34 protein-coding genes and 2 tRNA genes are annotated in these 47,262 nt (G+C 66.6%); 25 read left to right on the top strand and 11 right to left on the bottom strand.

Annotated features, from left to right (window positions below):
- Positions 1–1,188 (top strand): lipopolysaccharide biosynthesis protein (locus tag MT490_RS13515; protein WP_297388563.1); only part of this gene is annotated, 1,188 nt, incomplete at its 5' end.
- Here the strand turns inward: MT490_RS13515 and MT490_RS13510 are convergent.
- The 5 genes from MT490_RS13510 to MT490_RS13490 form a co-directional block, all read right to left on the bottom strand.
- Entirely contained in the window at positions 1,166–1,939 is a 774-nt protein-coding gene (locus tag MT490_RS13510; RefSeq protein ID WP_297388561.1) for a 3'(2'),5'-bisphosphate nucleotidase CysQ, read from the bottom strand. The genes MT490_RS13515 and MT490_RS13510 overlap by 23 nt on opposite strands.
- 36 nt (positions 1,940–1,975) lie before the next feature.
- Positions 1,976–3,892, bottom strand: a complete 1,917-nt coding sequence (gene cysN, locus MT490_RS13505) for a sulfate adenylyltransferase subunit CysN (protein WP_297388575.1) — start codon at positions 3,890–3,892, stop codon at positions 1,976–1,978.
- 20 nt (positions 3,893–3,912) lie between these two features.
- Positions 3,913–4,827, bottom strand: a complete 915-nt coding sequence (cysD, locus tag MT490_RS13500) for a sulfate adenylyltransferase subunit CysD (protein WP_297388571.1) — start codon at positions 4,825–4,827, stop codon at positions 3,913–3,915.
- Positions 4,828–4,892: 65 nt separating this feature from the next.
- Positions 4,893–5,606, bottom strand: a complete 714-nt coding sequence (locus MT490_RS13495; RefSeq protein WP_297388558.1) for a response regulator transcription factor — start codon at positions 5,604–5,606, stop codon at positions 4,893–4,895.
- Positions 5,606–7,867, bottom strand: coding sequence for a polysaccharide biosynthesis tyrosine autokinase (locus MT490_RS13490; RefSeq protein WP_297388555.1), 2,262 nt, complete (start codon positions 7,865–7,867; stop codon positions 5,606–5,608). Before MT490_RS13490 ends, MT490_RS13495 begins: the two co-directional genes overlap by 1 nt.
- 422 nt (positions 7,868–8,289) lie before the next feature.
- On the opposite strand from MT490_RS13490, the gene MT490_RS13485 reads away from it, so the two are divergent.
- The 3 genes from MT490_RS13485 to MT490_RS13475 all read left to right on the top strand — a co-directional run bounded on the left by MT490_RS13485 (position 8,290) and on the right by MT490_RS13475 (position 11,607).
- Positions 8,290–9,198 carry a hypothetical protein gene (locus tag MT490_RS13485; protein ID WP_297388552.1) on the top strand — a complete coding sequence of 303 codons (909 nt, stop codon included), beginning with the start codon at positions 8,290–8,292 and terminating at the stop codon, positions 9,196–9,198.
- Positions 9,199–9,349: 151 nt separating this feature from the next.
- On the top strand, positions 9,350–10,930 hold the full coding sequence (locus tag MT490_RS13480; RefSeq protein ID WP_297388550.1) for a histidine kinase: 1,581 nt from the start codon (positions 9,350–9,352) through the stop codon (positions 10,928–10,930).
- Entirely contained in the window at positions 10,927–11,607 is a 681-nt protein-coding gene (locus MT490_RS13475; protein WP_297388548.1) for a response regulator transcription factor, read from the top strand. Before MT490_RS13480 ends, MT490_RS13475 begins: the two co-directional genes overlap by 4 nt.
- Here the strand turns inward: MT490_RS13475 and MT490_RS13470 are convergent.
- Entirely contained in the window at positions 11,540–12,889 is a 1,350-nt protein-coding gene (locus MT490_RS13470) for an O-antigen ligase family protein (protein WP_297388546.1), read from the bottom strand. The two genes, MT490_RS13475 and MT490_RS13470, sit on opposite strands and share 68 nt — an antisense overlap.
- A gap of 399 nt (positions 12,890–13,288) precedes the next feature.
- On the opposite strand from MT490_RS13470, the gene MT490_RS13465 reads away from it, so the two are divergent.
- The 16 genes from MT490_RS13465 to MT490_RS13390 all read left to right on the top strand — a co-directional run bounded on the left by MT490_RS13465 (position 13,289) and on the right by MT490_RS13390 (position 36,978).
- Positions 13,289–14,209, top strand: coding sequence for a sulfotransferase (locus MT490_RS13465; RefSeq protein ID WP_297388543.1), 921 nt, complete (start codon positions 13,289–13,291; stop codon positions 14,207–14,209).
- A complete protein-coding gene (locus MT490_RS13460) occupies positions 14,206–15,591 on the top strand; it encodes a pectate lyase (RefSeq protein ID WP_297388540.1) in 1,386 nt (461 codons plus the stop codon). Before MT490_RS13465 ends, MT490_RS13460 begins: the two co-directional genes overlap by 4 nt.
- A complete protein-coding gene (locus MT490_RS13455) occupies positions 15,588–16,790 on the top strand; it encodes a glycosyltransferase family 4 protein (RefSeq protein WP_297388537.1) in 1,203 nt (400 codons plus the stop codon). Before MT490_RS13460 ends, MT490_RS13455 begins: the two co-directional genes overlap by 4 nt.
- A 167-nt stretch (positions 16,791–16,957) precedes the next feature.
- Entirely contained in the window at positions 16,958–17,848 is an 891-nt protein-coding gene (locus MT490_RS13450; RefSeq protein WP_297388534.1) for a class I SAM-dependent methyltransferase, read from the top strand.
- A gap of 497 nt (positions 17,849–18,345) precedes the next feature.
- Complete coding sequence (locus MT490_RS13445) at positions 18,346–22,086, top strand: calcium-binding protein (RefSeq protein WP_297388531.1); 3,741 nt, start codon at positions 18,346–18,348, stop codon at positions 22,084–22,086.
- An 860-nt stretch (positions 22,087–22,946) separates the two neighbouring features.
- Positions 22,947–25,718: a TonB-dependent receptor gene (locus tag MT490_RS13440; protein ID WP_297388529.1), complete on the top strand. Its 2,772-nt coding sequence runs from the start codon at positions 22,947–22,949 to the stop codon at positions 25,716–25,718.
- 249 nt (positions 25,719–25,967) lie between these two features.
- Complete coding sequence (locus tag MT490_RS13435) at positions 25,968–26,480, top strand: sigma-70 family RNA polymerase sigma factor (RefSeq protein WP_297388525.1); 513 nt, start codon at positions 25,968–25,970, stop codon at positions 26,478–26,480.
- The gene (locus tag MT490_RS13430; protein WP_297388522.1) at positions 26,437–27,543 is read left to right on the top strand and encodes a FecR domain-containing protein; all 1,107 of its coding nucleotides are present in this window, start codon (positions 26,437–26,439) and stop codon (positions 27,541–27,543) included. Before MT490_RS13435 ends, MT490_RS13430 begins: the two co-directional genes overlap by 44 nt.
- 183 nt (positions 27,544–27,726) lie before the next feature.
- Positions 27,727–30,780, top strand: a complete 3,054-nt coding sequence (locus MT490_RS13425) for a TonB-dependent receptor (RefSeq protein ID WP_297388520.1) — start codon at positions 27,727–27,729, stop codon at positions 30,778–30,780.
- Between the two features lie 118 nt (positions 30,781–30,898).
- Positions 30,899–31,672 (top strand): Slam-dependent surface lipoprotein, encoded by a 774-nt coding sequence (locus tag MT490_RS13420; RefSeq protein ID WP_297388517.1) that lies wholly within the window; start codon positions 30,899–30,901, stop codon positions 31,670–31,672.
- Between the two features lie 151 nt (positions 31,673–31,823).
- Positions 31,824–33,284 carry a surface lipoprotein assembly modifier gene (locus MT490_RS13415; protein ID WP_297388514.1) on the top strand — a complete coding sequence of 487 codons (1,461 nt, stop codon included), beginning with the start codon at positions 31,824–31,826 and terminating at the stop codon, positions 33,282–33,284.
- Positions 33,274–34,101 carry an energy transducer TonB gene (locus MT490_RS13410; protein ID WP_297388512.1) on the top strand — a complete coding sequence of 276 codons (828 nt, stop codon included), beginning with the start codon at positions 33,274–33,276 and terminating at the stop codon, positions 34,099–34,101. The genes MT490_RS13415 and MT490_RS13410 overlap by 11 nt, the downstream gene beginning before the upstream one ends.
- A gap of 29 nt (positions 34,102–34,130) precedes the next feature.
- Complete coding sequence (locus MT490_RS13405; protein WP_297388509.1) at positions 34,131–34,742, top strand: biliverdin-producing heme oxygenase; 612 nt, start codon at positions 34,131–34,133, stop codon at positions 34,740–34,742.
- Complete coding sequence (locus MT490_RS13400; RefSeq protein WP_297388508.1) at positions 34,723–35,136, top strand: YbaN family protein; 414 nt, start codon at positions 34,723–34,725, stop codon at positions 35,134–35,136. Before MT490_RS13405 ends, MT490_RS13400 begins: the two co-directional genes overlap by 20 nt.
- A gap of 122 nt (positions 35,137–35,258) precedes the next feature.
- The gene (locus tag MT490_RS13395) at positions 35,259–35,642 is read left to right on the top strand and encodes a YciI family protein (protein WP_297388506.1); all 384 of its coding nucleotides are present in this window, start codon (positions 35,259–35,261) and stop codon (positions 35,640–35,642) included.
- 85 nt (positions 35,643–35,727) lie between these two features.
- Positions 35,728–36,978 (top strand): sigma-70 family RNA polymerase sigma factor, encoded by a 1,251-nt coding sequence (locus MT490_RS13390; RefSeq protein ID WP_297388503.1) that lies wholly within the window; start codon positions 35,728–35,730, stop codon positions 36,976–36,978.
- 12 nt (positions 36,979–36,990) lie between these two features.
- Here MT490_RS13390 and MT490_RS13385 read toward each other — a convergent pair whose 3' ends face one another.
- From MT490_RS13385 to MT490_RS13375, 3 genes are read right to left on the bottom strand one after another with little or no spacing between them, the layout of a single operon-like run.
- Positions 36,991–37,545 (bottom strand): molybdenum cofactor guanylyltransferase, encoded by a 555-nt coding sequence (locus MT490_RS13385; RefSeq protein ID WP_297388500.1) that lies wholly within the window; start codon positions 37,543–37,545, stop codon positions 36,991–36,993.
- The gene (gene fdhD / locus MT490_RS13380; protein ID WP_297388567.1) at positions 37,542–38,288 is read right to left on the bottom strand and encodes a formate dehydrogenase accessory sulfurtransferase FdhD; all 747 of its coding nucleotides are present in this window, start codon (positions 38,286–38,288) and stop codon (positions 37,542–37,544) included. The genes MT490_RS13385 and fdhD overlap by 4 nt, the downstream gene beginning before the upstream one ends.
- Before the next feature lie 29 nt (positions 38,289–38,317).
- Positions 38,318–40,606: an FdhF/YdeP family oxidoreductase gene (locus MT490_RS13375; RefSeq protein WP_297388498.1), complete on the bottom strand. Its 2,289-nt coding sequence runs from the start codon at positions 40,604–40,606 to the stop codon at positions 38,318–38,320.
- Positions 40,607–40,840: 234 nt separating this feature from the next.
- Here MT490_RS13375 and MT490_RS13370 point away from each other — a divergent pair, with 234 nt between their 5' ends.
- Positions 40,841–41,665, top strand: coding sequence for a sulfurtransferase/chromate resistance protein (locus MT490_RS13370; RefSeq protein ID WP_297388496.1), 825 nt, complete (start codon positions 40,841–40,843; stop codon positions 41,663–41,665).
- Positions 41,662–43,065, top strand: a complete 1,404-nt coding sequence (chrA, locus tag MT490_RS13365; RefSeq protein ID WP_297388493.1) for a chromate efflux transporter — start codon at positions 41,662–41,664, stop codon at positions 43,063–43,065. Before MT490_RS13370 ends, chrA begins: the two co-directional genes overlap by 4 nt.
- Positions 43,066–43,080: 15 nt before the next feature.
- Here chrA and MT490_RS13360 read toward each other — a convergent pair.
- A tRNA-Arg gene (locus tag MT490_RS13360) sits at positions 43,081–43,157 on the bottom strand.
- A gap of 59 nt (positions 43,158–43,216) precedes the next feature.
- Here MT490_RS13360 and MT490_RS13355 point away from each other — a divergent pair.
- The 3 genes from MT490_RS13355 to MT490_RS13345 all read left to right on the top strand — a co-directional run bounded on the left by MT490_RS13355 (position 43,217) and on the right by MT490_RS13345 (position 46,939).
- Positions 43,217–43,966, top strand: coding sequence for a queuosine precursor transporter (locus MT490_RS13355; RefSeq protein WP_297388490.1), 750 nt, complete (start codon positions 43,217–43,219; stop codon positions 43,964–43,966).
- 96 nt (positions 43,967–44,062) lie between these two features.
- A complete protein-coding gene (locus MT490_RS13350; RefSeq protein ID WP_297388488.1) occupies positions 44,063–44,890 on the top strand; it encodes an alpha/beta hydrolase in 828 nt (275 codons plus the stop codon).
- Positions 44,891–45,571: 681 nt separating this feature from the next.
- Positions 45,572–46,939 carry a DUF6161 domain-containing protein gene (locus MT490_RS13345; protein WP_297388485.1) on the top strand — a complete coding sequence of 456 codons (1,368 nt, stop codon included), beginning with the start codon at positions 45,572–45,574 and terminating at the stop codon, positions 46,937–46,939.
- 98 nt (positions 46,940–47,037) lie between these two features.
- Here the strand turns inward: MT490_RS13345 and MT490_RS13340 are convergent.
- Positions 47,038–47,109, bottom strand: a tRNA-Cys gene (locus tag MT490_RS13340).
- Positions 47,110–47,262 lie beyond the last annotated feature (153 nt).

Here is a 47,262-nt window from a genome sequence, read left to right as displayed (position 1 = left end):
TACAACCGCGTCGTCGAGCGGATCGTCCGCTTCGAATCGTGGCAGCCGCTGATCCGCTTCGCGGTCCACGAAGAGCAGGAAGGCTCTCCCGAGAGGATGGCCCGGCTCTACGCCTATGGCCTGCTGCTGGACATAGGCGCGGCGGCGTTCGCCGCGGGCCTCACCGTCGGGCTGGCGCTCCTGTTGGGCGGCTGGTTCGGGCTCACCTCGCTCCACGTCCAGCTCGTGGCGATCTATGCGGTGGGGACGCTGTGCAACATCGCCGGCGTGCCCACCGCAGCGCTGCGCCTCTCCGGCCAGTTCAAGATGCTGGCCTATACCCAGGTTCTCGCCAATCTGCTGCGGATCCTGTTCGCCGCATTCTGCGCCATCCAGGGCTACGGCCTGATCGGGTTCATGGTGGCGTGGACGGCCGCCCAGGCGCTGGGCTCGCTGGCCGTCTTCGCGGTCGGATTCCGCGCGCTGCGGGGCATGGGGATACCCAATCCGTTCCTCGCGCCCTTGCGGGGTCTCCGGAAGGATTTCCCCGGCTTCTTCGGCTTCGCCTGCTCGACGAACCTGTCGCTGACATTGCGGGTGATAACCACCGAGGCGGATTCGCTCTTCGTCGGCGCCGTGGCGGGGGCTCCGGCGGCGGCCGTCTATTATCTCGCCAAGCGCATCGCCAAGGTCGCGGTCCAGATCGGGGCGCAGGTCCAGGCGGTGGTCTATCCCGACGTCGCGCGGATGTGGGCGCGAGGCAATGTCCGGGGGCTCCGCGCGGCGACGCTCCAGGTCCAGATCGCGCTCGCCGGCGTGGGCGTGGCGATGCTGCTGGGCGCCTATCTGTTCGCGCCGCTCCTGATCCGCCTCGGGCCCGGCGAGGCGTATAACGAGACCTATGTCCTGCTGCTCACCCAGCTCGTCGCGGTCATCCTGATGCTGCATGCCGCGCCGTCGCGATCCGCGCTTCTGGCGATGAACCAGGCATGGCTCGTCCTGGCGATTTCCGCGCTGGGCACCGCCGTCTTTGTCGGCGTCGCCGCTTATGCGGTGCCGCGTTTCGGAGCGATCGGCGGCAATATCGCGCATATCGTGCTGGGGGCGCTCACCGCCGTGCTGCTCGACCTGTTCTGGCTCGGCAAGGCGCGCGAGCGGGCGAAGGCGCCGGTCGACGTCGAGCCGGTTACGCCTGCCCCGAGGCAGTGAAAGGCCGCAGCTCTTCGCGCGGATCGGATCCCCGGAGCGCCGCGAGCACCGGCGCGGCGAGATCCTCGCGGCAGATGAGCAGGTCGGGCAGCCAGGGGCTGCGATTGTTGTAGCGCGGGGGGCTCCCGTCCAATCGGGACACGTGCAGGCCCGCGGCGATCGCCACGGCCGCGGGGGCGCAATTGTCCCATTCATATTGGCCGCCGCTGTGGAGATAGATCTCCGCCTCGCCGCGGACGACCGCCATGGCCTTCGCCCCCGCGGAGCCCATCGGCACCAGGGTCGCGCCCAACCGCTCGGCCACCGCGACGGCATGAGGCGAAGGCCGCGTGCGGCTGACCAGCATCCTGGGAGGCACGTGGCGCTCGGCGATGTACAGGGGTTCCTCGCTCAGATGGACCAGACCGAGCGCGGGAAGCGCGACGGCGCCGATCGTCGGCCGGCGGTTCACGGCCAGCGCGACATGGACGGCCCAGTCGGTCCGGCCCTCGCAAAACTCCCGCGTCCCGTCGAGCGGGTCGATGATCCAGACCCGCGACTTCGAAAGGCGCTCGGGGTTGTCGACCGTCTCCTCGCACAGCACACCGTCGTCGGGCCGCAGTTCGGCCAGTCGCTCCATGATGAATTCGCTCGCGCGGATGTCGCCGAGATGCCCCAGCTGCTTGCCCATCATCGTCGATCGCTGCCGAAGCTGTGACAGGAGCTCGCCGGCACCGCGCGCGAGCCAGGACGCGAATTCCACGTCATTCATGACGGGCGCCGCCGCACCGGCGCCGAGGCCAGCCGGTCACGACCGTTCCCCCGGCGTTTCCGCAGTCTCGGCAAGCACGTGCGCCACGATCAGCTCCGCGGCTTCCTCGGCGCTCATCGAGCAGGTGTCGACGACCAGTTCGGGGGCCTCGGGCGCCTCGTAGGGGGAATCTATCCCTGTGAAGTTCTTCAGCCCGCCCTGGCGCGCGAGGGCATAAAGACCCTTCACGTCGCGCGCCTCGGCGACGGCGAGCGGCGTCTGCACGTAGATCTCGACGAACTCGCCCTCGGGCATCATCCGCCGCACCATCTCGCGCTCGGCGCGGAAGGGGGAGATGAAGGCGGTGAGCACGATCAGCCCGGCATTCGTCAGGATGCGGGAAACTTCTCCCACGCGCCGGATGTTCTCGACTCTGTCGGCATCGGTGAAGCCGAGATCGCGGCTGAGGCCGTGCCGCACATTGTCCCCGTCGAGAAGATAACTGTGCTTGCCCAGCGCCAGTAGTTTCTTCTCGACGAGGTTCGCGATCGTGGATTTGCCGGCGCCCGAGAGGCCGGTGAACCACAGGACCCGTGGCTGCTGGTGTTTCTGCGCGGCGTGCGCCTCGCGCGTCACGTCGAGCGACTGCCAGTGGATATTGTGCGTGCGGCGGAGAGCAAAGCGGATCATGCCGGCCCCGACCGTCTCGTTGGTGGCCCGATCGATCAGGATGAAGCTGCCCAGATCGGAATTTTCCTTGAAGCTGGTGAACGGGATGATCCGATCGAGCGAGATGTTGCAGACGCCGATCCCGTTGAGCGGCAAGGTCTTCGCCGCCTCGCGCGCGAGGGTGTTCACGTCGACGCGGTGCTTGAGGTCGGTGATCGTCGCGGTTGCGGTGCGCCCGCCCATCTTGAGCAGATAGGGGCGCTGCGGCAGCAGAGGTTCGGCGCTCATCCAGACGAGGTCGACCTCGAACTGGTCGGCCGTCTCGATCGGGTCGCGGGCTGCGGCGACCACGTCGCCGCGCGAGCAATCGACTTCCTCGGTGAAGGTCAGCGTCACTGCCTGGCCGCGCGAAGCCGATGGCAGGTCGCCGTCCATCGTGACGATGCGATCGATTGTCGTGGTGAGCCCCGAAGGCGCGATGCGGACGCTGTCCCCGGGGCGCACCGAGCCGGCGGCGATCGTCCCCGAGACGCCCCGGAAGTCGAGGCTGGCGCGGTTGACCCACTGCACCTGCATCAGGAAGGGTGCCGCCGGCGACCGGTCCTGCGGTATCTCGGCCGCCTCGAGCGCCTCGAGCAAGGTCGGTCCCTGGTACCAGGGCATGCGCGTCGCCGCCGTTGCGACATTGTCGCCGTCCAGCGCGACGATCGGAACGGCCGTGAAGGCCTCGATCCCGATCGATTCCGCGAACGCGGCATAGTCGGCGACGATGTTGTCGAAGACCGACTGGCGATAGCCGACCAGGTCCATCTTGTTGATGGCGAGGAGGACTCTCCGGATCCCGACCAAATTCACCAGATAGCTGTGCCGCTTGGTCTGCGTCAGCACGCCCTTGCGCGCATCGATAAGCACGACGGCGAGATCCGCGGTCGAGGCGCCGGTGACCATGTTGCGCGTATATTGCTCGTGCCCCGGCGTGTCGGCGACGATGAACTTGCGCCGGCTGGTGTTGAAGAACCGGTAGGCGACGTCGATCGTGATCCCCTGTTCGCGCTCGGCCGAGAGCCCGTCGACCAGCGAGGCGAAGTCGAGCCGGACCGCGCCGTTGCCGGATTTGCGCTGTTCGCTGACCAGGGTCGTCAGCTGATCGTCGAGCAGCGATCGCGAGTCATAGAGCATCCGCCCGATGAGCGTGGACTTGCCGTCGTCGACGGATCCGCAGGTGATGAAGCGCAGCAGCGACTGTTCGCTCGCGAAGGGGATGACGATACCCGGATCGCGATCCGGCACCCCTTCGGGAAGCATATGGGAGGTGGCGGCGCGCATCAGAAATAACCCTCCTGCTTCTTCTGCTCCATGCTGGCGGCGTGATCGCTATCGATGACGCGCCCGTTCCTTTCGGACGTTCGCGCGTGCAGCGTCTCCGCGACGACTTCGGCGATGGTGGCGGCATTGCTCTCGATCGCGCCGGTGAGCGGATAGCAGCCGAGCGTGCGGAAGCGGACGGTCCGCATGGTCGCGGTCTCTCCCGGTGCGAGGGGAAAGCGCTCGTCGTCGACCATCAGGAGCACGCCGTCGCGGATCACGGTGGGGCGGGGCGCTGCGAAATAGAGCGAGGGGATCTCGATCCGTTCGCGCTCGATATATTGCCAGACGTCCAGTTCGGTCCAGTTCGACAGGGGGAAGACGCGGATCGACTCGCCCTTCGCGATGCGCGCGCTGTAATGGCGCCAGAGCTCCGGACGCTGGCGCTTCGGATCCCAATGGTGATTGGCGTTCCGGAAGGAGAATATCCGTTCCTTGGCGCGGCTCTTCTCCTCGTCGCGGCGGGCTCCGCCGAACGCCGCGTCGAACCCGTATCGGTCCAGCGCCTGCTTGAGGCCCTCGGTCTTCCACATCTCGGTGTGGCGGGCGCCGTGATCGAAGGGATTGATGCCGAGCGCCTCGGCTTCGGGATTGCGGTGGACGATGAGATCCAGGTCCCCCGCCGCGGCGACCTTGTCCCGAAGCGCATACATGGCGCGGAACTTCCAGGTCGTGTCCACGTGCAGCAGCGGGAAGGGCAGGCGGGACGGGTAGAAGGCCTTGCGGGCGAGATGCAGCATCACCGCGCTGTCCTTGCCGATGCTGTACAGCATCACTGGCCTGCTCGCCTCGGCGACCACCTCGCGCATGATGTGGATGCTCTCGGCCTCGAGCGCGTCCAAGTGCCTGAAGCTGCCCGTTACCCTAGCTAGCAGGGGTTCGCACGCCGGCTCGTGCCATGTCGCGCCTGTGTGAACGTCGCGGCGCTGTGCTTCAGCCGTCATTGCTGCATACCTTTGAGGAAGTGGGCGACGACCTGCGTGCGATTGGACGCGCCGTTCTGTGCCATGATCGCCCGGATATGGACCTTGACGGTGCTCTCGCTGATCTCGAGCTGCTCCGCGATCGCCCGGTTGGAGAAGCCGAGCGCGAGGAGCTGGACCACTTCGCGCTGGCGCTTCGTCAGCGTCGCCAGCCGTCCGGGTTCGACGGGCGACGAGGGGGTGGGCGGCGCGGCGGACGCGTCCGTCGTTTCCAGTTGCAGCAGGTCCGCAAGCGCGGCCGGATAGACGCCGGCGCCGTTTACCAGCAGCAGAATGGCGCTTCGGATGCACGCGACGCTGGCGTCGGAGGTCAGCAGCCCCTGCGCGCCGGCGCGAATTGCCGCGACGATCTCGCCGTCGTCGACATGGTCCGAGACGACGAGCGCGGCCGCGCGCGGCCACCGCCTCGCCGCAAGGGCGCGCTGTTCCGCAAGCGCAGGATAGTTGGCGGGGCCGCTGATCTGGAAGAGAACCAGGTTCGGCGGCACGGCGGGCTCGTGCTCGGCCACGGCGGCGCAGGATTCGATCGTCAGCTCCGGCGTCGATTTCAGCCCCGCGACCATGCAGGCGCGGCTGAAGTCGCTCTCATCGACGATGAGGACGTTGATGATTGCCGGTGCACGGTCCACGGGAAGGGGGCTCATCCGGCGAGACTTCACCCAGGTGGTCACTATGCGGTTCCGCGCTTGAACATGCCACGGATGCGGCTGGTCACGGTGCCAATCCAGCTGCGCGGCTCGTCGAAGCTGTCGGAATAATAGGATGCCGATCCCATGTAGAACTGGACGGCGTCGCCATAGCCGCGACGCGCATGCTCGGCATAATCGACCTGATTGAAGACCGCGCCGGCGACGGGGGTGTGCAGCAGCTTCATGGCGGCGCGAAGCTGCTCGACCGTGGTCTTGCCCCAATGCACGACCATCAGGGTCGAATCCGCGATCCCCGACAGGGTCGTCGCGTCGCGGACGGCGAGGACCGCCGGCGCGTTGATCACGACCAGGTCATATTGATCGCGCAGGCGTTCGAGCAGGCGCCCCACCTGCCAGCCGCGGATCAGCGACCCCGGATTGCGGACGCTTTCGCGCGTGCTGAGCACGACGGCGGTCTTCTCGGTGGCGGTCTCGCCATTCTCGGCGGGGAGCAGCCGCCGCGGATCGCCGGTTCCGGTCAGCAATTCGATGAGGTCGGGCGTGCCCGACGACGCCTGGATGCTGCGCAATATGCTGGGCCCCGGGCGCCGCAGGTCGAAATCGACCACGATCGCGCTGCGGCCCATCGATACCGCCGCGACCGCGAGCGTGAGCGCGACGCTGGATTTGCCGTCGCCCGGCAGCGGCGAGGTGACCAGCACGGTCTGGTTCTGTCTGCCTTGCGCCAGCTCGTCCACCTCGGTCGCCAGCGTCCGCGCCACTTCGGCGAAGAGCGACTGAGGCTCGGTCACCACGGGACTTTCCACCGCCGTCATCGGGATCTCGCGGTTGAGCAGCGGAAGCATCGCGAAAGTCCGCAATCCGAACAGCCGGTACAATTGCTCTCCGCTGCGCAGGCGATTGTCGAACATCTCGATGCAGAACACGATCAGCAGCGACAGCATCAGCGAGCCGACGAAGGCCGCGAGCGCCATCTTCTTGGGGGCGGGCGCCACGGCGACCAGCGGCGCCGTGGCCGCTGAGACCACGGAGGAGTTCACGCCCGTCGTCTCGAGCTCGGAGCGAACCGCCTGTGCGCGCTGCGCGGTGGTGAGATAGGCCTGGCGCGCCACCTCCGCCCGACGGTCGAGCACCGCGAGATCGACATTGTTGGTGTTGTTGCGGAAGGCCTGCGCGGACAGGGTCGACAATTGCGACTGCAGTTGCCCCGCACGGGCGGCCGCGGCACGCGCCTCGCCCGCGGCCAATTGCTGTTCGCGCCCCGCGTCGGCGGAGATCTTGGCCTCTTCGGCCGCGACCACGGAAGTGCGCTCGCGATCGAGGTCGGTGCGCGCCTGGTTGATCTGCGCCTCGACCCTCTGCCGATCGGGGTGCGCGGCGCCGAGCGAGACGGACAATTGCGACCGTTCGCGCAGCAGGTCGTCATATTGGCGCTGCAGATGGTCGAGCACGGGCGAGCTGGCGCCGGCGGACGTGCGCATCCGCGACGCGCTGCTGACGCTCGCCGACCGGGCCGCCGCTGCCGCATTCGCCGCGGACGCCGACGCCTGTTCCACGGCGATGCGGTTCATCTGCTGATAGTCCTCCGCGCTTCCGGCGCCGATCGGCATCCTGTGCTCGCGGCGGAAATCGGCCACTGCGCGCTCGGCCTTTTCGACTTCGCCGGCCAGTCGCGTGCTCTCGGCGGCCAGCGCGCGCGTGACGCTGTCGCGCCATTGCTGCCGGCGGGCCGAGCGGAGCTTCTGCAGGCTCTCGACGAACTGGTTCGCGATGTCGGCGGCGAGCTCGGGACTGCGCGAACGGACGACGATGTCGATGAAGTCGGAATCGGTGGCGCTCGCGACCCGCGTCTTCGTGAGGAGCCGTATCGTCGCCTGCTGCGGGGTTATTTTGGAGCCGGAGGTGAAGACCTTGTTGTTCACCAGGTCCATGTCTTTGACGACCTGTTCGGCGAGCGCCTGCGAGCGATAGATCCGCGCCTCGTTCGCCACGCGCTGCTGGTTGCGCGCGGTATCGGCCTGGTTCGATCCGTTCGCGTCGTTGAGCTCGACCTGGACGGTGGCGGTCGCCTCGAAGGTTTCCGGCAGGCGCAGCTGCGAGAACAGCACCAGGCTGACGCAGACCGTGACCAAGGAAGCGATCAGCAGCCAGTGACGCCGGAGCACGAGCCAGATCTGCCGCGCGGACATGCGCTGCATCTCATAGGAAAGGTCGTGCTGCGACGAGCCCGGCATGTCGTTCCGATAGGTACCGTCGACTAGAGCATATTGCGCTGGCGCCATGACAAATCCTCGCGGGGGGTGCAGGTGCACATGCGGTGTCTGCGGGAATTCCCGATTTCCCGGCGATTGTGCCGCCCGGGGGCAGCATGCGCAAAAGCGCATCGGGGCAAACCGATGCGCATTGTGGCTAAGACTTCGGCATATCGGCCCGGAGTGCTTCCTTGATCGACTAGGCTCCTGCCGCGCGCTTCGGCAGCGCCTGTTCAAGGCTAATTCCGGGATAGACCACAGGTATTAGTCCCGAGTGGCCGCGCGGCAATTATGGAGAGCCGCCATCCTATCCATGGACGATTCCCGGCCGTGTACTATTCAAACGGGCATGCGAGGATCGGGGACCGTCGGTGATTGGCGAGATTGCCTTCGATGATTTGACGCCTGGAGTGCTTGCCGCGCAGTTCGCGGCGGGCAAGGCGGCCGTATTGGTGCGCTGTCCCGAAATGATCTCCGAGCTCTGGCAGGGCCTGATGGAGGACGATGACGAGCAATTGCCCTGGCAGGCGCCCCTCATCGACATCGCGCGCAACTATCACGGCTGTTCCGACATCACCGTCAGCCTGGGGGACCTGTTCTACTTCCAGCCGGGCCAGCACGGCTATATCGCGCGCAAGATCGCGCTGAGCCGGCCGGGGGTGGACGGCGCGCTCGTCGTCCGGCCTTCCTTCTTCGTCCAGGGCGAGGAGAAATTCTCGACGCGCGAACAGGTTCTGAACCTGTGCTGGTCGGTCGGCGATCGGCTGATGACGGCGATGGCACCGCCGGGAGCGCCCCTGAACGAATATTGCGTCGCGGTGCAGCGGCTGAAATATCAGCAGTCGGCGAACGACTTCGACAAGCTCGACGCGCTCGCCTGCAATTCGCTCGGGCGATGGGGACGCGTCGGCTTCGCGCTCGATCAGCGCCGGCTCGAGGCAGCGGGCCCACTCCAGCGCAAGGGCGTCTCGGACTTCTACGGGATGGTGGCGCATATCCCCGGGGTTCGCTCGCTCGCTCGCGGGGTGAACCGGCTCTTCTCGCGCCGCGACCAGCGATCGCGGATGCTTCCCGGCCACCGGCTCATCGAGGCTGCGCATTACGACCATCGCTATTTCAGCGCGCTTTGCGGGCAGCGGAAGAACATCGAAACCCACATCTTCGTCGACGGCGCCTGGTACAATCTCCCGATTACGATGGACACGCTCGCCATCCTGCCCGGCAGCATCGCCGCCGCAAGGTTCGGCGTGCCGCACACGCTTCACCGCGTGGTGCATGTCGGCCGCGAGGAGGAACCGGCGGAGCATCTGCCCGCGGAACGGCGGGCGCAGAACGTCACGCTCCTCATCGGAACGGCATGACCGCGCAGCGCGGAAGGCCGGTCGTCTCGGCCGAGGGAGAAGGGATCGCGACAAGAAGCCGATGACGGGAACATCTTCGAGCCACGGGGACGCAATCCAGCCGCGAAGCGCGTGGCGGTGGTTCCGCAACGCGGCGCTCGATTCCCGATACGTGGCCGATCCGGAATGGCTGATCGGGCTCGGCCGGCTCGTCACGGCCGCCTTCGCCACGATCGCGATCTATTTCGATCCCACCCAGCCGACCAAGCTGGCCGACGAGGCGCGGCTCATCACCCTGGTCTATCTGGGTTTCGCGCTGCTGGCGCTGGTCCCCATCCAGCGGCCGATCGAAAGCAGGCTCCATATCCTCACGCACGGCGTCGACATCGTCGTGATCGCCTGGTTGCTGCACCTCACCGATGAGCTCACCAGCCCGTTCTTCGCCTTCTTCCATTTCACGCTCTTCGCCTGCACGATCCGATGGGGGCTGACGGGCGCGCTGCTCGGTGCCGTGGTCCTGGAAGTGATGATGCTGGTCATCGGCCTGCCGGATCTCGAGGATGGCCAGTCCGAACTGAACGTGATGATCATGCGATCGGGATACTTCCTGGTCGCCGCGTTCATGCTGGGATATTTCGGAGCGTATCGGAACCGGAGCCGCCATCGGCTGGAGCGGCTGGCCGCCTGGCCGTCCGTGCATCTGCGGCAGGGTGACCGCGCGTGGCTCAAGGACATTGTCGGGCATGCGCGGACGGTGTTGGGTGCGGGCCGCCTCGCCGTGATCTACGAGGATGTCGACCAGCTCACGGGCACCGTCGCGACCTGTGCGGACGGGCAGCTCTCGGTGCGCGACTTCGACGACACGGCGGAGTGGGCCGTGATCGCGAACGATCTCGAGGCGTTCCGGGACGCACGCTCGACCGGCTGCGCAGAGATGCTGGTCCGGCGGCTCGGGGAGGCGATCGGCGAGGAGGCGCTGGCGTCGCCCCGGCTGGACAATGTCTGCGTCGCTCCGTTCTTCGGGACGCGGTATCGCGGCTATCTGATCGTGCTGAACGCCAGATATCGGCACGAGGAGATCGAGTCCCTCGCAAGCATCGTGGCCAGTCGCATCAGCTACGAGCTCGAGCGTGCCGCGCTGATCCGCGAGATCGCCAATAATGTGCGCACCGAGGAGCGCGTCCGGCTCGCCCGCAACCTTCATGACAGCGTGCTGCAGGATCTCACTGCGGCGAGTCTCAGACTCAAGGCCGCCGGCCGGCAGGTGCCGGAAGAAGCCCAACCGCTGCTCGCCGACGTCGCCGCGATTATCGCCGGCCAGCAGAAGCAGATCCGCCGGTTCGTGGAAGGAAAGGGGGCGATCCAAGACGGCAACGGTCTGCCGCACGCGCTGGATCGGCACGTCCGGCAGTTGAGCCGCCAATGGGGCTGCGAAATCCATCTCACCACCACGCCCGTCGATTTCCGCATGTCGGCGGCGATGTCCGACAATATCGCGCAGATCATCTCCGAGGCGACGTCGAATGCCGTGCGCCACGGCGCCGCGACCCGCATCGACCTGGTGATATCGGCCGGCGACGGCAGGCTTCAGCTGGGGATCGCGGACAACGGCACCGGCGTCCTCGTGCCGTCTGAGGCGGGCATGTCCGAACCGCATTCGCTGAGCGCGCGCGTGGCGGACCTGGCGGGCCGGCTCTGCGTCGTGCGCGACCGGCCCGGCTTCGCGATGTTCATCGAGCTGCCCTCGACATGACGGTCACGCGCCTGATCCTCGTGGACGATCACCCGCTTCTGCTCCGGGGCGTGGCCGACCTTGTGTCGCTCGAGCCCGACTTCGAGGTCGTCGCCACCGCGAATTCCGGCCACGAGGCCCTGGCGGCGCTGGAGCGCATGGCGCCGGATCTGCTTGTCCTCGACATCAACATGCCGGACCTCACCGGCCTGGACGTGCTCCGCGCGATCCATCGGGCCGACCTGCAGGTCCGGGTGATCTTCCTCACCGCGACGATCACGCCGCGCCAGATATCGGAGGCGCTCGCCTTCGGCGCCTGGGGTCTGCTGCTGAAGGAATCGGCCCCGGACCTGCTGGTCGACTGTCTGCGGACGGTGGCGCGGGGAGAGCATTGGCATCCGCAGGAGCTTCTCTCGCGAGCGGACCGGGAGCCATCCCGACCCGACCCGCTGCAACTCGCCCAGCTGACCGTGCGCGAACGGCAGATCGTCAACCTGGTCTGCAAGGGCCTGTCGAACAAGGCGATCGCCCAGCAGGTCGGCACCGCGCAGGGGACGGTGAAGATCCACCTCAACAACATCTTCCGCAAGCTGGGCCTGAGCAACCGGACCTCGCTCGCCGCGCTGGCCTTTACGCTTGGGGAGCGCGACGAATGGATGCCCGCGGGGGACGCGTCGCTACTGGGTCACGGACGCTGACCCCGCCTTCGTCGCGTCGTGCGTAGATGGCGCCGAGCGCAGTGAATACGGGGACCATCCACATGCGCGAGTACATGTGCGGATAGGACGCCGTATAGATCAGGAAGACGATCACGACCGCGCACGCCATGCCGCCTGCCTCGCGGCTGCGTCTCAGGCCGCCGACCGCGAAGATGCACAGCATGGCCAACAGGCCGACCAGGCCGAGAAAAGCAATGGCCCCTCCTTCGTTCCAGATCAGCAGGTACAGATTGTGGACGGGATTGTCGTGATGGCTGAGCTCGCGGTAGCGATCGACGCCCATGCCGATCGCCGCGGTGCCCTCGGCAAAGCCCCATGCCTCGGCGATCAACTCGGATCGATTGAGGAATGTGCCCGCCTGGCTGATGTCGCCCGTCTCGACCGCGCCGCCGACGCGCTCCTGGAACGCCTTTGGAAGCGGCGCCCCGCTCGCGAAGAACAGCCCGGCGGCGACCGCGATCACCAGCCCCAGCCGGACGAGGTGACGGATCCCGATCAGGGCGAGCGTCACGCCGATGGCGGTCATCGACGCGAAGAAGCCCGTGAAGGACGCGCTCAGCATCAGCCCCCACAGCAAGGTGACTCCGCAGACGAGGCCGACCAGCTTGGGCATCGTTCCCTTAACGAGTGAATAGATCAGCATCGGCAGCGAGAAGGCGATGACGGCGCCGTTCGGATTGGGCTGCCCCGCCATAGAACCCAGGCGCTGATTGCCGGTGATGAAGCCGTCGCCCAGATAGTCGACGGTATCCTGCATGGTGAAGAAGAAGGTGGAGGTGATCCCGATCGCTTCGGACAGCGTGGTCCCCAGCACGAAGAAGACCGGCAGCATCTGGGTCAGGCGGCGTTCCTGGCCCATCAGCAAGATCGGAACCAGGAGGTAGGCCATGGTGTACTGGATCGCGACGTTCGCCCATCGCAGCGGATCGCCGTTGATCACCGAGCTGACGAACAGGCCGCCCAGCATCATTGTCAGCGCGGCGACCCAGAAGGGCGTGAGCGGCCCGAACGGCATCAGGTTCAGCCTGCCCCGATACGCGACCATCGCCAGGCAGAGCATCAGGGCGATGTCGGAAACGGTCACGTTCATAGAGCCCAGCCGGAACAGGCTCCAGCTGCTCCAGAACACGCCGATCAGGAGAAGAGGGCGGAATATCCGATCCCGGTTCTTGGAGCTGTCGGCGCGGCGTGGCGGCTGCGGAGAAGCGCCGGTATCGAGCCCGGGCATCTCCGCGTTGTCGGCATAGGGCGCGTTGGTCATCGCCCCGCACCCCGTGCCGTCCAGCTGCTGATGATCGATGCCGGCATGCCCGCAAGGTGCTTCGGCGCGCGGGGCTTGGCAAACCGTCTTCCGAGATGCGGCTTCGATCCTTTTGGCTAGTCCATTGTGACAGGTGGCGACGCGCTTGCGAGCGCAAGCCGCGCTGGAGGCGGTGTCGGCGAATAAGACTAGTTGCCGGCTATCCGTAATGGTCCGGGCCTAACCCGGGAGACAGATTGAACGGACGGAACCTCCGTCGGATAACGCCAGCTATCCAGTGTATTGGGGGTGCCATTTGTGAGCGCGGCCGTTCTACCGGACAGGGTTCGCGGCTCCGAGGACGGGGCGGCGGTTGTCGGAGGAATCGCGCCCGCGCACGCGAACGGGACTTCGATCCCGGTGCTCTACATCGCCGGCTATGGCCGGAGCGGCACGACGTTGCTCGATATCGCGCTCGGCCAGCATCCCGCGATCATGGGCGGGGGCGAGATTGCCACGCTCGCGCGGCACGTCTGGCCGAACGACGAATATTGCGCGTGCGGCGTTCCCGTGCGGCAATGCGCGATGTGGAGCGGGATCGTGGCGCAATGGTCGAAAGGGGAGGCGCCGACGCTGATCGACGACTTCCGCCGGGCGCAGGAGCGGACCGAGACCATCCTGGGCCTCGGCCGTTTCCTCGAGCGAGTTCGATCGAGCCCTCACGCATCGCGTACGGTGAAGCTGTTCGAAGCCATTGCGGCAGGATCCGGCTCCACGATCGTGGTCGACTCGTCGAAATTGCCGGGACGCGCGTCCGTGCTTGCGGAAACCCGGGGGATCGAGCTTGCCGTGGTGCATGTCGTGCGCGATCCGCGCGGCGTCGCCTGGTCGCTGAAGAAGGGCTACAAGCGCCAGGTCGATGTCGGCCTGCAGCGCGAGCTTCGGCCCAAGCCGCTGCTGTACACCGCCTTGCGCTGGATGATCGTCAACCTCGCCACCGAACGCCTCTGCCGCCGGCTCGGGGCCGGCCGAGCCCTGCGGATAAAATATGAGGATTTCGTCGCCGATCCCGAGGGGACTCTCCGGCAGATCCTGAAGCTGGTGCACTCGCGGATCCCCGAGCAGCCCCTGCAGGTCGCCGTCAGCCCGATGTCGCCGCAGCACCAGGTCGCGGGCAGCCGCCACCGGATGCAGCACGAAATCGTGGTGCGGCATGACGAGCGCTGGAAAGAGACCATGCCGCGCCTCCAGCGCTGGCTGGTCACGCTCGCCTGCGCGCCGCTCCTCTGGCGCTATGGCTATTCGCTCAGGACATCGGCTCCCACGGGGAGGAAAGCATGAAATCGCGACTGCAGCATCGCATCGTGGCGCGTTCGGTCCTTGCATCCATTTGCCTTGTCGCCGCGCCCGCATTGTGGAGCTGCTCGAGCGCGCAGGGAGAGGCGGTGCCGCCGCCGCCGCCGCGGCCCGTGGCCGGCGAGCAGGCCTTTCCGGGCGCGGTCGGATATGGCGCGGGCAGCAAGGGCGGCCGTGGCGGCCGTGTCATCGCCGTCGACACCCTGGCGGATTCGGGGCCGGGGAGCCTCCGCGCCTGCGTCGAGCAGCGCGGTCCGCGCATTTGCGTCTTCCGCGTCAGCGGCGTCATCCGCTTCACCGACAAGCCGCCCGTCGTCAGCCACCCCTATCTGACCATCGCGGGCCAGACGGCCCCGGGGAAAGGGATCACTCTGGCGCATGCGGGCGGCGAGCTCGGGCGCACACCGCTGCTGCTGAAGGGCACGCACGACGTGGTGATCCGGCATATCCGGGTCCGGAACGATCGCATCGGCGGCAACCGGGCCGCCGAGGACTCCTTCACGATCGAGAGCAGCGACAACGTCATACTCGACCATGTGAGCGCGAGCTGGGCGCGCGACGAGCTCGTCAACGGCTATGGCGACAACGACCGGATCACGATCAGCAATTCGATCTTCGCGCAGGGGATTCCCAGGCACGACAAATGCGCGCTGCTCGCCAGCGATCCCCAGGGCCCGCAGCGGCTGAGCTTCGTCAACAATGTCTGCGCGCATAATGGCGATCGCAATCCCGATCTCAACTTCCCGCCCGGCTCCTGCGTCGAGATCGTCAACAACATCTTCTACAATGCCCAATCCGAATTCGCCGAGATCTGGGAGAGCTTCGGCGGCGCTCCCGTCGCGCTGATCGGGAACAGCTTCATCGCCGGACCGAACACGATCTCGAGCACGGTGGGGATCGCGCGGAACCAGCTCGGATCGACGGGGCCGGCGAAGGTCTATCTATGGGACAATGCCTTTATCGGCGAATTCACGCATATGTCGCCGCTCCTCGCGAATGCCCTCGTTCCGGCGCCGCCCTGTCCGGGCACCGTCGCCGCGGCGCCCGCGAAGGCAGCCTATGAGACGGTGCTCCGCTCGGCGGGCGCGCTCCCGCGCGACGAAATCGATCGAAAGACGATCAAGGACATTCGCGGGCGCGTCGGGCGGATCGTGCGCGCGCCGGGCGAGATACCGCCGATCGCCGCCGAGACGCCCTATCCCGATGCCGACGGCGACGGGATGAACGATGCATGGGAGGCGTCGCACGGCGCCGATCCGCGCCGGTTCGATCCATGGGAGGACGGGGATCGCAACGGGCTTACCAATCTCGATCAGTTCCTCGACTATCGCTCGCGCGAGCTGGTGACTGCGCGCATGCAGTCATGACCGCGCCCGCCCAGGCCCTGGACCTCCCGCCCGAGATGCGTCGCGCGGCCGTCTCCGCCGCTGAGCCGGTGCGCGTCTGCTTTCCCTTCTCGGGCGACAGCGTCGGCGGCAGCCATCTGTCCGTGCTCGGGTTGATCGAGCATCTCGATCCGGCGCGCTATCGGGCCGTCATCGTGCCCGAGGTTCCGGAAGGCCGCATCGCACAGGTCTTCGCCGGAGTCGCGCAATTGCCCGATCCTGCGGCGCGCGGGCGCCTGTTCGTCCCCGGCGAGGCATTCGGCGCCAGGAAGTTCGGGCGCACGCTCGGCGGCGTCTGGCCCCGCATGCGGTTCCTGAAGCGCGAGCGGTTCGACATCGTCCACGTCAATGACGGGAGGTCGAGCGCCAATTGGGCATTGGCGGCGCGGCTGGCCGGAGTGCCGGTCATCTGGCATCACCGCGGCAACCCCGATGCGCTCGGCCTTCGGCTGGCCGCGCCGCTGCTCGCCAATCGCGTGCTCACCGTGTCGGCTTTCGCCTTGCCGCGCCCGGGCCTGTGGTCCGCCGCCGGCAAGGCCGATGTGGTGCACAGCCCCTTCGATACCGATCTCGTGGTGGACCGTGTGGCCGCGCGCGCAGAGCTGGTGGCCGAGCTCGGCGTCGCGTCCGACAGCTTCGTCCTGGGCTATTTCGGCGCCTTCGTTCCCCGCAAGCGCCCTTTGCTGTTCGTCGACGCCATCGCCAAGCTCCGCGCGGCGGGCATTCCCGTCACCGGCGTCATGTTCGGGGAAGCGCGCGTCCCCGCGATGCAGGAAGCGCTGCACCGCCATATCGACGCGACCGGCATGGGGGAGGCGATCAGGGTGATGGGGTATCGCTCGCCTGGCGCCTATTGGATCGGGGCGTGCGATCAACTGGTGGTCCCGGCGGTCGGCGAGCCTTTCGGCCGGACCTTGGTCGAGGCGATGATCGTCGGTACGCCTGTCGTCGCCGCGCGCTCGGGCGGCAATATCGAGGCGCTGCAGGGCGGGATCGGCGTGCTCGTCGAGCCCGACGATGCCGCGGCCCTGGCCGCCGGGTGCGCGCGGCTGATCGGAAACGCCTCCGAAACCATGGCGATGGCGCAGCGCGCCGGCGCCGATGCACGGCATCGCTTCAGCCAGATCCGGCACTGCGATCAGGTCACCGCCGCTTATGCACGGCTCGCCGGCCGGCGATGAGTCTGCCCCGGCCAAGGCCGGCAAATGTCGTCGGCATGGGCTAATCCGAACGCACCACCGGCACTAACCCGCCTGCCCGCCCCGACACGTCCGATCGATCGATCACAGGCTCCGATACCGGGGCCTATAACCTTCGATCTAGAGGACTGCTGAAAAGGGGTGATGTAATGCGTACCAGTGCCGTTGCACTCTCGCCGGCCGCTGCGCCGGGATCGGACGCCGAAGAACGATTCCCCGCGCTGATGAGCCGATCGGAGATGGAGGCGCAGCTCACGGAGCTGGCGCCCTTCCATCATGCCATCGAGCTGCCCTTCGGACTCAGCACCTATGACGCGGCGACCGCGCGCCATGATCGCGAGCGCACCCGGCTGCGTTCGCTCATCGATCATCTCTGGCCGCGCATGCTCGAGACCCATGGCGGCTCGCTCGCCGGCCTGCGCGTGCTCGACATCGCGTGCAACTGCGGCGGCTTCGCGATCGAGGCGGCGCGCGCGGGCGCCGCGGAGGTGGTCGGGATCGATGTCGACCCGCATTATATCCGGCAGGCGGAGTTCATCCGCGACGCCCTGGGCTACGACAACGTCTCGTATCGCGTCGCGCGGCTCGAGGATCTCGACGTCGCGGAGACGGGCTCCTTCGACGTCGTCTTCTTCTTCGGGATCCTCTACCACCTCGCCGATCCGGTGGGGGCTCTCACGCGGATCAGCGCGCTCGCGCGCGACATGATCGTGGTGGACACCAGCCTGTTGCGGTTCCGCTATTTCGACAATCTCGTGAAATGGCCCCTGTGGCGGATGAAGGTCGTCCCCGCGATGCGCGACAGCGATCACGACATCACCACCGGCCGCTGGCGCACCGCGGCGTCGGCCCAGTTCTACCCCAACCAGGTCGCGGTACGCGAACTCTTGGGCTTTGCCGGGTTCGAGGGAGTGGAACTGCTCAAGCCCACCTCCCCGAATCTCGAGCGGCGTTACTATCAGGGCAAGCGCGCGACGTTCGTCGCCCGCAAGCGCGCTATGCATGGTCCGGATAGATTTCGCGGCCCCGACGGGCCGTGACGGCGGATCGCTCGCGACAAGTGGTCGCTTATGGCCCGGGAGGCGGGGGGAGCCGTAGTGACATTCCTCCCGGACCACAATGCACCCGGTCAGTACCGGGGGCAGTAGCAAGCGTCCTCGAAACTAGCAGCTTTGGGGCATTCTCAAACCTCCGGGAGACGTACGCCGGAATGGTCGATCGCGCGGTGCCGAACTAATCCGTCGGATGCCCCGCACAGGAGCATTCGCGCAGATTCCTCGCGGTCGGAAGGCATGGTGTCGCGCGCATTGTTGTTACAAAATATCATGTATATCCAATGTTATAGGTGATCCCGCCCAAGTCGGGAAATTCTTCCGAAAGCAGTACTAATGGCGGAGGCGGGCTATCCCGATGCCCCCGCCGGAACGCGGGCAACTCCGCTATCTTCCCGCCGTGCCGGTGACCGTGGCGGGAGACGACGGTCCTTTCGCGACTTCGACAACCGCTGATTGCCCCGGATCCGGCCGTGGAGGGCAGGATGGCGACCTATTACAACCAGCTCGGCAGCGCGACCGTGGGCGGCACCTCGGAGCGCGACATCTTCTATCCGTTCACGAGGACCAACAATCTGGATCACCTGCGCCCCGACGCGCTGATGGCCACGCTCGTCTGGAATACCGGAATCCTCACCGGCAGCGGCTCCTTCTACCAGATCGTCGCATCCAATGTGCAGATCTCGCTCGATCTGCTGTCAGGCGGTGCGGGAACCGACGTCGCCTACGGCTCGAATGTGGCCGACGCGCTGTTCTATAACAACGGCGTGATATCAGGCGGTTTCGGCGCGTTCAGCGATATCGAGAACTTCTGGCTGGGAGAGGGCGACGACATCATCGACCTTTCCGCGCACGGAGCCGGCGGCGTCGACTATGCGAAGAATGTCTCGATCCACGGCCAGGGCGGCAACGACATCATCATCGGCGGTGCGGGCAAGGACGTGCTCGAAGGCGATGGCGGCAACGACATCATCTTCGGCTGGCGCGGCGCCGATACGATCTATGGCGGGATCGGCGACGATATCCTCTATGGCGACGACCTGGGCTTCAACGACATCGCCGGCGACGACATCATCGACGGCGGTGCGGGAAACGACATCCTGTACGGCGGCGGGCGCGCCGACACGATGACGGGCGGCGCCGACAACGACATCCTCTACGGCCAGGCCGGCGTCGACAATATGTCGGGCGGATCGGGCGACGACCAGCTCTACGGCGACGACGCGAATACGGTGAGCAGCGACACGCTCAACGGCGATGCCGGCAACGATCAGCTCTATGGCGGCGGCGGCAATGATGAGCTCTATGGCGGATCGGGCGACGACCATCTCGATGGCGAGACGGGCAACGACTATCTGCACGGCGGCGGCGGCAACGACACGATCGTCGCTGGCGCCGGGGACGACGTCGTCGACGGCAGTGCCGATAGCGACACATTGGTGTTCGCGGGCAACCGCGCCGACTATCAGTTCGTGCTGCAACCCGACGGGAGCTACACAGCCACCGACCTGCGGGCCGGGTCTCCCGAAGGCATCAAGACCATCCGCAACGTCGAGTTCTTCGCCTTCGCGGACATCACCGTCCCGTCGACGGAGCTGAACTATCCGCCGGTCATCACCTCGAACGGGGGCGGGACTGCGGCCGCGATCGAGATGGACGAAAACGCGCTCGCGGTGACCATCGTCACGGCGACCGACGCCGATGTCGGCCAGATCTTGAGCTTCGCGATCGTCGGCGGCGCGGACGCGGCCTTGTTCGCGATCGATCCGGTGACCGGCGCATTGTCCTTCCTCGCCGCGCCCAATTTCGAGAGTCCCGCGGATCTGGACGGTGACAATGTCTATCGTGTCGTCGTCGCGGCGAACGACGGCAATGGCGGTATCGCCACGCAAGACCTCTCGATCACGGTGCTCGACGTGCCGGACGGTACGGCCCCGGTGATCGTCTCCGACGGTGGCGGGGCTAGCGCGACGGTGGCGGTCGAGGAGAACAGCGCCGCGGTCACCACCGTGATCGCCGAGGATCCCGACGAGCCGACGCTGACCTATGCGATCGTCGGGGGCGCCGATGCGGCCCTGTTCGCGCTCGATGCGCTGACCGGCACGCTGGTCTTCGCGTCCGCTCCCGATTTCGAGAACCCCGCCGATCAGGATGGCGACAATATCTATGAGGTCGTCGTCGAGGCGAGCGACGGCAGCAACGTCGATCGTCAGACGCTGTCGGTGACGGTGGGCAATCTCAACGACAATGCGCCGGTGCTCACCTCTTATGGCGGCGCTGCGTCGGTGGCGCTAGCGGTCGATGAGAACCTCACCCTCGCCGCGACGATCGCGGCGAGCGATGCCGACGGGACGCCGCTCACCTACACCATCGCCGGCGGTGCGGATGCCGCATCCTTCGCGATCGATCCGGTGACCGGGGCGCTTTCCTTCCTGGCCGCGCCCGATTTCGAGGCACCGGCCGATAGCGATCTGGACGGGGTCTATCACGTCCTCGTCGAGGCGAGCGACGGCCTGACGAGCGTGTCGCAGGAATTCGCGATCACCATCCAGAACGCCAACGACAACGCGCCGGTCATCACCTCAAACGGGGGAGGTGCTACGGCAACGGTCGTCATGGCCGAGAATGCCGCCGCCGTGACGACCGTCACGGCGATCGACGCGGACGGCACGACGCCCGGCTTCGCGATCGCGGGCGGTGCGGATGCCGCCCTGTTCACGATCGACAGCGTGACCGGCGCGCTTTCGTTCCTGTCCACGCCCGACTTCGAGAACCCGCTCGATGCCGATCACGACGGGACCTATGAGGTCTCGGTGCGCGCGAGCGACGGCGTGAACGTCACGGACCAACTCCTCTCGGTCACAGTGACCGACGTGAGCGAGGCGGGGAAGACGATCACCGGCAGCTCCGGCAACAACAACATCAATCCGACCACGACGGTGATCGGCTACCAGACCACTGCGATGGACGACACCATCTACGGCCTGGCCGGCAACGACGTCATCGACGGGGGAGGGGGTGCCGACTATATGGACGGCGGCGTCGGCAACGACACCTTCTACGTCGATACCTGGTCGGACGACGGCTTCGCCGGCAATGACGATCAGGTGATCGAGGCGGCGGGGGGCGGCACCGACATCGTATATGCGTCGGTCAGCTATCGCCTCGCCGCGCAGGTCGAGAATCTGACGCTCGCGGGAAGCGCCGCAATCGACGGCTCGGGCAATGATCTCGCGAACACGGTCACCGGCAACAATGCCGCCAACACCCTAATGGGCGGGCTGGGCAACGACACGCTCCAGGGGCTCGGTGGGAACGACTTGCTCGACGGGGAGGACGGGAACGACAGGCTCTATGGCGGCGACGATCGCGACACGCTGAACGGCGGCGTGGGCGACGATCTTCTCGATGGCGGGATGGGCGCGGACGCCATGACGGGCGGCGTCGGCAACGACACCTATTATGTCGACAGCTGGTCCGACGACGGCGACGCCACCAACGACGACCAGGTCGTCGAACTGGCCGGCGGCGGCACGGCCGACTGGGTCTATGCCTCGGTCAGCTATGTGCTTGCCGCCGAAGTCGAGAAGCTCAACCTGACCGGCGCGGTGGCGATCGACGGCTTCGGGAACGACCTGGCGAACATCATCAACGGCAACGGCGCGGAGAATCTGTTGCGCGGCGGCCTAGGCAGCGACACGCTGTCGGGGAGCGGCGGCGACGACCTTCTCTACGGCGAGGACGGGCTCGACACGCTGGACGGCGGCGCCGGCAATGATCGCCTCGAGGGCGGCGCGAGCGGCGACACGATGTTCGGGCGCGCCGGCAGCGACATACTGATCGGCGGGACGGGCAAGGATACGTTGACCGGCGGCACCGAGGCGGACGTCTTCGTCTTCAGCGCCGGCGAGACCACCCTCAACAGCGCGAGCTACGATCGCATCGCGGACTATAATGCCGCGGAAGGCGATCTGATCGACCTCGACTTCGTCGACGGCGTGCTCGATGCCGCCCATTGGTTCGAGGCCGCGATCGGCACCAACAATTTCGCCGATGCGCTTGCGACTGCGCGGCAGAGCGCCGGGGTCGGCAACGTGGTCTTCGTCGCGGGAACCGTCGACGGCTGGCTGTTCTACGACGCCAATGGCGACGGCGTGCTGGAACAGGCCCTGTTGATGAGCGGGGCGAATTCGCTCGGCGCCATCGACCTCACCGGGTTCATCTGAGCCGTCAACCGATCGACGGAGCGCAATGAGGGCGCTTGCGTCCCTGGTCGCTCACGTTGGTGGTTCATGCCTTTGCATGGGCGGCTGCAAAAAGCGGCCGGACGGCAATCACTCAGATCACCGTCCGGACGATGGGGTGCCGGTGTCGCATCCGACTGAATAGTTATTGCACGAACTAAAGGCTGAGTCTCAACAAATTTCGTCGGGGGTGTATGCAAATGGGGCATGTGCCATTTGGCAGGATGAGACGGACGTACAAGTCCAGCTAAAAGTCTTACTATTGTCGAGCCTTGTGTCATCTTCTTTGCGAAAGTCGGGGATGGGAAAGGGGGCGCGGCCTGAGTTTAAGGGCTCTGCCCGTCTTGTTCATTACTATGACAATTAAGGTGCCGGCGGTCTCCGGAGAATCTTTGGGGAATACCAATTTCGACCGGTACCCTCCCTCCGCCCTGCTGGCGTCGGATTGGCTTGTCGTATCCGGCGATCGAACCGTCGAGACCGGCCGTGCGTGATAGATTGCGGGTGATCCCGGATGCGGCGCCTAGTCGATGGCCGCTGTCCCAAGAGTGTATTTGGTATCATACCAGTTTTGTTGAATCGATACCTTTTGCTGACCGAATTCCGAAACTCTCCCTCCACTCGAGCCCTAGGAGGGCTATCGGCTGCAGCAGCCTTCCGCCGGCCAATGCCACCATTCTTGCGACGGATTGAAACAAAACCGTATTTTTTGGTCGCTCTAATGGTATACTTTGGTTATATCGATCGATGATCGCGACGGAGTGGGCAAACCGCCCGATGCGGTCGGCTACGGAGGAGGTCGATATTCGAGCGGTGCGCGCGCTTATGAAGGGGAGATACCCATGATGCGTTTGCGACAGATGATCTTGCTGTCCACGGCTCTGACCGGCTTCGCCGCCAGCGCCCAGGCCCAGGAAGCTCCCAGCACGCCGCCGCCGAGCCAGGGCGCCACCCAGGCCAGCCCCGACACCTCCAGCGAAGAGGTCGTTGTCACCGGCTATGCCGGCAGCCTTCGCCAGGCGATCCAGGTAAAGCGCAACGCGAACGCCGTGGTCGACGCGATCTCCGCCGAGGACATCGGCAAGTTCCCCGACCGCAACGTCGCCGAATCGCTGTCGCACATTCCCGGCGTCTCCATCGACCGCCGTTTCGGCGAGGGCGAGAAGGTCGCGATCCTGGGCACCGATCCCGCGCTCAACCGTATGCTGCTCGACGGACACGGTCTCGCCTCGGCCGATTGGGGCGGGAACGACAACGACCCCAGCAGCCGCACCTTCAACTATTCGCTGCTCGCGCCCGAATTGGTCGACCGGCTGGAGGTCTTCAAGTCGCCAGAAGCGCGGATCGACGAAGGCAGCCTGGGCGGTACGGTGATCGTCCGCACGCGCCGGCCGCTCGAGCTGGAAGCGCATTCGATCTTCGCGTCCGCCGGCTATTCCTACAATGACCGCGCGGAGAAGGGGAACATCCGCGGCTCCGGCCTCTACAGCTGGAAGAACGACGCGGAGACGTTCGGCGTCCTGATCGCGGCCACCTACGACAAGCAGAATCTCGTGCGCTCGGGCGTCGAGTTCTTCGGCTACGACAATGCCAATGGCACCGGCAGCCCGTTCATGACGACGAACGCCGCGGGCCAGCGCGTGCTCAAGAACCCGAACGCGGTGATCACCGGCGGCTCGCTCGCCGATCTCGACGCGGCGGCATCGCCCTTCGGCATCAACTATGCCTATTTCCAGCAGAAGCGCGAACGCGCCAGCATCGCCGGTGCGGTCCAGTTGCGCCCGACGAGCGACCTGACCCTCACGCTCAACGGCCTGCACATCGAAGGCAATTACAACAATTACAGCCAGTCGATGTACACGATCCCCGGCGCCTGGACCGGCGACGTGCTCCAGTCGGCCACCATTTCGAACGGCGTGGTGACCCAGGCCAGCTTCGCCGCTGCCAACAGCCAGAGCGCGCAGCTCGACACGCTCGTCCGCCATACGAAGCTCAAGACCGACAATCTCAACTTCTTCGCCGACTGGGAAGGCGATGACGGCTCCAAGCTGTCCTTCTCCGGCGGTTGGAGCAAGGCGACCGGCGGGCGGAATCCCGAATATCTCTTCAACGTCCAGACCAAGCTGCCGTTCAGTTATTCTATCACTCCGACCTCGGCCGAAGTGAATTTCGTCGGCGACCTCACCAATCCGGCCAATTACTTCACTAACCCGAACAACAACCCTGCCTCGATCGAAGGCGAACCCGTGATCGTAAACGGGGCGCAGCTCGTCGCCGCGCAGATCGGCGGGCTGGACTACAGCGTCACCACCGACAGCGACGTCTACGCCGGCTTCGACGCGACCGTTCCCGTCGGCGGCTTCTTCACCCAGGTGCTGATCGGCGGCCGCTTCACGCACCACATCAACCGCGTCGATGCGCGCGGCGTGAACACCTATCTCCAGCAGTCGCTGCTCGGTTCGCAGCTCGGCGTCGAGACGCTCGTGACTCCGGAGGGCGTCTTCAGCGGCACGGGTGGCAGCGGCAGCGCTACCCAGTATCTGAACCTGCCCGAGCAATCGGTCATCGACATCCTTGCCGACGCGATCAATACGCCGCTCGTGGACAAGGTGGGCGCCTCTACGCGCGTGAAGGAAACGATCGCGGCGAGCTACGTCCAGTTCAACTTCGAGAGCGGCAAGCTGCGCGGCAATATCGGCGGCCGGCTCGTCTATACCAAGAACCTGTCGCAATATGCCCTGGCGCTGCCGACGCTGGCGGACCCCAATCCGCGACCGATACCGACCAGCACCACGAACGACTATCTGAAGTTCCTGCCGTCGTTCAACGTCGCCTATGAGGCCACTCCGCAGCTGATCTTCCGCGGGGCGGTGGCCAAGGTGATCTCGCGGCCGCGCTACCAGGATCTGGCGGCTTCGATCACACAGAACGACGTCACCTACGACGCGGGGGGCGGCAACCCCAATCTGCGGCCGTACGAATCGACCAATTTCGAGGTCACGGCGGAATATTATCCGGCGCCTGGCGCGCTGCTCTCGCTCGAACTCTATCGCCGCGAGATCTCCAACTACATCATCAACACGCGCCGCGAGGGCGTGACGCTCTACAACTCGCTGACCGGGCAGCTCGAGAACCGGTACAGCGTGTCGCAGCCGGTGAACGGCGGCGAGGCGACGGTGAATGGCGTGCTCGTCCACGGCCAGGCGGAGATCTGGGGCGGGTTCGGCATCCAGGCCAACTATGCGTACCAGGACAGCAGCACCTCGACGACGCTCGATACGACCGAGGTGCTCAACCTTCCCTATCTTTCCAAGCACACCGTCAACATCATTCCCTATTTCGAGAGCGGGCCGTTCCAGGCGCGCCTGAGCTACAATTACCGCTCTTCCTATTTCCGGACGATCGGGCGCCTGGGCTCGCTGGAAATGGTCGCGCCGTACAATCAGCTCGATGCCTCGGCCTCGTTCAAGGTGAACGACAACATCACCATCTCCGTCCAGGCGCAGAACCTGCTCAACGAGACCTATCTGCAGTATAGCGGCACGCGCGATCGGCCCTCGGCCTTCTACAAGAACGGGCGCACCTTCGTCGGCAGCCTGTCCTTCCGCATGTAGCCCACGCTGATCCTGACGACGATGATCCGGCGACGTCGCCTCATGGCGGCGTCGCCTTTTTTTGGCCGGCGGTGGATCTCTGGCCGGGAAGCGATCGCCAACCGTTCTCGTCCAGGTCGCGGTTCCGGCGCCCTTGCGAGCTTGTGTGCGCCGGCGTTCTGGACTAGCTGCGAATCATTCTCAACAAAGGCGGCCGGCAGCAGCGAGTTCGTGCGGGTGCTGCCGTGCAGGTGGAGTTAGAGACCGCCCGTGTCTTGCGGACCCGACGCTCTCCAGCTCTTCCTGACGCATCGCGCGAAGCTCCTGAACTATGCGCTTCGCCTCACCGGCGACAGCGCCTCGGCCGAGGACGTGCTGCAGGAGGCATGGCTGCGCTTCCAGGCCGCGGCGGCGCATCGGGCGCTCGACGAGCCGGTCGGCTATCTGCATGCCGTCATCCGCAACCTGGCCCATGACGATCGCCGCCGGCGCGGGTTGCGGGAGCGGTTGTTCGTCGAGGGTCTCGAGGAGCCCGCCTCCGACATCGCGAGCGCCGAACCCTCGGCCGAGGCGAGCCTGATCTCCAGCGAGGAACTGCGTCTGGTGCGCGAGGCGCTCGAGGGGATGCCGGAGCGGATGCGGATCGCGGTCGAGATGCATCGCATCGGCGGGGCGAAGCTCAAGGACATCGCCGCGCGGCTCGGTGTTTCGGTCACCACCGCGCACCAGCTCGTGGCGGATGGCGTCGCGCAATGTCGGGCCCGACTGCGCGGCGCGCGATGACCTTCTTTCCCGGCGAACCGAAAATCCGTTGCTGCCGTTCGTCTATCAGACAAGGGCGGCCGAACCGTCCGGGGAATGGAGGGATATGATCGAGCCCCTCGACAGCGGCGCGGAAGCGCGTGCGCGCATCGACCGGGAGGCGGTCGACTGGCTGATCGCGCTGCAGGAGGCGCCGAGGGATGCCGCGCTCGGCGAGCGCTTCGCCGCGTGGGTCGAGGCCGATCCGGCGCATGCAGCGGCATGGGCGGAGACCGGCAATGTCTCACGGTTGATCGCCGCCACGCGCATGTCGTCCGTTGTCCGGGCTCGGCGCGATCGGATCGAAGGCGGGTCGCGCCGTCGCCGCCTTCGCCGCATTCCGCTTTTCGCGGCAGGTGCCGCTGCGGCATGCCTTGCCCTGGTCGCGATGCCCGGATTGATCGTGCGGGCGCGCGTCGATGCCGTGGCCGCAACCGGTGAGATGAAGACGGTCCGCCTCGCCGATGGCAGCGTGGTGCGGCTGGCGGCGGGCAGCGCGCTCGCGATCGACTATGGCGAGGGCGCGCGGAAGGTGCGTTTGCTGCAAGGCGATGGCTATTTCGACGTCGCGCACGATCCCGCGCGTCCGTTCCAGGTGGAAGCGGGGGATACCGTCACCAGGGTGCTCGGCACCGCGTTTGAGATCCGCAAGGGCGGGGACGGCGTAGCCGTCGCGGTGCGCCGCGGCCGCGTCGCGGTCGCCTGTAACGACCGGTCGGCCGCCAGCGAACTCGAGGCCGGGCAGACGCTCGATCTCGCCTGCGGCGTCAGAAGTGCCGAGGGCAGGGTGGAGCCGTCGCGCATTGCCCCCTGGGTCGAAGGCAAGGTCATCGTCGCCGATCGGCCGATGCGCGAGATCGTCGATGCGCTTCGGCCCTGGTATGGCGGGATCATCATCGCCCGAGGCGACGGCCTCGATCAGCGCCGCGTCACCGGCGTCTACGACCTGCGCCACCCCGAGCAGGCGCTCACGGCACTCGCGGCCGCGCACCACGCCAGCGTGCGACGGATCACGCCCTGGATCCTCGTCATTTCGGCGGACTGACTGCGCTTCTCGCGGCCTCCGCAAAAAACTTCCGAAAAATCGCTTTCCCCGTTCGTTGAAGGGATAGGTGAATATGCGAATGCGTCGCAATTGCATATTTCCAGCTTCAAAAGGGCAAGAGGGAAAGCGGGCGTGGCATTGGGGGGACGGATTGGGGTTTCGAAGCGCGGTCGTGCGGTCTTGGTGGCGGCGTTGCTCGGCGCGGCGGCAGTCACAGCGATCTGCCCTGCGACAGCCGCGGCGCAGGCGTCGGACGAGACGGCGGTGCGGGATTACGACATCGCGTCGCAGGCGCTCAGCGGCGCGCTGATCGATTTCGGACGGCAATCGGGGCTTCAGGTGAGCGTCGATGCTGGTGAAGTGCAGGGTGCCCGCTCGTCGGGAGTCAGGGGACGGATGCCGGCCCGAGAAGCGCTGAACCGGCTGCTCGCCGGCTCGGGCCTCGTCTGGCGACTGGACGGCGACCTTGTGACGCTCGCGCGAGCGCCGCAGGTCGCCGAGGGGCAGCAGTCGCCGATCGTCACCGAGGCGTTGCGGGTCGAAGGCGACGCTGCCGCTCGCGAAAGCGGCGCCGAGCGTGACGCGCGGCGCCGCGACGACGTCTATGACGCCGACCTGTCGTCGACCTTTGCGGGCAAGGAGGAGGTGGAACGCTACAAGGGCGTGACGCCTTCCGATGTCCTCAAGGGCATGGTCAACGTCTTCAGCGGCGATTCGCGCAACAGCGGCGCGCTCGATCCCAGCATCCGCGGCATACAGGGGCCGGGACGCGTCCCCGTCATCATCGACGGCACCGAACAGGCGCTCACCGTCTGGCGCGGCTATAACGGCGCCAGCAACCGCAGCTATATCGATCCGAGCCTGATCGCCGGCGTCCAGGTCCTCAAGGGGCCAGCCGCCGAACGCGGCGTCAACGCTTCGAGCGGCGGCGCGGTGGTGATCAACACGCTCGACGCCGGCGATATCCTGAAGGCGGGGGAAAGCTTCGGAGTCGAGCTCAGGCTCGAGGGCGGCAACAATTCGGTCTCGCCGCGTGTCCCCGCGCTGCGCACCGGCGAGGACTATAACGCCATCCCGGGCTTCCCCGGCAGCCCGGGAACGCCGGGCTACCCCACCTTTCCATACAACGACCCGACGCTACGCGTGCCGATCCGGACCGCCGACGACAACGCCTTCTTCTCGCTCGGCGACAAGGCCGCGCGGATCGCGGTCGCCGGCCGGGTCGGGGACTTGGACCTGTTCGGCGCCTATGCCTGGCGCGCGCGCGGCAATTATTTCTCGGGCGGGAACGGCGCGGACTATTACCGGCAAGAGGACCTGGAACTCGCCCCCGACACCTATGTCCGGACCCTGGGGCTCAACTACGAGCCGGGCAACGAAGTGCCGAACACGTCGAGCGAGATGGAATCCTGGCTGTTCAAGGGCACCTGGCGGATCGCCGACGACCAATATCTCCAGCTCGGCTTCCGCGACAGCAAATCGACCTATGGCGAGATCATCCCCTCGCGGATCATCTCGTCCTTCGGCTTCGGCAACATCCAGTGGCCGCTGAGCAAGGTCCACGCCCAGGCATATAATGCCGAATACAAATGGCAGCCCGACAGCAAGTGGATCGACATCAAGGCCAATCTCTGGGGCACCCATACAGTCAGCGACACCTATAGCGCCGGCGGCTTTCCCAACTCGGCCTCGGTTGAGGATCCGATCCTGATCAACAGCGCGCTCGGCAATTCGCGCAACGACCGCTTCGGATTCACCGCCAGCAACCAGATGAAGCTGACCTCGCGGCTGGACCTGCTCCTCGAAGGCGGCTGGCAGCACGAGAAGCTGCGATCCGACGACGAATATAGCGACGCGATCGCCAATGGCTGGCGCCAGCTCCCGCGTGCCGGACGCCGCGAGGAATATCGGATCAACCTGCGCGGCGAATGGCGGCCGACGAGCTTCCTCAAGCTCAACGCAGGCCTCACTTATTCGGGCTATTGGGCGCATGACGACTTCCTCGACGAATATCTAGAGATTCGCGGCGGCTCGATCGCGCAGCCCGTCGTCTCCAGCTATTCGACGGCGTACCGGACCATGGAGACCGGCGCGGACGCGTACCGCGCTTATCTGATCGATCTGTTCCAGGGCCTTCCGCCCGAACTCTACCCGATCCTGATCGATCCGCAGGTGGAGCAATATGCCGCCAATCCCTTCCCGTTCGAGGTGACGCATACCGGGCCCGCCTGGGAGCCGGACGCCCGGGGCAGGTTCAGCCGCACGGACAATATCTGCGCCAACGGTTTCGCGGCAGGGCAGGCGGGCTATAACGGCTGGTGCAGCGTCACTGCGAACTTCACGACGTTCACCACCACCGCGAACAAGCGCAAATCGGCGCATGGCTGGGCGCCGTCGGCATCGGCGACAATCTATTTCAGCGGCAGCAGCCGCGCCTATCTGCGCTATGCGGAAGCCTATCGCTTCCCGAGCATGTTCGAGAGCACGATCGGCTTCTCGGCATCGCTCAACCCGGCCGGCGCGCTGAAGCCCGAACATGTCCGCTCGTGGGAGGCGGCCTATATCCAGGACCTCAGGAGCCTGTTCGGGCTCGGCGGGGACGAGCAGCGCGCCGATCTCAAGCTCACCTGGTACAGCAACACCACCAGGAACGTCATCGAGCGCGACACGCAGCTGATGTTCTTCAACCTCGACCGGCAGGAGATCGCCGGGATCGAGCTGCAGGCACGCTTCGACAGCGGCCGCTTCTTCACCGAGATCGGCGCCGCGCACATGACCAAAAACAAGGCGTGCGACGCGAGCTTCGCGATCCAGAGCGATCCTTCCCAAGGGCGCGTTCCCGACTGCGTCAAATACGGGTTCGTCTCGAGTTACCTGCTCACGCAGGCGACGCCGGAGGATTCGATCAACTGGACGCTCGGCGGCCGTTTCTTCCGGAAGCGCCTCGAGCTCGGCGGGCGGCTGGTCTGGTACGGCGCCTATGACAATCCGCAGCTCGATCAGTTCATCGGCGGTCCGCTGCCGGATCGCATCCAGGGATCGGCGCTCAACGTGCCCTACACCTGGGGCGAGATCCTGACGCTCGACCTCTATGCCAGGTTCAGGCTCGACGACCGTTTCTCGGCCGAGCTCGTCGGGACCAACCTCACCGACCGTTATTATCTCGACCCGCTGACGCGCTCGCTCATGCCGGCGCCGGGCCGCACGGCCCGCCTCAGCCTGACGGGTCGCTTCTGATGAAGAGAATTCAGGGCCGCCGCCATGTCCCTCAACCCTCTCAAGACCGGGGGAATGGCGGCGCGCCCTGGATGAAGGCGCCTGAAGGTTCAGGCGCTCCAACAGCAAGAGGACTATCATGAAGATCGCACATCTCAAGCTGCTGTCTGCCGCCGGCCTCGCGACGCTCGCGTGGAGCGGTATGGCGAACGCCCAGATCGTCGGCGAGTCGAGCGACACCACCAAGGTCGTGGTGGGTACGAGCACCGTCAATGCCGGCCCGCACACCTCGGGCAAGCCGGGCATCGCGGTGCCGAATACCGGCCTCGGCCAGCTCGTGGATTTCCAGTTCCTCTACACGCTCGGGCCGGACGCCAACGGCGTGGTCACCATCAACAATCCGAGCGGCGCACCTTCGGACCACAGCACGCTCGGCCGGTTCCACTTCGCCAAGGTGAGCGGCCAGGACGTCTATTTCGGTGAATGGTCACAGGCCGGCACCATGGCGTCCGCCGACCACGCGGTCTATTATGTCGGCAGCAACCCGACGACGACCGCCAACGCGCCGGCGGCCGGCCAGGCGACCTACAGCGTCAAGGGCATCAGCGACTATGCCAACAAGGGCATCCTGACCGGCACCTTCACCGCGAACTTCCTCTCCAACCTCAACGGCACGCTGAGCGGCAGCCTCACCAACGCGGCCAGCAACTACACCGTGAACATCGGCACCGCCGGGATCGTGGCCGGCGACATCACTGGCGTGAACGCCAGCGTCACCACCGGCGGAACGACCGTCAATGGCGGTTCGGTCGAGGGACGCTTCTTCGGGGCGCAGGCCGCGGCGCTGGCCGGGCTGGTGAAGTTCACCGGCAACGCCCAGTACAACACCGCTTTCGGTGGCACGAAGAACTGACGCTTCGCGCCGCATCGGCAAGGGGCAGGGGGCCGGCATCGGTCCCCTGCTTTCCCGTCTCCGCGCGCCGCATTTCCCGTCCAGACCCGCAGCGAAGGCCAGTCCAGTCGTGACATCCCGTCGATCCCCCCGTCCACGCCGCGAGCTCGGGATGCTGCTCGTGGCCAGCGCACTGTCCACCGCTTCGGCCGCCGCTGCCCAGAGCACGGGCGGAGAAGATACGCGGCTTCGCCTCAGCCAGGGGATCGACCGCCAGCCGGCCGAGGCGGAACGAAAGCTGCTCGAAGCCGCCGACTTGCCCGCCCCGTCGACCATCGAGATCGACGGCCAGACCTACACCGTCAGCAACAACGCCAGTGACATGGGGCAGGCGCTCTACATCTCGGTCGCGCGCAAGCAATGGCCGGATGCGCGCCGCTTCCTCGATGCCTATCGCGGCCTCGGGGACCGCGACCCGATGCTGGTCCTCTATGCCGAAGGCGCGCTCGCCAGACAGGCGGGCGACCTTGCCGTCGCCGAGGCGCGGTACCGTGCGTTGCTTGCCCTGCAGCCGGATTTCCTGCCCGGCCAGCTCGAACTCGCCCGTATCCTCTTCGAGCGCCGCAAGGACGGCGACGCGCTCCGCGCATTCCGCCGGGTGCGGACCCAGGCCGAGACGCAGGGCGACCGGGCGGCCGGCATCCGGCAGACGATCGACCTGTTCACGCAGGCGCTCGACAAGCGCCGCGGCTGGCAGGGGTCGATCGCGATCGGACCCGGCTACAGCAGCAACCTCAACCAATCGTCGGCGAGCTATGCCTGCCTGCTCATGGGCCCCGACGGCGTCTGCCTGATCGATCGCAAGGTGCCCGATCCGATCGAGGCGATGGGCGTTAATTTCGAAGGGACGCTCAGCCGCCGCGTTCCGCTCGGCGGCAATGGCGGGATCCTGGGGCGGGCATTGCTTTATGGCGACGTCTATCCCGGCCATGGCGCCTACAGCCAGGCGACGCTCTCGGCGCAGATCGGCTATGACCACCAGACCGTGAAGGGCGGCTACTCGCTCTCGCCGACCTTCGAGCTTTCCAGTTTCGGGCCCGACATCCTCTACAGCGCCTGGGGCCTGCGGGCGGAGGGGATGGTGGCACCTACGCCGAGCACCGCGCTGCGCCTCGAGGCGAGCCGCAAGGTCTTCGACTATCGCCCGCGCGCCTATCAGGACTATGACGGGGCGCTCACCGAAATCTATCTGACAGGCTGGTACGCCGCCGCGCCCGGGCTGGGCATTTTCGGCGGCTCCGACTTCGCCGACAAGACTGCGGACAGCCGCGCGAACGCCTATCGCCAGCTCGGCTTCCGGTTCGGCCTCAACAAAAGCTTCGGCAAGGCCGCGAGCCTGCTCGCCTTCACCTCGGTTCGCTGGCGCGACTATCGCGGCTTCAGCGATCTTCTCGGAGCAAAGCGCCACGATCGCGACCAGAATTTCGTGGCGATCGCCAGGCTGCCGGCGCTGCGCTTCGCCGGGCTGACCCCCAATATCCTCGTCCAGCACAATAGCGTGAAGAGTAATGTGGACTGGCTCTATTCCTACCGGCGGACAGTTGCGAGCCTGAGGCTGGAACATGCCTTCTAACGCGCTTCTCCAGGCGCATGCGCTTGCGCCGGCAGGCCTTTCGCGGCCGTATAGGGTCATCGAGATCCGGGCGGACGAGGTGCCGCTCGAGCGCAGCGGCTATCGGCAGTCCGCGGCGTGCCGCACTTTCGGCTCGACCGGAACCTTCTGCCTGTTCGGGATCGCGGTCGGCGTCCTGCTGGGGATTCCGCATTCTCCGATCGAGCGCGTCGTGCCGGCCGCGCCACTGGCTGTCACCTTCGAGCTCGCACCCGCGCCATCCGCGCCGCCGGCGCCTCCGGTCGACCTGCCCGCGGGACCGGTGCAGCAGGAGCAGGAGGCTTCGCACGCAGCCGAGACGAAGATGGAGCCCAAGCCAGTCGATATCGTGCTCCCAGAGATGCCGTTGCAATTGCCGGCCGCGGCTCAGACGAAGCAGGCATCGCCCGACACCCGCCCGGTCGAGCGGACGACGGCGCCACCCGCCATGCCTAACCCGGGCGCAACGGTCGCGGCGCGCGTGTCCTCGGCTTCGGCGGAGCGCGCCGCGCTCGCCAATTGGCAGAGCCAGCTTCTCGGCCATCTCAAGGGATATCTGCGCTTTCCGCGCCAGGCGGAGCGCAGCCGGCAGGAGGGCGTGGCGCTCGTCTCGGTGACGGTGGATCGGCAGGGCAAGGTTCTGAATGCCCGTATCGATCGCGGCAGCGGCTATCCGGTGCTCGACGGCGAGGCGCTCGCCACGGTGCGGCGTGGATCACCCGTGCCCGCGCCCACGGCGGACATCCGGGGCGACCCCGTCACCGTGACCATCCCGATCCAGTTCGTGCTCCGGCGATGACGATCTCACCCCGTCCAGGAAGGAAACCCATGTCCACGACCACCATGCTCGATGCGCCGAACGCAGCCGACAGGAGCCGATCCAAGCGGCTCAAGGCGAGCACCCAGGCCGCGCACGAGCGTCTCGACACCCGCATCATGGCCGGCCAACCCTTCCGCGACCGGGAACGTTACGGCCTGTTCCTGAGGGTCCAATACCTGTTCCACCGCGCCATCGATCCGCTCTATCTGATCCCTGCGCTGCAAGCGGTGCTTCCCGATCTCGATGGACGCCGCCGCCTCGCGGCTATCCGGCAGGACCTAGCCGATCTGGAGCAGGGCGTTCCCGATCCGGATGCCGGATCGGCGTTCAAGGACAGGATCGACCTGCCCACCGCCTTCGGCTGGCTCTACGTGGCGGAAGGTTCGAACCTGGGCGCCGCGTTTTTGTTCAAGGCGGCAGCGGCATTGGGGCTCGACGCGGGCTTCGGCGCACGCCACCTTGCGGGGCATCCCGATGGGCGCGCGCAGCATTGGCGTGAATTCACTGCTGCGCTCGATGCGCTCGAACTGGAGCCCGAGGAGGACGCGCGCGTGATTGCCGGTGCGGAAGCTGCGTTTGCCCATGTCCGGGCGTTGGTCGATGCCACCTTCACCCGATAAGCCATCGAACCGGCGCCTGGGCCAGCTGCCGCGATGGCTTTGGCTCGCGCTCGGGTTCCTGTTCGTGGCACTCGGCTTCATCGGCGCGCTGTTGCCGCTGATGCCGACGACCATCTTCCTGATCCTCGCGGCCGCCTGCTTCGCGCGGTCCTCGCCCCGGCTCGAGGCCTGGCTGCTGAACCATCCGCGGTTCGGGCCGACGCTGCGTGCCTGGCGCGAGGATGGGGCGATCGGGCCGCAGGCCAAGTTCATGGCCTGCCTCGGCATGGCGGTCGGCTATGCGCTGTTCTGGTGGGGGGCACGCCCGAGCCTCGCGGCCGATCTGATCGTGGCGCTCGTCCTGGCCGGTTGCGCAGCCTTCATCCTGACCCGCCCGACGCCGGGGCGTACATAGGCCTGAACGGTCCTGCGGTTCGACCGTCGAAAAAATTTGCAGGACGTTGTCGATTCCCGAAAACCTCGTTCGTCGTTCCGATGTCAGGCCGATGAAGGCCGGCGCATATGAGGAGACAGACGATGCGTGTGATGGTGCTGGTGAAGGCGACCGCGGACAGCGAGAGGGGCTTTGTCGGGAGCCCCGAGGAGAAGGCGATGATGGAGGCGATGGGCCGGTTCAACGAGGAACTGGTCAATTCCGGCATTCTGCTCGCCGCCGACGGCCTCAAACCTTCCTCGGAGGGCAAGCGTATCGCGTTCGATGGTCCCGGCCGAACCGTCATCGACGGGCCCTTCGCCGAGACCCGCGAACTGGTCGCCGGCTTCTGGCTTTGGGAAGTCAAGGACATGGCCGAGGCAGTCGCCTGGGTGAAGCGCTGCCCCAATCCCATGCCGGGACCGAGCGAGATCGAGATCCGGCCGCTGTACGAGATGGCTGATCTGGAGCTCGAAGCCGGCGCCTGAGATCCCGGGAATCCTGACTGGCGGCACCTGAGGCTGCCGGGCGCGGGTTGCTTGCCTCGTTCCTCGCTTTGGCCGACAAGGCGGCGTGGCTGCAGGTGAGACGCACCAGGCGATCGAAGCGATCTTCCGCATCGAACGGGCCAGGCTCATCGGAGGCCTGGCCCGCTTGGTGCGCAATGTCGACCGCGCGGAGGAACTGGCGCAGGATGCGCTGGTCATTGCCCTCTCCGAATGGCCCAGGATCGGCGTTCCGACCAATCCCGGCGCCTGGCTGATGACCGCCGCCAAGCGCCGCGCCATCGACGCGGTCCGTCGCGACAAGATGCGCGAGCGCAAGCATGCGGAGATCGCGCGGGAGCAGGACGATACGGTCGACGATAAGGACCCGAGCACGGCCTTGGACGACGATCTCGGCGACGAGCTGCTTGGCCTCATCTTCACGGCCTGCCACCCAATGCTCTCGGCCGACGCTCGCGCGGCGCTCACGCTGCGTATCGTCGGCGGCCTGACGACGGACGAGATCGCCCGTGCCTTCCTGTCGAGCGAGGCGACGATCGCCCAGCGCATCGTCCGCGCGAAGAAGACGATCGGAAAGGCCGGCCTCGGCTTCGAGGTACCGCGCGGCGCCGAGCGCGCGGCACGGCTCGCCTCGGTGCTGGAGGTCCTCTACCTCATCTTCAACGAAGGCTATGCCGCCACGGCGGGCGACGACCTCGTCCGGCCGAACCTGTGTCTCGAGGCGCAGCGGCTGGGCCGCATCCTGGCCGGGCTGATGCCGGAGGATGCCGAACTATTCGGCCTCCTGGCCCTGATGGAGATCCAGGCGTCGCGCCTCCCTGCGCGCACCGGGCTGGACGGCGCGCTCCTGACTCTGACCGAGCAAAATCGTGCGCGCTGGGACCAGCTTCTGATCCGCCGGGGCCTGGAAGCGCTGGCCCGCGCCGAGGCGCTGGGGGGCGACGGTCCTTATGCGCTGCAGGCGGCGCTCGCGGCCTGCCATGCCCGGGCGCTGAGGCCGGCCGATACCGACTGGCCGCAAATCGCGGCGCTCTACGATCGGCTGCGGGCAGTGATGCCTTCGCCGGTGGTCGATCTCAATCGAGCGGTTGCCCACAGCATGGCCTTCGGGCCCGAAACGGGGCTGCGGCTGGTGGACGAGATCGCCGACGCCGCCGCTCTCAGCCACTATGCGCCCTTGCCGGCGGCGAGAGGCGATTTTCTGTTTCGCTCCGGCCGCCTGGCCGAGGCGCGCACCGAATTCGAGGCTGCGGCCAAGCTCACCCGCAACGAGCGGGAAAGGGCTTTTCTTCGGGCCCGCGCGGACGCCTGCGCCTGAGGCGTCGCGCGGTCATGCGGGATCGGTCGAGGAAGCGTGCTCCTGTCGGAGGGCCGTCAGATCATCGAGCGTGTTGATATTGCGCGGCCTGCGGGCGAGCTCGACCGGCGTGGCGCCGGTGGCGCGCACCCAGGCGCGGAGCGATCGGTCGGTGCTCTGCTCCACATGCGCATGCAGCTTCTCCGCGAGAGCGCATGGCCAGAGGCCGATCACCGGCTGATCGGCGACATAGGCGGGTGGGCCGCTCTGCGAGAGCAGCAGGCGAAGGTCCGCAGGCAGGTCCGGGACGTCGCATGGAGCGCTCAGCACGGCGTCGAACCCGGCGTCCCGGCCGTATATCAACGCGGCGCATAGGCCGCCGAGCGGGCCGAGCCCCGCGTGCGGGCGGTCCTCGACCCAGGGCGTCGACGGGTGCGTGCGTCCGCAGATCACAAGGGCGTCGCAGTCGCGTTGCAGCGCTGCCGCGACGTGATCGATCAGCTTCCGCCCGTCGAGCAACGCCTCGGCCTTGTCGCTGCCGAAACGCCGCGACTGGCCGCCGGCGAGGATGGCGCCGAGCACTCTCATGCGACCGGCCTCAACAGCGCGTCGGGGCGGGCGAGCACGCGCAACGCCAGTCCGGCCGCGCGGGCCCGGTCGAGCGCCAGCGCGGTGGGTGCCGAGATCGTCGCGAGCATCGGACAGCCGGACAGCGCGGCCTTCTCGACGAGTTCGTAGGAACAGCGCGAAGTGAGCAGGGCGAAGCCGCCGGCCCAGTCGAGCCCCTCGCGCAGCATCGCACCGATCAGCTTGTCGAACGCATTGTGGCGCCCGACGTCCTCGCGGACGAGCCGGATCGCGCCGTTCATCGTGCAGGCTGCGGCCGCGTGCACCGCGCGTGTGGCGGCACCCAGGGGCTGGGCCTGGTCGAGCTCCCGGAGCGCAGCGAACACCGCTTCGTCCGCGCCGTCCCAGCGTGCGGATCGGGTGGGCAAGGGGCGCAACGCCTGCTCGAGATTCTCGACGCCGCACAAGCCGCAGGACGAATCCGCGGTGCGGTGGCGAACCCGGTCGGACAGCCGCCCGGCCACGCGCGACGATAAGGTCAGCCGCAGCAACATGCCTTGCTCGATTGCGTGGGTTTCGGCGTCGAGCACGTCACGCGCGTCGTCGATCAGGCGCTCGGTGAGTGCGAAGCCGTAGCCGAGATCCAACAGGTTCTCGGGGCTGGCCATCAGCACCGCATAGCCGATCCCGTTGCATTCGATCGCAACGGGCACTTCCTCGGCGATGACGCGCGTCTCCGTGTCGGAGGACGCGTCCGCACCGATCCGCTCGAATGCCAGGGCGAGCGCGGCGTTCAGACGCGGATCCGAACCGGCACCGACTTGGCGGCAGGGACGTGGCTCTGCTCGGCATGGTGCTCGACCGGCATCAGCACGTTCGCCTCGGGATAATAAGCGCCGAGGCAGCCGCGCGGGATGTCGTAGGGGGTGACGATCAGGCCTTCGCGGCGGCGAAGCCTGTTGTCGCCCGCGTCGCTCTCGAGCGCGACGATCTGGCCCTCGGACAGGCCGGTAGCCGCCATGTCCTCGCGGTTGATGAAAAGCACGTCGCGCGTGCCCTTCACGCCGCGGAAGCGATCGTGATAGCCGTAAATGGTGGTGTTGAACTGGTCGTTCGAGCGCAACGTCATCAGCCGGAAGCGCCCGTCCGCGTCGCCGAATCCGGTGGCGCTGAGGCCGCTGGGGACAAGGAACTCGGCCTTCTTGCTCGGCGTCTGCCAGATGCGTTCGGCCGCCTTGTTGCCTTTCCAGAAGCCGCCGGGAGTGAACAGGCGCTTGTTGAAGTCCTTGAAGATCGCCGGATAGGTCGCCTCGATCGCATCGCGGATGCGGCCGTAATCGGCGACCCAGCTGTCCCAGTCCACGCGTGGGTTGGGCGGCAGGATGCGCTTGGCGATCTCGGCGACGATGCGCGGCTCGGAGAGGAGGTGCGGACTGGCGGGCTTCGCCGTGCCGCGCGAGCCGTGGATGCAGCTGGTCGAATCCTCGGTCGACACGGCCTGCAGCCCGCTCGCCTGCACATCCGCCTCGACCCGGCCGAGACAGGGGAGGAGATAGGTAACCCTGCCGGCGAAGAGGTGATTGCGATTGAGCTTCGTCGCGATCTGGACCGAGAGGTCGAGGCTCGGCCAGGCTTCCTCCATCGCCGCGGTCTCGGGCACTGCGCGCAGGAAATTGCCGCCCAGGCTCACCACCGCCTTCACCGACCCGTCGATCACGCCGCGGCAGGTCTCGACGGTATCAAGGCCCTTCTCGGTGGGGGGATCGAAGCCGTAGAGCTCGCGGAGCTTGTCGACCGGGGCGAGTTCGGTCTTCTCGGTGATGCCGATGGTGCGCTGGCCCTGGACGTTCGAATGGCCGCGCACTGGCGTCGGACCCGCGCCGGGCCTGCCGATATTGCCGCGCAGGAGCAGCAGATTGACCACCATGCGGACATTCTCGACGCCCTTCACATGCTGGGTCAGCCCCATGCCGTAGATGGCGAGCACCGCCTTCGATCTGGCATAGACCCGCGCCGCCTGCTCGAGCGCCGATCGCTCGAGCCCGGACTCGCGCTCGATATCGGCCCAATCCGCCGTGCGCGCGGCATCGGCGAACGCTTCGAAATCCTGGGTGTGCTGGGCGATGAATTCATGGTCGAGCACGCGCGGATCGCCGACCGCGAGCGCGGCATCGTCCCATTCGATCACGAACTTGGCGATGCCCAGCATCGCGGCGATGTCGCCGCCCGCCTTGACCTGGTGATATTGCGTCGAGATCTGCGTCTCGCCGCCGGTAAGCATCTCGACCGGGCTCTGCGGATTGGTGAAGCGCTCGAGCCCGCGCTCCCTGAGCGGGTTGAAGGTGATGATCTCCACCCCGCGCTTGCGCGCGGCCCGCAGGTCGTGGAGCATCCGTGGCGCGTTCGACCCGACATTCTGGCCGAAGAAGAAGATTGCGTCGCACTGCTTGAAGTCCTTGAGCTGCGTCGTGCCCACCGGAACGCCGATCGCCGCCTTGAGCCCGACCGAGGTCGATTCGTGGCACATGTTCGAGCTGTCGGGCAGGTTCTGGTTGCCGAACATGCGCGCCATCAGCCCGTACATGTACGATGCCTCGAGGGCGGTGCGTCCGGAGGAATAGAAGGCCACGGAGCGGGGATCGAGCGGGCGGAGCGCCGTGCCGATCGCGTCGAACGCCTCTTCCCAGCTGCAGGCGACGTACTTGTCGCTTGGCGCATCGTAGCGCAGCGGGTGTGTCAGCCGCCCATGCTGTTCGAGGTCATAGTCCTTCCAGCCGCGCAGCTCGGTGAGCGTGTGCCGTTCGAAGAATTCGGGGGTGGTGCGCAGCGTGGTGAGTTCCCAGGCGGTCGCCTTCGCGCCTTCCTCGCAGAATTCGGCGGGATGGTGATCGGCCGGCTTGGGCCAGGCGCAGCTGGCGCACATGAAGCCGTCGGGCTTGTTCTGGCGGGCGAGCTGGAGCAGCGCATCGGGAGTGACGCGCTCGCGCCGCAGGATCTCCGCGAGCGAGCGCATCGAGCCCCAGCCGCCGGCAGGGCCGGCAAAGGGCTTGATCTCGGGCTTGTCCGAACGCTGCTTCGACATGGTACACCCTATTTCGCTTCGCCCGACCGGGCGGAACGGCCTTTCCGCGACAATGGTCCTGGCGGCAACGACTTCAAGCAAAAACCGTGAGGCGGCGCTCGCGAACTCCGACGATTGCGGCCCGTGCCGTTGACACTCGGCGCCGCGGGATGTTTAGTAAGACCATGGGGAAAGCGGTCTCCCCACGAGGCGACAGCCGAAGAATCGCGTCCTGAACATCGCAAAGGACGCTCCATGCCCTCGTTGAACAGTATCGCTTCGGACAAGCTCGTACGGCTGATCGGCACGCCTGGTTCCCCCGTCGTCATCGACGTGCGGCCTGCCCAAGGCCAGCACCTGATCCCGAGCTCCATCCGGATGCCTGCCGACGCTGTCGAGCAATGGGCCAGCAGCTTCGCCGGGGCTGCGGCCGTCATCGTCGACGAAGACGGTGAGACATCGGCTCAAGGCATCTCCGCCTGGCTGCGCAGCGAAGCTGTGGAGGCCGAAGCGCTGGAGGGCGGCTTCGCGGCCTGGCACGCCGCGGGCCTCCCGCTCGTCGCCGCGGACAAGCTCCCGCGCCGCGATGGACAGGGCCGCACGCTCTGGGTGACGCGCGCGCGGCCCAAGGTCGACCGCATCGCGTGCCCCTGGCTGATCCGCCGCTTCGTCGATCCCCAGGCCAGGTTCCTGTTCGTGCCGGCTCCCGATGTGCTGACGGTGGCGAAGGAACTCGGCGCGACGCCCTTCGACGTGGCGCATGACGACGTGTTCTGGAGCCATCGGGGCGAGCGCTGCACCTTCGACCTGATGGTGGACGAGCTGGGCCTCGCCGACTTCCCGGCGATCGACTATCTCGCCTCGATCGTACGCGGCGCCGATACGGCGCGGCCCGATCTCGTGCCCGAGGCGGCGGGGCTGCTCGCAGTGTCGCTGGGGCTGTCGCGGATGTACGCGGACGATCTCGAGCAGCTCGACGCCGGCATGCTCGTCTACGACGCGCTCTATCGCTGGTGCCGGGACGCGCGCGGCGAGACCCATGACTGGACCTCGCACAAGCCGCGCGAAGTGCGGGCATGAGCACGATCGCCGTGGATACGCCGGCTACCGTCCTGCGTCCGCAACCGGTCACGCTCGGCCAGGCCTTCTGGGTGTGGCTGAGGATCGCGATGCTCTCGTTCGGCGGGCCGGCCGGGCAGATCGCGGTGATGCATCGCATCCTCGTGGAGGAGAAGCGCTGGATCGGGGAGCACCGCTTCCTGCACGCGCTCAACTATTGCATGCTCCTGCCCGGGCCGGAGGCGCAGCAGCTCGCCACCTATATCGGCTGGCTGATGCACCGCACCAGGGGCGGCATTGTCGCCGGGGTCCTGTTCGTGCTGCCCGGCATGATCTCGATCATGGCGCTGAGCTGGATCTACGTCCTCTACGGGCGCGTCGGCATCGTCTCTGCGCTGTTCTTCGGGCTGAAGGCGGCCGTCCTCGCGGTCGTACTCCAGGCGGTGGTGCGGATCGGCGGCCGCGCGCTGAAGACGACGGCGTCGCGCTTGCTCGCCGCTTCCGCCTTCATCCTGATCTTCTTCCTCTCGGTTCCCTTCCCGATCATCGTCCTTGCCGCCGGCCTGGTCGGCTGGTGGGCGAGCCGCGCCGGCTCTTCCGCCTTCCAAGACGGCGGGGGACATGGCGCGGCCAAGGGGGCGATCGTCGCCGATGCCGACACGCTGCTCGGCGAGGAGCTCCCGGCCCATGCTCGGCCCGGCTGGCGCGAGACGTTGCGCACGGCGGTGCTGTGGCTCGCCTTGTGGCTACTCCCGGTGCTGGCGCTGGTCGTGGCGCTTGGGCCGGACAATGTCTTCAGCCGGATCGGCACCTTCTTCTCGACCATGGCGGCCGTTACCTTCGGCGGCGCCTATGCGGTGCTCGCCTATGTCGCACAGCAGGCGGTCGAGAATTACGGCTGGCTGAGCCCCAGCGAGATGCTCGACGGCCTCGGCATGGCCGAGACGACGCCGGGGCCGCTGATCATGGTGCTGCAGTTCGTCGGCTTCCTCGGCGCCTATCGCGACGCGGGCGGCCTCGACCCGCTCTGGGCGGGCACGCTCGGCGGCCTGCTCGCGACCTGGGTGACCTTCACGCCGTGCTTCCTCTGGATCTTCCTCGGCGCGCCCTTCATCGAACGGCTGCGCGGCAATGCGGCAGTGTCCGGCGCGCTTTCGGCGATCACCGCGGCCGTGGTCGGCGTGGTGCTCAACCTCGCGGTCTGGTTCGCCCTCCACACGCTCTTCCGGGCGACGGTGCCGGTGGCCGCGGGACCGATACGCTTCGATGCGCCCGTGCCGGCGAGCATCGATCCCTGGGCGCTCGCGCTCGCCGTCGCGGCGGTGGCGGCGGTGTTCGGCCTCCGTGCCGGCGTCATCACGACGCTGCTGGCGACTTCGGCGGCCGGCATCGCCCTCCACCTGCTCGGCCTGATCGGCTGACGCGGCTGCGGAGATTGGCGCGCCCGGTTGGATTCGAACCAACGACCACAGGCTTAGAAGGCATGTGCTCTATCCAGCTGAGCTACGGGCGCGCGCCGAATCGCCTGTGCCACGGATTGCGCGGCAGCGGAACGGGCATCATAAGCACGACATGAGCGAGGGGGTAGGCAGACCGGCGCATGTCGCCGCGCGCGACGTGTCCGGTGGGCATTTCCGTTACTATGACTTCGTGATGGCGGCATTCGTCGCGATCATCCTCCTTTCGAACGTGCTCGGCGCGGGCAAGGTCGCGCAGATCTGGATCCCGGGGCTCGAGCGCTACTGGCCGTTCGGCGCCGGTATCCTGTTCTTCCCCCTGTCCTATGTCATCGGCGACGTGCTGACCGAGGTCTATGGCTATGCCCGCGCCCGCCGGGTGATCTGGGCGGGGACCGCGGCGGTGCTGTTCATGGCGTTCATGTCCTGGGTGGTCGTCGCGCTTCCTCCGGCGCCCGACTGGGGCAACCAGGCGGCTTACGAGACGATCTTCGGCCAGGTGCCGCGGATCGTGTTCGCCTCGGTCTGCGCCTTCTGGGCGGGCGAGTTCGTCAACTCCTACGTCCTGGCGCGGATGAAGCTGTGGACCCGGGGGCGCATGCTCTGGACCCGGACGATCGGCTCGACCTTCGCGGGGCAGGGGGTCGACAGCCTGATCTTCTATCCGCTCGCCTTCCTCGGCGCCGAGGGCTGGACGACCGACCTGGTGATCCAGGTGCTGTTCACGCAATGGGCGCTCAAGGTCGCCTGGGAAGTGCTCCTCACTCCGGCGACCTATGCCGTGGTCGGCTTCCTCAAGCGCCGCGAGGGCGTGGACGTCTTCGACGAGGGGACCGACTTCACCCCCTTCGCCACGAGGGTCTGAAGCGCCCGCGCCGGCGCTGAAACCGTGCAAATTGCGCACTTGCATCTCATTGCGCTTTCGGAACAGTCTCGCCCCCGAAATCGAGAGGAGCGTTCCATGGCTGCCGAGGAAGCGACGTTCGAAAGTGCGGGCGGGATCGAGATATTCTACCGGACATGGCAGCCGGCGGGCGACCCCCGCGCCGTGGTGGTCATCTGCCACGGCGTCAACTCGCATGGCGGGCAGCATGCATGGGCGGCGGAGCAGCTCGTCGCGAGCGGCTATGCCGCCCTCGCCCTCGACCTGCGGGGGCGGGGGCGTTCCCAGGGCGAGCGCTTCTATGTCGAGGACGTCGCCGATTATGTCGCGGACGTCGCGGGCACCATCGCGATCGCCAAGGCACGGTTCCCGGGGCTGAAGGTCTTCCTGCTCGGGCACAGCGCCGGCGGCGTGACCTCGGCCAGCTATGTGCTCGACCATCAGAGCGAGATCAGCGGCTTCATCTGCGAGAGCTTCGCCTTCCAGGTGCCCGCGCCGGGCTTCGCGCTCGCCGCGATCAAGGGGCTCAGCCACATCGCGCCGCGGCTGGGCGTGCTCAAGCTCAAGAACGAGGATTTCTCGCGCGATCCCGCAAAGGTCGCCGAGCTCAACGCCGATCCCTATACGCAGAACGAGACCCAGCCCGCGGCCACCGTCGCCGCCCTGGTCCGCGCCGACGAACGGCTCCGCGAGGAATTCCCGACGGTCACGCTGCCGGTGCTGATCATGCACGGCACCGCCGACAAGGCGACGGTGTGCCAGGGCAGCGAGTTCTTCTACGAAACCACCGGATCGGCGGACAAGACGCTCAAGCTGTACAAGGACCATTATCACGACCTGCTCGCGGATGTGGGCAAGGAGGAAGTGATGGGGGATATCAAGGCGTGGCTGGAGGCGCGGCTCTAGGGCGACGGGTGCCGGGGCGCCGGAGGGCGCGGCTTGGCCGGCCGGTTGACGCTGGTTGACCCTGCTTGACCCGTTCGCGGGTTTTCTGGCGGGATGCGCCGCTGAAGCCGCTACGAGGCGGCGGGGTGGCGCTTGTGACGCGACAGTCGCGCGCCGCGTGCGCGGCGATGGCGCGCCACGCGGGCGACGGTGGCGCGGCGTGCGCGCGACACTTGCGCACCATGAGGCGACAACTGCGCGGCACCCACGCGACATGCGCGCGTCCTGAACGCAGCGCACGCGCGCCGGCAAAGCGCCTCCGGCAACCGGCCGGGCAGGGCGCACGCGGGAAGATCGATCCGACGATGGAAAAGAGCGGCCGGCAACGCCGACCGCCCGAGGCAAGCAGGTGAAATCCTACATTGCAAGGGGTGGGTGGCTGGGTGGCTCGCGATGGCGATTTACGATGGCTAGCTGCCTGTCCGATTTTGAGTCGGCAGCGATGGAAGCAGCCGCGCGCCTCATAGCTGGTTGCGGGTAGTTGAGGCTCGTATCACGGCTGTATCGTATGCCGTGGGCAAACCTTCATTCTCACCCTCGTCGTTAGATCTGCTGACCAGTACTGGACTATGGCTCTATTTTGAGGCGCTGTGCCAATCGTCCAGCATTGCCGCCTCCATCGAGCCACCGAGAGACGAATATATGAGCGAAACCACTTACGTCATTCACTATCGAGTTCTGCCGAACGTCGAGCGGGCGACCCGCCAGACGATGGAGAGCTATCTCCAGCGGGAAGAAGCGGCATGGGCTCCGTTTCTCGAGCATTTGTCTGCACAGCCCGAGCGTGTGCAGTTTCAATACTACCAGCGACAGATCAATGGCAATGAACTGGCGGCTGCGTTCGAGCGCCTGCGGGAGGCGCTTGACGATCCGCAGAAGTTCGCAGCGGTCAATGCTGGGGCGCTTCGTCGGAGGACGGCATCACCGCCGCCCGCTGATTCAATAGAAGGGCAACTGATCCTCGGGTTGTATGCTGCTGGACGGTTCGATGATGGACTAGCCGCCTATGTTCGGTTCATTGTAACGGAGTTTGGTGGTGACCTTCGGGTTCAGGGTGGAGCTGAAGGCGCCTCGTCCTTAAATCAGCGCGGCGAAACGTTGCTCGCAGCGGCGTATGTGTCAGCGGCCCTGCCGTTCCAAAAGCTGACGGCATCGGGCCTCAAGACCGCTCAAGCTAATGCGGCGAAGCAGCTTGCCATGCTCGATTCGACGGTCGGCGAAGCCGAACAGATTAATGCCGACCATAATGCGAAGCTGACAGGCCTTCGTGACCAGATCGCGACGCAAGCCGCAAAGTTGCGCGGCGTTTTCATCCGCGCTGAACGTCGGCGCGGCAGGAACTATCGCGATTGGCGTGGCGGAATCGACGCCGAGGTCGCGCGGCGCTTTGGCGAGGCTCAGGCGCGGATCGAGGCTTTGGACCGGCTGGCGCAGCGCCAGCACCACGCGCGCGAGCAGGCGTTCGAGGAGCTCAAGTCGCTATTTCATACGCAATTGCGGCTTCGCGCGCCTGTAGCGCTCTGGGAGCAGCGTGCCAAGGCGCACCGTGGGCAGGCCGCCGCCGCGCATCGCAACTTCTGGATCGCCACGATCTGCGCGGTGATCGTCGGGATAGGCGTTCCCTATCTGCTCGGAGATTATATCGCCGGCAGCTTTCACGCGCTTCACTGCCTATCCGATCAGCCGAAAAGCTGCGTACGCCAATTCTCGGCGAAAGGTCCACTTACTGTCGCCGGGCTGCTTCTGACCACCTCCCTAATTCTCTGGGTGACGCGGCTGCAGTATCGCATTTTCCTGAGCGAGCGGCATTTGTCGCTGGATGCCGATGAGAAGAAAGCGTTCGCGGAGACTTTCATGGCGTTGAAGGAAGGCGCTTCGGTGGACATCGCCAACGAGACGATCGTGCTCACGTCTCTATTTCGGCCAACGCAGGACGGCATCATCAAGGACGAGGGTGGCGGCTTCGATCTTTCGGCGGCCGCCATTCTCGCCAAGCAGATGGCGAAGTGACCGCGCGTTCACCGTGCATGTTCCATGCGGGGTCGACGCCGTGCATGGATGGGTACGATATTGATGTAAGAACCTATATGGTTTTTTAGGTGCGCAAGAGTCCGGGGCCGGAATCGAACCGGCTCGTGGCGGGTTTGCAGCCCGCTGCGTTCCCATTTCGCCACCCGGACAGGATGGCTTCCGCTGGTGTGACCGGAGGGACTTGCACCCTCTAGAGCGTTTTCCGAGCGACGTGAATCGTTAGGGATTCCCAAGGGCGTAGTTTTCTGATTCACGCTTCCTGCTGGTGAAGGAGGCCGGCGTGGATGGGTCGGATGCTTTCG

Source organism: Sphingomonas sp., assembly GCF_026460985.1.
In the GTDB taxonomy this organism is placed as follows: domain Bacteria; phylum Pseudomonadota; class Alphaproteobacteria; order Sphingomonadales; family Sphingomonadaceae; genus Sphingomonas.
This window is presented reverse-complemented; position numbering and strand designations above follow the sequence as displayed.

Coding starts and splice junctions, on each gene's coding strand:
- MT490_RS13510 (WP_297388561.1), bottom strand. CDS start 1,939: ATGAATGACGTGGAATTCGCGTCCTGGCTCGCGCGCGGTGCCGGCGAG.
- cysN (WP_297388575.1), bottom strand. CDS start 3,892: ATGCTTCCCGAAGGGGTGCCGGATCGCGATCCGGGTATCGTCATCCCC.
- MT490_RS13490 (WP_297388555.1), bottom strand. CDS start 7,867: ATGGCGCCAGCGCAATATGCTCTAGTCGACGGTACCTATCGGAACGAC.
- MT490_RS13475 (WP_297388548.1), top strand. CDS start 10,927: ATGACGGTCACGCGCCTGATCCTCGTGGACGATCACCCGCTTCTGCTC.
- MT490_RS13470 (WP_297388546.1), bottom strand. CDS start 12,889: ATGACCAACGCGCCCTATGCCGACAACGCGGAGATGCCCGGGCTCGAT.
- MT490_RS13460 (WP_297388540.1), top strand. CDS start 14,206: ATGAAATCGCGACTGCAGCATCGCATCGTGGCGCGTTCGGTCCTTGCA.
- MT490_RS13455 (WP_297388537.1), top strand. CDS start 15,588: ATGACCGCGCCCGCCCAGGCCCTGGACCTCCCGCCCGAGATGCGTCGC.
- MT490_RS13450 (WP_297388534.1), top strand. CDS start 16,958: ATGCGTACCAGTGCCGTTGCACTCTCGCCGGCCGCTGCGCCGGGATCG.
- MT490_RS13445 (WP_297388531.1), top strand. CDS start 18,346: ATGGCGACCTATTACAACCAGCTCGGCAGCGCGACCGTGGGCGGCACC.
- MT490_RS13440 (WP_297388529.1), top strand. CDS start 22,947: ATGATGCGTTTGCGACAGATGATCTTGCTGTCCACGGCTCTGACCGGC.
- MT490_RS13430 (WP_297388522.1), top strand. CDS start 26,437: ATGGCGTCGCGCAATGTCGGGCCCGACTGCGCGGCGCGCGATGACCTT.
- MT490_RS13420 (WP_297388517.1), top strand. CDS start 30,899: ATGAAGATCGCACATCTCAAGCTGCTGTCTGCCGCCGGCCTCGCGACG.
- MT490_RS13415 (WP_297388514.1), top strand. CDS start 31,824: ATGCTGCTCGTGGCCAGCGCACTGTCCACCGCTTCGGCCGCCGCTGCC.
- MT490_RS13410 (WP_297388512.1), top strand. CDS start 33,274: ATGCCTTCTAACGCGCTTCTCCAGGCGCATGCGCTTGCGCCGGCAGGC.
- MT490_RS13405 (WP_297388509.1), top strand. CDS start 34,131: ATGTCCACGACCACCATGCTCGATGCGCCGAACGCAGCCGACAGGAGC.
- MT490_RS13400 (WP_297388508.1), top strand. CDS start 34,723: ATGCCACCTTCACCCGATAAGCCATCGAACCGGCGCCTGGGCCAGCTG.
- MT490_RS13395 (WP_297388506.1), top strand. CDS start 35,259: ATGCGTGTGATGGTGCTGGTGAAGGCGACCGCGGACAGCGAGAGGGGC.
- MT490_RS13385 (WP_297388500.1), bottom strand. CDS start 37,545: ATGAGAGTGCTCGGCGCCATCCTCGCCGGCGGCCAGTCGCGGCGTTTC.
- MT490_RS13375 (WP_297388498.1), bottom strand. CDS start 40,606: ATGTCGAAGCAGCGTTCGGACAAGCCCGAGATCAAGCCCTTTGCCGGC.
- MT490_RS13370 (WP_297388496.1), top strand. CDS start 40,841: ATGCCCTCGTTGAACAGTATCGCTTCGGACAAGCTCGTACGGCTGATC.
- chrA (WP_297388493.1), top strand. CDS start 41,662: ATGAGCACGATCGCCGTGGATACGCCGGCTACCGTCCTGCGTCCGCAA.
- MT490_RS13355 (WP_297388490.1), top strand. CDS start 43,217: ATGAGCGAGGGGGTAGGCAGACCGGCGCATGTCGCCGCGCGCGACGTG.
- MT490_RS13350 (WP_297388488.1), top strand. CDS start 44,063: ATGGCTGCCGAGGAAGCGACGTTCGAAAGTGCGGGCGGGATCGAGATA.
- MT490_RS13345 (WP_297388485.1), top strand. CDS start 45,572: ATGAGCGAAACCACTTACGTCATTCACTATCGAGTTCTGCCGAACGTC.